Origin of the sequence: Enterobacter asburiae (genome assembly GCF_007035645.1) — a bacterium.
GTDB classification, from domain to species: Bacteria; Pseudomonadota; Gammaproteobacteria; order Enterobacterales; family Enterobacteriaceae; genus Enterobacter; species Enterobacter asburiae_B.
The window spans coordinates 459555-514826 of the sequence record NZ_AP019632.1 but is presented as its reverse complement, the minus strand read 5'-3'; the positions used below and the strand labels follow the sequence as shown (position 1 = coordinate 514826).

At 54.9% G+C, this 55272-nt stretch carries 63 protein-coding genes and 2 tRNA genes (2 of these 65 running past the window's edge); 27 read left to right on the top strand and 38 right to left on the bottom strand.

Going from position 1 to position 55272, the window contains the following annotated elements:
* The 4 genes in view from FOY96_RS02420 to dolP are tightly spaced (at most 21 nt apart) and all read left to right on the top strand, a layout consistent with a single transcriptional unit that may run on beyond the window.
* A protein-coding gene (locus FOY96_RS02420; RefSeq protein WP_143346439.1) for a penicillin-binding protein activator crosses the window boundary here: on the top strand, window positions 1–1330 show its 3' portion. It extends 833 nt beyond the left edge of the window; the window shows 1330 of its 2163 coding nt (coding positions 834–2163); the start codon falls outside the window, past its left edge; it ends in the stop codon at window positions 1328–1330.
* A complete protein-coding gene (locus tag FOY96_RS02415) occupies window positions 1288–1683 on the top strand; it encodes a YraN family protein (RefSeq protein WP_025756731.1) in 396 nt (131 codons plus the stop codon). Before FOY96_RS02420 ends, FOY96_RS02415 begins: the two co-directional genes overlap by 43 nt.
* Before the next feature lie 21 nt (window positions 1684–1704).
* Window positions 1705–2295, top strand: a complete 591-nt coding sequence (gene diaA, locus FOY96_RS02410) for a DnaA initiator-associating protein DiaA (RefSeq protein ID WP_003861754.1) — start codon at window positions 1705–1707, stop codon at window positions 2293–2295.
* Between the two features lie 9 nt (window positions 2296–2304).
* Window positions 2305–2880: a division/outer membrane stress-associated lipid-binding lipoprotein gene (gene dolP / locus FOY96_RS02405; protein ID WP_029739641.1), complete on the top strand. Its 576-nt coding sequence runs from the start codon at window positions 2305–2307 to the stop codon at window positions 2878–2880.
* Window positions 2881–2947: 67 nt separating this feature from the next.
* Here the strand turns inward: dolP and FOY96_RS02400 are convergent, their stop codons facing one another.
* Window positions 2948–3985, bottom strand: a complete 1038-nt coding sequence (locus tag FOY96_RS02400) for a permease (RefSeq protein WP_143346438.1) — start codon at window positions 3983–3985, stop codon at window positions 2948–2950.
* Window positions 3986–4025: 40 nt separating this feature from the next.
* Entirely contained in the window at window positions 4026–4670 is a 645-nt protein-coding gene (locus tag FOY96_RS02395) for an NAD(P)H-binding protein (RefSeq protein WP_033146736.1), read from the bottom strand.
* A 128-nt stretch (window positions 4671–4798) separates the two neighbouring features.
* On the opposite strand from FOY96_RS02395, the gene FOY96_RS02390 reads away from it, so the two are divergent.
* Window positions 4799–5317, top strand: a complete 519-nt coding sequence (locus FOY96_RS02390; RefSeq protein WP_048981198.1) for a type 1 glutamine amidotransferase domain-containing protein — start codon at window positions 4799–4801, stop codon at window positions 5315–5317.
* Here FOY96_RS02390 and FOY96_RS02385 read toward each other — a convergent pair.
* Window positions 5297–5731: a YhbP family protein gene (locus FOY96_RS02385; RefSeq protein ID WP_143346437.1), complete on the bottom strand. Its 435-nt coding sequence runs from the start codon at window positions 5729–5731 to the stop codon at window positions 5297–5299. The two genes, FOY96_RS02390 and FOY96_RS02385, sit on opposite strands and share 21 nt — an antisense overlap.
* A 14-nt stretch (window positions 5732–5745) precedes the next feature.
* Here FOY96_RS02385 and FOY96_RS02380 point away from each other — a divergent pair, with 14 nt between their 5' ends.
* Window positions 5746–6075: a GIY-YIG nuclease family protein gene (locus FOY96_RS02380; RefSeq protein WP_023309323.1), complete on the top strand. Its 330-nt coding sequence runs from the start codon at window positions 5746–5748 to the stop codon at window positions 6073–6075.
* Here the strand turns inward: FOY96_RS02380 and FOY96_RS02375 are convergent.
* Together FOY96_RS02375 and ubiT are read right to left on the bottom strand one after the other, a co-directional pair.
* Window positions 6062–6565, bottom strand: coding sequence for a GNAT family N-acetyltransferase (locus FOY96_RS02375; protein ID WP_023309324.1), 504 nt, complete (start codon window positions 6563–6565; stop codon window positions 6062–6064). The genes FOY96_RS02380 and FOY96_RS02375 overlap by 14 nt on opposite strands.
* The gene (gene ubiT / locus FOY96_RS02370) at window positions 6559–7083 is read right to left on the bottom strand and encodes a ubiquinone anaerobic biosynthesis accessory factor UbiT (RefSeq protein ID WP_023333580.1); all 525 of its coding nucleotides are present in this window, start codon (window positions 7081–7083) and stop codon (window positions 6559–6561) included. Before ubiT ends, FOY96_RS02375 begins: the two co-directional genes overlap by 7 nt.
* Before the next feature lie 211 nt (window positions 7084–7294).
* On the opposite strand from ubiT, the gene ubiU reads away from it, so the two are divergent.
* The 3 genes from ubiU (at window position 7295) to FOY96_RS02355 (ending at window position 10262) form a co-directional block, all read left to right on the top strand.
* Window positions 7295–8290: a ubiquinone anaerobic biosynthesis protein UbiU gene (ubiU, locus tag FOY96_RS02365; RefSeq protein ID WP_023309326.1), complete on the top strand. Its 996-nt coding sequence runs from the start codon at window positions 7295–7297 to the stop codon at window positions 8288–8290.
* 7 nt (window positions 8291–8297) lie between these two features.
* On the top strand, window positions 8298–9176 hold the full coding sequence (locus tag FOY96_RS02360; protein ID WP_087823234.1) for a U32 family peptidase: 879 nt from the start codon (window positions 8298–8300) through the stop codon (window positions 9174–9176).
* Window positions 9177–9254: 78 nt separating this feature from the next.
* Window positions 9255–10262, top strand: coding sequence for a luciferase-like monooxygenase (locus FOY96_RS02355; RefSeq protein WP_047060267.1), 1008 nt, complete (start codon window positions 9255–9257; stop codon window positions 10260–10262).
* Window positions 10263–10324: 62 nt separating this feature from the next.
* On the opposite strand, the gene mtr is transcribed toward FOY96_RS02355, so the two are convergent.
* The 12 genes from mtr to FOY96_RS02295 form a co-directional block, all read right to left on the bottom strand.
* Window positions 10325–11569: a tryptophan permease gene (gene mtr, locus FOY96_RS02350; protein ID WP_143346436.1), complete on the bottom strand. Its 1245-nt coding sequence runs from the start codon at window positions 11567–11569 to the stop codon at window positions 10325–10327.
* A 142-nt stretch (window positions 11570–11711) separates the two neighbouring features.
* Window positions 11712–13607, bottom strand: a complete 1896-nt coding sequence (locus FOY96_RS02345) for a DEAD/DEAH family ATP-dependent RNA helicase (protein WP_029739632.1) — start codon at window positions 13605–13607, stop codon at window positions 11712–11714.
* Entirely contained in the window at window positions 13600–13680 is an 81-nt protein-coding gene (gene yrbN / locus FOY96_RS02340; RefSeq protein WP_097397692.1) for a protein YrbN, read from the bottom strand. The genes FOY96_RS02345 and yrbN overlap by 8 nt, the downstream gene beginning before the upstream one ends.
* Window positions 13681–13787: 107 nt before the next feature.
* A complete protein-coding gene (nlpI, locus tag FOY96_RS02335) occupies window positions 13788–14672 on the bottom strand; it encodes a lipoprotein NlpI (RefSeq protein ID WP_023309331.1) in 885 nt (294 codons plus the stop codon).
* Window positions 14673–14780: 108 nt separating this feature from the next.
* A complete protein-coding gene (pnp, locus tag FOY96_RS02330) occupies window positions 14781–16919 on the bottom strand; it encodes a polyribonucleotide nucleotidyltransferase (RefSeq protein ID WP_023309332.1) in 2139 nt (712 codons plus the stop codon).
* A 242-nt stretch (window positions 16920–17161) separates the two neighbouring features.
* Window positions 17162–17431 carry a 30S ribosomal protein S15 gene (gene rpsO / locus FOY96_RS02325; protein WP_003861789.1) on the bottom strand — a complete coding sequence of 90 codons (270 nt, stop codon included), beginning with the start codon at window positions 17429–17431 and terminating at the stop codon, window positions 17162–17164.
* Between the two features lie 154 nt (window positions 17432–17585).
* The gene (gene truB / locus FOY96_RS02320; RefSeq protein ID WP_143346435.1) at window positions 17586–18536 is read right to left on the bottom strand and encodes a tRNA pseudouridine(55) synthase TruB; all 951 of its coding nucleotides are present in this window, start codon (window positions 18534–18536) and stop codon (window positions 17586–17588) included.
* Entirely contained in the window at window positions 18536–18940 is a 405-nt protein-coding gene (gene rbfA / locus FOY96_RS02315) for a 30S ribosome-binding factor RbfA (protein ID WP_003024988.1), read from the bottom strand. Before rbfA ends, truB begins: the two co-directional genes overlap by 1 nt.
* An 89-nt stretch (window positions 18941–19029) precedes the next feature.
* Window positions 19030–21717, bottom strand: coding sequence for a translation initiation factor IF-2 (gene infB / locus FOY96_RS02310; protein ID WP_023309335.1), 2688 nt, complete (start codon window positions 21715–21717; stop codon window positions 19030–19032).
* Window positions 21718–21741: 24 nt separating this feature from the next.
* Window positions 21742–23244 (bottom strand): transcription termination factor NusA, encoded by a 1503-nt coding sequence (nusA, locus tag FOY96_RS02305; protein ID WP_029739628.1) that lies wholly within the window; start codon window positions 23242–23244, stop codon window positions 21742–21744.
* A gap of 28 nt (window positions 23245–23272) precedes the next feature.
* The gene (gene rimP / locus FOY96_RS02300) at window positions 23273–23725 is read right to left on the bottom strand and encodes a ribosome maturation factor RimP (protein ID WP_014833432.1); all 453 of its coding nucleotides are present in this window, start codon (window positions 23723–23725) and stop codon (window positions 23273–23275) included.
* Window positions 23726–23932: 207 nt separating this feature from the next.
* A tRNA-Met gene (locus FOY96_RS02295) sits at window positions 23933–24009 on the bottom strand.
* 287 nt (window positions 24010–24296) lie between these two features.
* Here FOY96_RS02295 and argG point away from each other — a divergent pair.
* Window positions 24297–25643, top strand: coding sequence for an argininosuccinate synthase (gene argG, locus FOY96_RS02290; RefSeq protein WP_024906366.1), 1347 nt, complete (start codon window positions 24297–24299; stop codon window positions 25641–25643).
* Between the two features lie 192 nt (window positions 25644–25835).
* Here the strand turns inward: argG and FOY96_RS02285 are convergent.
* The 6 genes from FOY96_RS02285 to rlmE all read right to left on the bottom strand — a co-directional run bounded on the left by FOY96_RS02285 (window position 25836) and on the right by rlmE (window position 31428).
* Window positions 25836–25922: transfer RNA gene (locus FOY96_RS02285), tRNA-Leu, on the bottom strand.
* 9 nt (window positions 25923–25931) lie between these two features.
* Window positions 25932–26264: a preprotein translocase subunit SecG gene (gene secG, locus FOY96_RS02280; protein WP_023333590.1), complete on the bottom strand. Its 333-nt coding sequence runs from the start codon at window positions 26262–26264 to the stop codon at window positions 25932–25934.
* A gap of 223 nt (window positions 26265–26487) precedes the next feature.
* Entirely contained in the window at window positions 26488–27825 is a 1338-nt protein-coding gene (gene glmM, locus FOY96_RS02275) for a phosphoglucosamine mutase (RefSeq protein ID WP_023309339.1), read from the bottom strand.
* Entirely contained in the window at window positions 27818–28666 is an 849-nt protein-coding gene (gene folP / locus FOY96_RS02270; RefSeq protein WP_087823148.1) for a dihydropteroate synthase, read from the bottom strand. The genes glmM and folP overlap by 8 nt, the downstream gene beginning before the upstream one ends.
* A 98-nt stretch (window positions 28667–28764) precedes the next feature.
* On the bottom strand, window positions 28765–30699 hold the full coding sequence (gene ftsH, locus FOY96_RS02265) for an ATP-dependent zinc metalloprotease FtsH (protein ID WP_029739626.1): 1935 nt from the start codon (window positions 30697–30699) through the stop codon (window positions 28765–28767).
* Between the two features lie 102 nt (window positions 30700–30801).
* Window positions 30802–31428, bottom strand: coding sequence for a 23S rRNA (uridine(2552)-2'-O)-methyltransferase RlmE (gene rlmE, locus FOY96_RS02260; RefSeq protein WP_003861812.1), 627 nt, complete (start codon window positions 31426–31428; stop codon window positions 30802–30804).
* A 127-nt stretch (window positions 31429–31555) separates the two neighbouring features.
* Between rlmE and yhbY the strand changes: the two genes are divergently transcribed.
* The gene (gene yhbY, locus FOY96_RS02255; RefSeq protein WP_003861814.1) at window positions 31556–31849 is read left to right on the top strand and encodes a ribosome assembly RNA-binding protein YhbY; all 294 of its coding nucleotides are present in this window, start codon (window positions 31556–31558) and stop codon (window positions 31847–31849) included.
* A 151-nt stretch (window positions 31850–32000) separates the two neighbouring features.
* Here the strand turns inward: yhbY and greA are convergent, their stop codons facing one another.
* On the bottom strand, window positions 32001–32477 hold the full coding sequence (gene greA / locus FOY96_RS02250; RefSeq protein ID WP_014171793.1) for a transcription elongation factor GreA: 477 nt from the start codon (window positions 32475–32477) through the stop codon (window positions 32001–32003).
* Window positions 32478–32705: 228 nt separating this feature from the next.
* On the opposite strand from greA, the gene dacB reads away from it, so the two are divergent.
* From dacB to pmrB, 3 genes are read left to right on the top strand one after another with little or no spacing between them, the layout of a single operon-like run.
* The gene (gene dacB / locus FOY96_RS02245; RefSeq protein ID WP_033146743.1) at window positions 32706–34139 is read left to right on the top strand and encodes a serine-type D-Ala-D-Ala carboxypeptidase; all 1434 of its coding nucleotides are present in this window, start codon (window positions 32706–32708) and stop codon (window positions 34137–34139) included.
* A 2-nt stretch (window positions 34140–34141) separates the two neighbouring features.
* Entirely contained in the window at window positions 34142–34804 is a 663-nt protein-coding gene (pmrA, locus tag FOY96_RS02240; protein WP_033146744.1) for a two-component system response regulator PmrA, read from the top strand.
* The gene (pmrB, locus tag FOY96_RS02235) at window positions 34801–35844 is read left to right on the top strand and encodes a two-component system sensor histidine kinase PmrB (RefSeq protein ID WP_048981187.1); all 1044 of its coding nucleotides are present in this window, start codon (window positions 34801–34803) and stop codon (window positions 35842–35844) included. The genes pmrA and pmrB overlap by 4 nt, the downstream gene beginning before the upstream one ends.
* 34 nt (window positions 35845–35878) lie before the next feature.
* On the opposite strand, the gene cgtA is transcribed toward pmrB, so the two are convergent.
* The 4 genes from cgtA to rplU all read right to left on the bottom strand — a co-directional run bounded on the left by cgtA (window position 35879) and on the right by rplU (window position 38720).
* Window positions 35879–37054, bottom strand: coding sequence for an Obg family GTPase CgtA (cgtA, locus tag FOY96_RS02230; protein WP_023333597.1), 1176 nt, complete (start codon window positions 37052–37054; stop codon window positions 35879–35881).
* Window positions 37055–37069: 15 nt separating this feature from the next.
* Window positions 37070–38035 (bottom strand): DMT family transporter, encoded by a 966-nt coding sequence (locus FOY96_RS02225; protein WP_023309346.1) that lies wholly within the window; start codon window positions 38033–38035, stop codon window positions 37070–37072.
* Window positions 38036–38131: 96 nt separating this feature from the next.
* Complete coding sequence (gene rpmA, locus FOY96_RS02220; RefSeq protein WP_004385076.1) at window positions 38132–38389, bottom strand: 50S ribosomal protein L27; 258 nt, start codon at window positions 38387–38389, stop codon at window positions 38132–38134.
* A 19-nt stretch (window positions 38390–38408) separates the two neighbouring features.
* Entirely contained in the window at window positions 38409–38720 is a 312-nt protein-coding gene (gene rplU, locus FOY96_RS02215; protein ID WP_003025032.1) for a 50S ribosomal protein L21, read from the bottom strand.
* A 257-nt stretch (window positions 38721–38977) separates the two neighbouring features.
* On the opposite strand from rplU, the gene ispB reads away from it, so the two are divergent.
* Both ispB and sfsB read left to right on the top strand, forming a co-directional pair.
* On the top strand, window positions 38978–39949 hold the full coding sequence (ispB, locus tag FOY96_RS02210) for an octaprenyl diphosphate synthase (protein WP_143346434.1): 972 nt from the start codon (window positions 38978–38980) through the stop codon (window positions 39947–39949).
* A gap of 229 nt (window positions 39950–40178) precedes the next feature.
* A complete protein-coding gene (sfsB, locus tag FOY96_RS02205) occupies window positions 40179–40466 on the top strand; it encodes a DNA-binding transcriptional regulator SfsB (protein ID WP_143346433.1) in 288 nt (95 codons plus the stop codon).
* 60 nt (window positions 40467–40526) lie between these two features.
* Here the strand turns inward: sfsB and murA are convergent, their stop codons facing one another.
* From murA to mlaF, 7 genes are all read right to left on the bottom strand, one after another.
* Entirely contained in the window at window positions 40527–41786 is a 1260-nt protein-coding gene (gene murA / locus FOY96_RS02200) for a UDP-N-acetylglucosamine 1-carboxyvinyltransferase (RefSeq protein ID WP_023309349.1), read from the bottom strand.
* 50 nt (window positions 41787–41836) lie between these two features.
* On the bottom strand, window positions 41837–42091 hold the full coding sequence (gene ibaG / locus FOY96_RS02195) for a BolA family iron metabolism protein IbaG (protein ID WP_008501458.1): 255 nt from the start codon (window positions 42089–42091) through the stop codon (window positions 41837–41839).
* 126 nt (window positions 42092–42217) lie between these two features.
* Window positions 42218–42511, bottom strand: a complete 294-nt coding sequence (gene mlaB / locus FOY96_RS02190) for a lipid asymmetry maintenance protein MlaB (protein WP_143346432.1) — start codon at window positions 42509–42511, stop codon at window positions 42218–42220.
* Complete coding sequence (gene mlaC, locus FOY96_RS02185) at window positions 42511–43146, bottom strand: phospholipid-binding protein MlaC (RefSeq protein WP_033146748.1); 636 nt, start codon at window positions 43144–43146, stop codon at window positions 42511–42513. Before mlaC ends, mlaB begins: the two co-directional genes overlap by 1 nt.
* Window positions 43147–43164: 18 nt before the next feature.
* Complete coding sequence (mlaD, locus tag FOY96_RS02180; RefSeq protein WP_033147081.1) at window positions 43165–43713, bottom strand: outer membrane lipid asymmetry maintenance protein MlaD; 549 nt, start codon at window positions 43711–43713, stop codon at window positions 43165–43167.
* 4 nt (window positions 43714–43717) lie between these two features.
* Window positions 43718–44500 (bottom strand): lipid asymmetry maintenance ABC transporter permease subunit MlaE, encoded by a 783-nt coding sequence (gene mlaE / locus FOY96_RS02175; RefSeq protein ID WP_010436044.1) that lies wholly within the window; start codon window positions 44498–44500, stop codon window positions 43718–43720.
* Between the two features lie 7 nt (window positions 44501–44507).
* Window positions 44508–45320 (bottom strand): phospholipid ABC transporter ATP-binding protein MlaF, encoded by an 813-nt coding sequence (mlaF, locus tag FOY96_RS02170; RefSeq protein ID WP_024906354.1) that lies wholly within the window; start codon window positions 45318–45320, stop codon window positions 44508–44510.
* Window positions 45321–45547: 227 nt separating this feature from the next.
* On the opposite strand from mlaF, the gene FOY96_RS02165 reads away from it, so the two are divergent.
* The 11 genes from FOY96_RS02165 to npr all read left to right on the top strand — a co-directional run bounded on the left by FOY96_RS02165 (window position 45548) and on the right by npr (window position 53467).
* Window positions 45548–46525, top strand: coding sequence for a calcium/sodium antiporter (locus FOY96_RS02165; protein WP_094934467.1), 978 nt, complete (start codon window positions 45548–45550; stop codon window positions 46523–46525).
* Between the two features lie 13 nt (window positions 46526–46538).
* A complete protein-coding gene (gene kdsD / locus FOY96_RS02160; RefSeq protein ID WP_023333606.1) occupies window positions 46539–47525 on the top strand; it encodes an arabinose-5-phosphate isomerase KdsD in 987 nt (328 codons plus the stop codon).
* A gap of 14 nt (window positions 47526–47539) precedes the next feature.
* Window positions 47540–48106, top strand: coding sequence for a 3-deoxy-manno-octulosonate-8-phosphatase KdsC (gene kdsC, locus FOY96_RS02155; RefSeq protein ID WP_023309356.1), 567 nt, complete (start codon window positions 47540–47542; stop codon window positions 48104–48106).
* On the top strand, window positions 48103–48678 hold the full coding sequence (gene lptC / locus FOY96_RS02150) for an LPS export ABC transporter periplasmic protein LptC (RefSeq protein WP_033146749.1): 576 nt from the start codon (window positions 48103–48105) through the stop codon (window positions 48676–48678). The genes kdsC and lptC overlap by 4 nt, the downstream gene beginning before the upstream one ends.
* Entirely contained in the window at window positions 48647–49201 is a 555-nt protein-coding gene (gene lptA / locus FOY96_RS02145) for a lipopolysaccharide ABC transporter substrate-binding protein LptA (RefSeq protein WP_033146750.1), read from the top strand. The genes lptC and lptA overlap by 32 nt, the downstream gene beginning before the upstream one ends.
* Window positions 49202–49207: 6 nt before the next feature.
* On the top strand, window positions 49208–49933 hold the full coding sequence (gene lptB / locus FOY96_RS02140; RefSeq protein WP_033146751.1) for an LPS export ABC transporter ATP-binding protein: 726 nt from the start codon (window positions 49208–49210) through the stop codon (window positions 49931–49933).
* A 47-nt stretch (window positions 49934–49980) separates the two neighbouring features.
* A complete protein-coding gene (rpoN, locus tag FOY96_RS02135) occupies window positions 49981–51414 on the top strand; it encodes an RNA polymerase factor sigma-54 (protein WP_047060252.1) in 1434 nt (477 codons plus the stop codon).
* A 22-nt stretch (window positions 51415–51436) separates the two neighbouring features.
* Window positions 51437–51724: a ribosome hibernation promoting factor gene (gene hpf / locus FOY96_RS02130; RefSeq protein WP_008501444.1), complete on the top strand. Its 288-nt coding sequence runs from the start codon at window positions 51437–51439 to the stop codon at window positions 51722–51724.
* Between the two features lie 82 nt (window positions 51725–51806).
* Window positions 51807–52298, top strand: a complete 492-nt coding sequence (ptsN, locus tag FOY96_RS02125) for a PTS IIA-like nitrogen regulatory protein PtsN (RefSeq protein ID WP_008501443.1) — start codon at window positions 51807–51809, stop codon at window positions 52296–52298.
* A gap of 45 nt (window positions 52299–52343) precedes the next feature.
* Window positions 52344–53198 (top strand): RNase adapter RapZ, encoded by an 855-nt coding sequence (gene rapZ / locus FOY96_RS02120; protein WP_014885397.1) that lies wholly within the window; start codon window positions 52344–52346, stop codon window positions 53196–53198.
* Window positions 53195–53467: a PTS phosphocarrier protein NPr gene (gene npr / locus FOY96_RS02115; RefSeq protein WP_003861872.1), complete on the top strand. Its 273-nt coding sequence runs from the start codon at window positions 53195–53197 to the stop codon at window positions 53465–53467. The genes rapZ and npr overlap by 4 nt, the downstream gene beginning before the upstream one ends.
* Before the next feature lie 39 nt (window positions 53468–53506).
* Here the strand turns inward: npr and mtgA are convergent, their stop codons facing one another.
* From mtgA to arcB, 3 genes are all read right to left on the bottom strand, one after another.
* Window positions 53507–54232, bottom strand: coding sequence for a monofunctional biosynthetic peptidoglycan transglycosylase (gene mtgA, locus FOY96_RS02110; protein WP_143346431.1), 726 nt, complete (start codon window positions 54230–54232; stop codon window positions 53507–53509).
* Window positions 54229–54882, bottom strand: a complete 654-nt coding sequence (gene elbB / locus FOY96_RS02105) for an isoprenoid biosynthesis glyoxalase ElbB (RefSeq protein ID WP_143347746.1) — start codon at window positions 54880–54882, stop codon at window positions 54229–54231. The genes mtgA and elbB overlap by 4 nt, the downstream gene beginning before the upstream one ends.
* A gap of 232 nt (window positions 54883–55114) precedes the next feature.
* On the bottom strand, window positions 55115–55272 hold the end of the coding sequence (gene arcB / locus FOY96_RS02100) for an aerobic respiration two-component sensor histidine kinase ArcB (protein ID WP_143346430.1). The gene runs 2176 nt beyond the window's last position; 158 of the gene's 2334 nt are visible here — the last part of the coding sequence; its start codon lies beyond the right edge, outside the window; its stop codon occupies window positions 55115–55117.

Below are 55272 nucleotides of genomic sequence, written 5' to 3'. Positions count from 1 at the left end.
GGGCTTTGAAGCCGCGAAAAACGGTACCACTTCGGTAACCGGCAGCGCGGTTCCCGCGCAGGCGGCCCAGTCGGCTAACGTGAATGATGTGGTCAGCCCGTCCGCAGCGGAGACCAGCGATCTGACCACGGCGCAAGCGCCGGCGCAGGGTACGATGCAAAACCCGGTGACGGCCCCGACGACGCCTCCGGCTACAGCAACTCCGGCTACTACAGCACCAGCGACTCAGGCTCCGGCCGAAACGCAAGTGGCACCAGCACCTGAAGCGACAGCAGAACAGCCTCAACAGCAGCCTGCGCAACCCGCAGCCCAGCCTGCCGCTCAGCCGCAGGCCGTGGCAACCACCAGCGCCAACCCGGGCGCTGAGGTAAAAATTTACGACACCAGCTCGCAGCCGCTTGACCAGGTTCTGGCGCAGGTTCAGCAGGACGGGGCCAGCATCGTTGTCGGTCCGCTGCTGAAAAACAACGTGGAAGAGCTGATGAAGAGCAATACCACGCTGAACGTGCTGGCGCTCAACCAGCCTGAGCAGGTTCAGAACCGGGCCAATATTTGCTACTTCGCGCTTTCCCCTGAAGATGAAGCCCGCGATGCGGCGCGCCATATTCACGAGCAGGGTAAACAGGCTCCGCTGCTGCTCATCCCACGCAGCGCGCTGGGCGATCGCGTGGCCAACGCCTTTGCCGATGAGTGGCAGAAGCTGGGCGGCGGCGTGGTGCTGCAGCAGAAATTCGGTTCCGTCTCTGAACTGCGCGCGGGCGTAAACGGTGGAGCGGGTATCGCGCTCAACGGCAGCCCTGTCACCGCGAGCCTGCCGCAGCAGCAGGGCGTGACGATTGGCGGCCTGACGATCCCTGCCCCGCCTACCGACGCGCAGATTAGCGGTGGCGGTAAAGTGGATGCGGCCTATATCGTTGCCACGCCGCAGGAGATCGCCTTTATCAAACCGATGATCGCGATGCGTAACGGCAGCCAGAGCGGCGCAACGCTTTACGCCAGCTCACGCAGCGCGCAGGGCACCGCAGGCCCGGATTTCCGTCTGGAAATGGACGGTCTGCAGTACAGCGAAATTCCGATGCTGGCAGGCAGCAACCCGGCGCTGATGCAGCAGGCGCTGAGTACAGTACGTAACGATTATTCGCTGGCGCGTCTGTATGCAATGGGTGTCGATGCATGGGCGCTGGCGAACCACTTTACCCAGATGCGTCAGGTGCCGGGCTTTGAGCTTAACGGCAACACCGGCGATCTGACCGCGACTCAGGACTGCGTGATCAACAGGAAGTTATCATGGCTCAAATACCAGCAGGGGCAAATCGTCCCGGCCAGTTAAGCCGTAAAGAGACCGGCGATGCGTGGGAGTTAAAGGCGCGTCGCTGGCTTGAAGGCAAAGGACTGCGCTTTATCGCCGCTAACGTCCGCGGGCGCGGCGGCGAAATTGATCTGATCATGAAAGAGGGTCAGGTCATCGTGTTTGTAGAAGTCCGTTTTCGACAGTCCTCCCGTTTTGGCGGTGCTGCCGCCAGCGTGACGCTCGCCAAACAACATAAATTATTACAGACTGCCCACTTGTGGCTTGCCCGCCATAATGGGAGCTTTGATACTGTGGATTGCCGGTTCGATGTGATAGCCTTCACCGGAAATGAGATCGAATGGCTTAAAAACGCTTTTGGCGAAGACGCATAATTAAGATTTAAAAGGGATAACGTGCTCGAAAGAATTAAAGTGTGCTTCACAGAAAGCATCCAGACTCAGATTGCCGCGGCGGAAGCCCTTCCGGATGCTATCTCGCGTGCCGCAATGACGCTGGTGCAATCCCTGCTTAATGGCAACAAAATCCTCTGTTGTGGCAACGGCACGTCAGCCGCCAACGCACAGCATTTTGCTGCCAGCATGATCAATCGCTTTGAAACAGAACGCCCGAGTTTACCCGCCATTGCACTTAATACCGATAATGTGGTCTTAACGGCGATTGCTAACGATCGTCTGCATGACGAAATTTACGCAAAGCAGGTGCGAGCCCTGGGTCATGCGGGAGATGTGCTGCTGGCCATCTCCACGCGCGGCAATAGCCGGGACATTGTCAAAGCCGTTGAAGCCGCCGTCACCCGCGACATGACCATCGTGGCCTTAACCGGCTATGACGGGGGTGAGCTGGCGGGTCTGCTTGGGCCGCAGGATGTGGAAATCCGCATTCCTTCTCACCGAAGCGCGCGTATTCAGGAGATGCATATGCTCACGGTGAACTGCTTATGTGATTTGATCGATAACACGCTTTTCCCTCACCAGGATGATTAAGGAGTTCTTATGAAGGCTTTATCGACCCTCGCAGTCCTTATGTCTGCATTACTGCTTCAGGGATGTATCGCTGCGGCCGTTGTGGGTACCGCCGCGGTAGGCACCAAAGCGGCAACCGATCCACGCACCGTGGGGACACAGGTGGATGACGGTACGCTGGAGCTGCGCGTCAACAGTGCGCTGTCGAAAGACGAACAAATCAAGAAAGAAGCGCGTATCAACGTGACGGCTTATCAGGGCAAAGTGCTGCTGGCAGGCCAGGCGCCGAATCTGGAGCTCGCCTCGCGTGCGAAACAGATTGCGATGGGCGTCGAAGGGACCACAGAGGTGTTTAACGAAGTGCGCCAGGGCAAGCCAATTGGCCTGGGTGACGCCTCTTCCGATACCTGGATCACCACCAAAGTGCGTTCCCAGCTGCTGGGCTCGGACCAGGTGAAATCTTCCAACGTGAAAGTGACGACTGAAAACGGCGAAGTGTTCCTGCTGGGTCTGGTGACCGACCGTGAAGGGAAAGCGGCGGCGGATATCGCCAGCCGGGTGAGCGGCGTGAAGCACGTCACCACCGCGTTTACTTACATCAAATAAAAAAAATCCCCTCGCTTGAGGGGATTTTTTTGTAGGCCCGGTAAGCGCCAGCGCCACCGGGCTTTTTTTACATCAACGCAATACTGCCCACCATCACCCCGCTCAACGCCACCAGCCCTGCGGTCAGCCACAGCGCTTTCGCTGGGAACGACTTACGCAGCATGATAAGCGACGGCAGGCTGATCGCCGGCAGCGTAATCAGCAGCGCCAGCGCCGGCGCGGTGCCCATACCGGCCAGCATCATGGTCTGAACAATCGGGATTTCCGCCGCCGTTGGGATCACAAACAGGCAGCCTGCAACGGCCATCGCAATGACCCACATCAGCGTGTTGTCGATAGCGCCATCCGCATGCGGAAAGAGCCAGACGCGCGCCGCTCCCAGCACCAGTACCGCCAGGATATAGACCGGGATGGTGCTCCAGAAAAGCTGCCATAGCGCCCTGCCCCAGCGCGCAAAGAAGCCCCCCTGCGGCTCGCTGACGTCCAGCTCAACGGCTGCGGGTTCTGCGGCAGTATCCTTCACCAGTTTTTGCACCAGCGTCGCCACCACCAGCACGGTCAGCAGCCCGGCAACCAGGCGGATGAACGCGAAATGCCAGCCCAGCACAAAGCCCATAAACACCAGCGTTGCCGGGTTGAGCAGCGGGTTCCCCATCCAGAACGCCAGCGCGCCGCCCATCGACACGCGCTGACGGCGCATCCCTGCAGTCACGGGCGCGGCGCAGCAGGAACACATCATCCCCGGCAGGGAGAAAATCGTCCCCAGCAGCGTGCCCTGAAAGCGCGGCTGCCCAAGGGTTTTCACCAGCCAGTTACGGGGGATAAGCACCTGAATCAGCGAGCCCAGAATGACGCCTAAAACGGCGGCCTTCCAGACGGCAAGGAAGTAGACCATGGCATAGTCCCACGCCGCCTGCAGCGGGCTGGAATCAGCCTGAGCGAGAATAGATTTACCGATGCTGTGCGTTTCGGCGGCGGTGAAGGCTTTGCCGTAGTACGGCTGCCATTTCACGTACCAGAGGCCAACAATGACCACGAGAAAGAAGAGTGCGGGCTTCCACCATTGGACAGGTGTTGCCGCCTGAGATGAAGACTGACCAGTCATAGCATTCCCCGGAGAGTATTAGGTTATTCGCCGGGGGAGTTTACGCCTCGCCCTGCGCGATTTCACGCAGTTTTGCCGAAGGGATAATGTTAACACCCGCTTTCGACGGGGCCAGCCCCTCTTTTAACATCGCGCGTGCGACGTCCCGCGCCTCGATGGATTTCCAGTTGCCGGGAAGAATGCGAAACAGCGGGGCAAATATCGACTCGTTAAACCGGCGTTCGTCCCGGTGGCCGATCAGCATCGAAGGGCGCACTATCGTCAGCTGTTCCCATTTCTGCGCTATCAGCGCATCCTCCATCTTGCCCTTCACCTTGTTGTAGAAGAAAGGCGATCCGGCACTGGCGCCCAGGGCGCTGACCACCAGAAAATGTTTGGCGCCCAGCTTTTTCGCCGTGAGTGCGGTATCCACCACCAGCGTATAGTCGGCGTGGATAAAGGCCTCTTTGCTGCCCGCCTCCCGCCGCGTGGTGCCCAGACAGCAAAAGGCGATATCAATGGGATCCTGCACCTGCGCCAGCGCGTCGGTCAGCTGAGGATCGTGCGGATTAAAGACGCCGGATAAGTCCGCCAGCGGTCGACGCGTCGGGGCGGCGATATAGTTCACGCGGCGATCCTGAATCAGCAGCCGCAGCAGATGATCGCCCACTAACCCGGTAGCACCCGTAATCAATACCTGACTCATCTTTTCCCCTTTACAGAATTGTCCGTTTGCGAACTCAGCGTCGTCGACCACACTTAGAAGTCTGTTACAGGTAAGTATTTACCACAAGCGGAGAAAAATCAGTCTGAAGCCAAAACAACGGAGGAAGCATGGGCAAGAAAATCGCAGTCTTGATTACCGACGAGTTTGAAGATTCAGAATTCACCTCTCCAGCAGAGGCGTTCCGCAAGGCGGGACATGAGGTCATCACCATTGAGAAAGAGGCGGGTAAAACGGTGACAGGCCATAAGGGCGAGGCGACCGTGACCATCGATGAGAGCATTGATAACGTTAGCCCCTCAGATTTCGACGCTCTGCTGTTACCCGGCGGCCATTCCCCGGATTCCCTGCGCGGGGACGAGCGCTTCGTGACCTTCACCCGAGACTTTGTCTCGACCGGCAAACCGGTCTTTGCCATTTGCCACGGCCCGCAGCTGCTCATCAGCGCAGAAGTAGTCCGCGGGCGAAAGCTTACCGCCGTGAAACCGATCGTTATCGATCTGAAAAACGCGGGGGCCGAGTTTTACGATCAGGAGGTGGTCAACGACAAAGACCAGCTGATCACCAGCCGAACCCCGGACGATCTCCCGGCGTTTAACCGCGAAGCGCTACGCCTCCTCGGCGCGTAACCAGTGCAGCTTCTTGCCAAAGCCCAGGGTGTTGTCGGTAAATTTCAGCTCATCGAGGCGGATTTCCCACACCGGGGCTTTTAGCGCAGCGGCAACGGGAAAGCGGCGCGTGTAGAGCTTACGGCGCGCGTCGCTCTCTTCACCCTCCAGACGACGGATCTCCCCTTTAAACTGCACGCCGCGGATCAGCGCGACCGTTTTCGGCTGGCCGTTTACCGTCCCCGCCACCTTTGCCTGCTGGCCGGTCATCTGCGCATGACGCGTTTTGTCTTCACTCATGACATAAAAAGCCACGCGCGCAGGGTCATAGTAGTAAAACGCATTTGCGCACCACATCTCACCCTCGTCACAGACGCACCAGGTGACAACATGCTGCTTCGCCAGCCAGCGGTTAATGGCGGCCAGTGTTTCCATTTTCGTTCTCTCTCATGCTATGGTGCGTTCACCTTAACATACTGAATCCGTTTACCGTGTGCTGGTTTCTCTATCTTGTCCGAACCGCTGATAACGCTCTCTACACCGGGATCACCACCGATGTGGCGCGGCGTTTTTTACAACATCAAACGGGAAAAGGGGCAAAGGCGCTGCGGGGGAAAGGGGAATTACAGCTCGCCTTCTCAGCGGCGGTCGGCGACCGTTCGCTGGCGCTCAGGCTGGAATACCGCATCAAGCAGCTGACGAAGCGCCAGAAAGAGCGCCTCGTGACCGGAGACGGCTCCTTTGAGGCGCTGCGCGAGAGCCTGATTAAAAGCGATTGAAATGGTCGTGATACTCGACCAGGCCATTGACGCCGTTGAGCGCATCGTCCGCCAGGCGATGGACCTGGAAAGCGGATTCCGTACCCGGCCAGCGGCAGCGCAGATCGTAATGCGCGGCCTGCTCAAAGCCTAAACGGCCATAGAACGCAGGATCGCCCAGCGTGACAACGGCCGCGTAACCGAACTCATTGAGCGAATCCAGCCCTTCATAGACCAGCTGGCGTGCCAGCCCCTGCCCGCGATAGCTTTCATCTACCGCCAGCGGCGCCATGCCTACCCACTGCAGCTCTTCGCCCTGAACGATGACCGGACTGAAGGCAACATAGCCCACCACCTGACCTTCGTCATCGGTGGCAACCAGCCCCAGCGTAATCAGGCCGTCTTCGCGAAGGTCGTGGACCAGTTGGGCTTCGGCATCGCTCGCAAAGGCGCGGCGTAACAACGCATCGATCCCCGGCGCATCAATCCCAATTTCGACTCGAATCAGCATGGCTCACCTACTGAAGTGTGTTTACCGTCCGGCGGGGTTTTCAGCCCGGCCTCAACGAAATCTGCCATTTGCATTAACATCACGCGCAGCGCTTTCGGCATCTGCTCCAGCTCAATGGCATCCATTAAATTCTTCACGTACAGGCCCAGCTCCGTGTCGCCTTCAATTACCAGACGGCGCTGGAAGAAGAGCGTATCCGGATCCTGCTTGCGCGCGGCGATCATCAGCAGATCGCTGGCGTTGGCGCTAAAGCTCACATCCGCCTCGGCGGATTCGCGTACGATCAGCTGGTCATTCTCAACGGAGGTAAACCAGCGCAGCCCGATGTCACGCACCTCAATGCTTAACCAGCGGCCTTCCAGGAACTCCAGCTCGCCGTCCTGCAGCGCCTGGCGGAACTGCCAGCTCAGGACCTGCTCCAGCACCTGGCGTTTAAGCGCGAACGGTGCCAGCTTGACCGGCACGCTCAGCATTGATGGACCAAATTGTACGAGACGTGAACGCAGTTTATCCAGCACGAGCTTTACTCCCTGATATCTATAGTCCTGCTATTTTGCCATATCCGAAGCGCAACATAGCGGCGTAAATCAACAAACCGTCGTCAGCCGTACCTCATTATTGGTGTCATCAATACGCCATTAGCTGCCTTAAATCAAAAATTGTCGCGTATGGGTTAATTAAAATCCCAGCTCGTTAACAATTTTGCGATCGACTACATCAGGATAAATTATGGAGCTGCTCTGCCCTGCCGGAAATCTTCCGGCGCTTAAGGCGGCCATCGAAAATGGGGCCGATGCGGTCTATATCGGGCTGAAAGATGACACCAACGCCCGCCATTTTGCTGGCCTTAACTTTACGGAGAAAAAGCTTCAGGAAGCCGTTAACTTCGTTCACCAGCACCGCCGCAAGCTGCATATCGCCATCAATACCTTTGCTCATCCTGACGGCTACGCCCGCTGGCAGCGCGCGGTGGATATGGCGGCACAGCTGGGTGCCGATGCGCTGATCCTGGCCGACCTCGCCATGCTTGAGTATGCGGCAGAACGCTATCCCCATATTGAGCGCCACGTCTCTGTTCAGGCATCTGCCACCAACGAAGAGGCGGTGCGTTTTTACCATCAACACTTTGACGTGGCCCGCGTGGTGCTGCCGCGCGTGCTCTCTATTCATCAGGTTAAGCAACTCGCGCGCGTCACGCCAGTACCGCTGGAAGTTTTTGCCTTTGGCAGCCTGTGCATCATGGCCGAAGGCCGCTGCTATCTTTCCTCTTATTTAACCGGTGAATCGCCGAATACCGTCGGGGCCTGCTCTCCTGCCCGCTTTGTTCGCTGGCAGCAGACCCCTCAGGGGCTGGAATCTCGCCTGAATGAGGTGCTGATTGACCGCTACCAGGACGGTGAAAACGCCGGTTATCCAACCCTGTGTAAAGGCCGCTATCTGGTCGACGGCGAGCGCTATCACGCGCTGGAGGAGCCGACCAGCCTCAACACGCTGGAGCTGCTGCCGGAACTGCTGGCGGCCAATATTGCCTCGGTGAAAATCGAAGGTCGTCAGCGCAGCCCGGCCTACGTGAGCCAGGTGGCGAAAGTGTGGCGTCAGGCCATCGACCGCTGCATGGCGGACCCGCAGAACTACGCTCCACAGCAGGCCTGGATGGAAACGCTTGGTTCGATGTCCGAAGGCACGCAAACCACGCTTGGCGCGTATCACCGTAAATGGCAGTGAGAAAATCATGAAATATTCATTAGGACCGGTGCTCTACTACTGGCCAAAAGAGACGCTGGAAGATTTTTACCAACAGGCCGCCACCAGCAGCGCCGACGTGATTTACCTCGGCGAAGCGGTGTGCAGCAAGCGCCGCGCCACCAAAGTGGGTGACTGGCTGGATATGGCAAAGAGCCTTGCCGGCAGCGGCAAGCAGGTGGTGCTCTCCACGCTCGCGCTGGTGCAGGCGTCGTCCGAACTGGGCGAGCTGAAGCGCTACGTCGAAAACGGCGAGTTCCTGCTGGAAGCGAGCGATCTGGGCGTGGTGAACATGTGCGCTGAACGCAGGCTGCCGTTCGTCGCGGGTCATGCCCTCAACTGCTACAACGCCGTCACCCTGCGCCTGCTGCTCAAACAGGGAATGACGCGCTGGTGCATGCCGGTGGAACTCTCGCGCGACTGGCTGGCAAACCTGCTTAACCAGTGCGACGAGCTGGGCATTCGCAATCAGTTTGAAGTGGAAGTGCTGAGCTACGGCCATCTGCCGCTGGCCTACTCCGCCCGCTGCTTCACCGCGCGCTCGGAAGACCGCCCGAAAGACGAATGCGAAACCTGCTGCATCAAGTACCCGAACGGACGCAGCATGCTGTCGCAGGAGAATCAGCAGGTGTTTGTCCTCAACGGTATTCAGACCATGAGCGGCTATGTCTATAACCTCGGCAACGAGCTGGCGTCGATGGACGGGCTGGTGGATATGGTTCGTCTGTCGCCGCTGGATACCGGCGTGTTCGCGATGCTGGACGCCTTCCGCGCCAATGAAGACGGCGCCGCGCCGCTGCCGCTGACGGCAAACAGCGACTGCAACGGCTACTGGAGACGGCTCGCCGGGCTGGAGCTGCAGGCGTAAAAAAGGCTCACTTTGTTAACAACGGTTATCATTATTTAATGCAGTATTAAAGATTGACCGTCGACAAAGTGAGCTGTTATGACTGACAAAACCATTCCGTTTTCGGTGCTGGATCTGGCGCCGATCCCACAAGGCTCCTCGGCAAGAGAAGCCTTTTCGCACTCTCTCGATCTCGCTCAGCTGGCCGAAAAGCGTGGCTATCACCGCTACTGGCTGGCCGAACATCACAACATGGTGGGCATCGCCAGCGCCGCGACATCGGTACTGATTGGCTATCTGGCTGCAAATACCACCACCCTGCACCTGGGCTCCGGCGGCGTAATGCTGCCAAACCACGCCCCGCTGGTGATTGCCGAGCAGTTTGGCACCCTGAATACCCTCTATCCTGGGCGTATTGATTTGGGTCTTGGTCGTGCACCCGGCAGCGACCAGCCAACGATGCGCGCCCTGCGCCGCCATATGAGCGGCGATATCGACAACTTCCCGCGCGACGTGGCCGAGCTGGTGGACTGGTTCGACGCGCGCGATCCGAACCCGCACGTGCGCCCGGTACCGGGCTACGGTGAGAAGATCCCGGTGTGGCTGTTAGGCTCAAGCCTCTACAGCGCACAGCTCGCCGCACAGCTGGGGCTGCCGTTTGCCTTCGCCTCGCACTTCGCGCCGGATATGCTGCATCAGGCGCTGCATCTTTACCGCACGAACTTTAAACCGTCCGAGCGTCTGGAGAAGCCGTACGCGATGGTGTGCATTAACATCATTGCCGCCGACAGCAATCGCGACGCGGAATTCCTGTTTACCTCAATGCAGCAGGCGTTTGTGAAGCTGCGCCGCGGTGAGACGGGCCAGCTTCCGCCACCGGTGGAGAATATGCATCAGCTGTGGTCCGCCTCCGAGCAGTATGGCGTGCAGCAGGCACTGAGCATGTCGCTGGTAGGCGATAAATCGAAAGTGCGCCACGGGCTGGACGCAGTGCTGCGCGAAACGCAGGCGGATGAGATTATGGTTAACGGCCAGATTTTCGATCACCAGGCGCGTTTGCATTCGTTTGAACTGGCGATGCAGGTGAAAGAGGAATTGGTGGGGTAGTTTTTTGCTTTTCTCCCTCTCCCTATGGGAGAGGGCCGGCGTGAGGGGTTCAACCCCTCGTCTTACTGATACACAGGCAACAGATTAAAACTCGACAGCACGTGTACCAGTGCGTTACCAACGCCGAATACCAGAATCAGCACAATCATCGGCTTGCCGCCCCAGACGCGGAATTTCGGGCTACCGAAGCGTTTACGTGATTTGCGCGCCAGCAGCGCCGGCACAATTGCTGCCCAGATAGTTGCCGCCAGCCCTGCATAGCCGATGGCGTACAGGAAGCCGTTCGGCCACAGCAGACCGCCCACAATCGGCGGCAGGAAGGTCAGCAGCGCGGTTTTTAAACGCCCCATCGCAGAATCATCAAAGCCGAACAGATCCGCCAGATAGTCAAACAGGCCCAGCGTCACGCCCAGGAAAGAGCTCGCCACCGCAAAGTTAGAGAAGATAACCAGCAGCAGATCCAGACTGCGGCTGTTCAGCACGCCGCTCAGCGCCTGCACCAGCACGTCGATGTTACCCCCCTTCTGGGCAATGCCGATAAATTCCGGACGCGGGATGTTGCCCATCGTCCCCAGCAGCCAAATCACATACAGACCCAGCGCCAGCAGCGTGCCGTAGACCAGACACTTCACAATGGTGCGGGGATCTTTGCCGTAGTACTTCATCAGGCTCGGCACGTTACCGTGGTAGCCAAACGACGCCAGACAGAACGGCAGCGTCATCAGCAGGTACGGCGTGTAGGAGGTGTTCACTTCGGCGACGTTAGACAGCGTGGCGGGCGTCACGTGCCCCAGCAGGCTGCCGAAGGTCAGGAAGAAAGTGATGACCTTCGCGCCTAATACGATCGCCGTCATGCGGCTCACCGCTTTGGTACTCATCCAGACGATAAACGCCACAGCCAGCGCAAAACATAACCCTGCCAGACGCGCCGGAACGTTCAGCGACATCTCCGAGAAGGTGTGATGCAGAATCGAGCCGCTCGCCGAAATATACGCGTAGGTCAGGATATAGAGCACAAACGCGATGGACAGGCCGTTCACCAGGTTCCAGCCTTTGCCCAGCAGATCTTTGGTGATGGTGTCGAAGCTGGAGCCAATGCGGTAGTTCAGGTTTGCTTCAAGGATCATCAGCCCGGAATGGAGCATGCAGAACCAGGTAAAGACCAGCGCCGCCAGCGACCAGAAGAACCACGCACCGGACATGACCACTGGCAGGGAAAACATCCCGGCACCAATGATGGTTCCGCCGATGATCACCACGCCGCCAAGCAGCGAAGGTGACGTTTGGGTGGTGGTTAGTGTCGCCATACAGCCTTTTCTCCAGTCAATCATGCGGTTCTGCATTTTAATGTGACGCACTGTACCAGTACAAGAGTACAAAAGGAATAAAAAAAGCCCCGATAGCGTTTATCGGGGCTGTATATTTTACTTTACGTCAGTTGCGTAAGGCTTACGCGTCACGGCGACGGCTGGTGCCTTCGTCACGACGTGGGCCGCGATTTTCGCGACGCTCGCCGGAGAAACGACGTGGTTCACCGCGACCTTCGCTGCGGCCGCCTTCACGACGTTCGCCACCGAAGCTGCGACCACCGCCACGACGCTCACCACCGCGGTCAGGGCGTGGCTGTGCATCGCCCATCAGCTGCATGTTCATCGGCTTGTTCAGGATGCGGGTACGCGTAAAGTGCTGCAGCACTTCGCCCGGCATGCCTTTTGGCAGCTCGATGGTAGAGTGGGATGCGAACAGCTTGATGTTACCAATGTAACGGCTGCTGATGTCGCCTTCGTTAGCGATCGCGCCAACGATGTGACGAACTTCAACGCCATCATCACGGCCCACTTCAATGCGGTACAGTTCCATATCACCCGCGTCGCGACGTTCACGACGTGGACGATCTTCACCACCACGCTCTGGACGGTCACCACGTGGGCCACGGTCATTGCGGTCATTGCGGTCGCCACGACGTTCGAAGCGATCGTCACGGTCACGGAATTCACGCTTTGGACGCATCGGCGCATCTGGTGGCACGATCAGGCTACGTTCGCCCTGAGCCATTTTCAGCAGTGCTGCAGCCAGGGTTTCCATGTCCAGCTCTTCGCCTTCAGCAACAGGCTGAATCTGCGACAGCAGCGCACGGTACTGGTCCAGATCGCTGCTTTCCAGCTGCTGCTGTACTTTCGCGGCGAATTTTTCCAGACGGCGTTTGCCCAGCAGATCTGCGTTTGGCAGGTCAGCTTCTGGAATGGTCAGCTTCATGGTGCGTTCAATGTTACGCAGCAGACGACGCTCGCGGTTCTCAACGAACAGCAGCGCGCGGCCAGCACGACCCGCACGACCGGTACGGCCGATACGGTGAACGTAAGACTCGGAATCCATCGGGATGTCGTAGTTTACAACCAGGCTAATACGCTCAACGTCCAGACCACGTGCTGCCACGTCGGTTGCAATCAGGATATCCAGACGACCGTCTTTCAGACGCTCCAGAGTCTGCTCACGCAGGGCCTGGTTCATGTCGCCGTTCAGCGCTGCGCTGTTGTAGCCGCTACGCTCCAGGGCTTCAGCCACTTCCAGAGTCGCGTTTTTGGTACGCACGAAGATAATCGCCGCATCAAAATCTTCCGCTTCCAGGAAACGTACCAGCGCTTCGTTTTTGCGCATGCCGTACACAGACCAGTAGCTCTGGCTGATGTCCGGGCGAGTGGTTACGCTGGACTGAATACGCACTTCCTGAGGATCTTTCATGAAGCGCTTAGTGATACGACGAATCGCTTCTGGCATGGTGGCAGAGAACAGCGCGGTCTGATGACCGTCCGGGATCTGCGCCATGATGGTTTCGACGTCTTCGATGAAGCCCATACGCAGCATTTCATCTGCTTCATCCAGTACCAGGCCGCTCAGTTTAGAGAGGTCCAGAGTACCGCGCTTCAGGTGATCCAGCAGACGGCCCGGCGTACCGACAACAATCTGTGGGCCCTGGCGCAGGGCGCGTAACTGCACGTCATAACGCTGGCCGCCGTACAGGGCTACCACGTTTACGCCGCGCATATGTTTAGAGAATTCCGTCATGGCTTCTGCAACCTGAACAGCCAGTTCACGGGTTGGAGCCAGGACGAGGATCTGCGGTGCACGCAGGTCCGGATCAATGTTGTTCAGCAGCGGCAGCGAGAATGCTGCAGTTTTACCGCTACCAGTCTGGGCCATGCCCAGCACGTCACGACCAGAAAGCAGGTGTGGGATACACTCAGCCTGGATCGGAGATGGTTTTTCGTAACCCAGATCGTTAAGGGCTTCAAGGATAGGAGCCTTCAGGCCCAGATCTGCAAAAGTGGTTTCGAATTCAGCCATGTAGTACAAGTGCCTCGATATTAATGGCGGCCAGTCTACTTAGCTCATCGTGAAAATGATTAGCAATTTTCATTGAAAAGTGTGAACCGGCTCAAAGTAGGTGTATTGACGAACAACAACGCCCTCACCAGTTAAGGTGATGGCAATCAAAAGATTACGGGCTGATGTTTATGTCGTCAGCTATTGCTGGTCCGATTCTGCCAGGTCGTCATGCTCCTGGCCCAAGAGCGATAATTCCAACAATGCATAACGGTGCTCAACGAAGTTGTGTACGTTGTTAGCAACCGCTAATTTGAACAGTGCCGTAGCGCTGTCCATATCCCCCAGACTTAGGTAGTACTTACCTAAATAGAAGTTGGTTTCACTGAGATGCTCAGCGAGCGAGGTGTTATCCGTTGCGTCCGCCTTGAGGCGTTCCATCAGCGTTGCTTCGCTAATGTTGCCCAGGTAGAACTCGACAATGTTCCATCCCCACTGTTCCTTGTCCGATTTATCGAAGCGCTGTTTCAGTGCCTCTTTTGCCTGCTTCTCATCGAGCTTCCGCTCAACGATGTAAAGCCACAGGCTACGGAAAGGATCATTAGGATCGTCTTGATAAAACGCCAGCAGATCATCTTGCGCTAACTTATCACGACCGCCGTAATACAATGCGATACCGCGATTCAAGTGCGCGTAGTTGTAAGTTGGATCAAGCTCAAGTACAGAATCAAACGCTTCATAGGCAGCATCAAAATTGCCTGCCTGCGTTAAATAAATGCCTAAGTAATTGAATACTTCAGGCATATCAGGTCGGATAGCCAGCGCTTGTGAAAAATCATTTCGCGCCAATGCCCTCAGACCGAGACTATCATACAACACTCCGCGCTCATATAAAAGCTGTGCGCGTTCTTCATCGGTTAAAGCCCGACTGGCAAGTATTTGTTCCATGCGTGCCAGAATCACTTCCTGCTGCAAAGTCGGTTGCAATGGCACTGCGAGGACTTCGCTCTTACGCCAGGCAGAGTTGCTGCATCCTGCCAGCGTTAAAGCTGTCGCAACGAAACACCAGCGCAAAAAAGGCTTCATTTCCCACTCCCGAAGACAACTATTGGATGAACGTCCTGTCCCCCGGCGGCTTAACAAGGCGTCCTGCCTGATAATAGGCCCTCCGCAAAGCGGAGGGCAAATGGCAACTTACTCGCCTTGCTGTTCTGCTGCCTGTGCTTCTGGCGCAGCAGCTGGCTGAGACTGCTCGGTTGCTTCTTTAATGCTCAGACGGATACGGCCCTGGCGATCAACTTCCAGCACTTTCACCGGGACTTCCTGACCCATCTGCAGATAATCGGTCACTTTCTCAACGCGCTTGTCAGCGATCTGAGAGATGTGAACCAGACCTTCTTTACCGCCACCGATGGCAACGAACGCGCCAAAGTCAACGATACGGGTCACTTTACCTGCATAGACGCGGCCCACTTCGATCTCTGCCGTGATTTCTTCGATGCGACGGATCGCGAATTTCGCTTTCTCGCCGTCGGTTGCTGCGATCTTCACAGTACCGTCATCTTCGATTTCGATCGTGGTGCCAGTCTCTTCGGTCAGCGCACGGATTACGGAACCGCCCTTACCGATAACATCTTTGATCTTGTCTGGATTGATCTTGATGGTGTGGATACGTGGAGCGAACTGAGAAATGTCGCCACGCGGCGCGTTAATCGCCTGTTCCATCACGCCCAGGATGTGCAGACGCGCACCTTTAGCCTGGTTCAGAGCAACCTGCATGATCTCTTTGGTGATACCTTCAATTTTGATATCCATCTGCAGCGCAGAGATACCTTCGCGGGAACCCGCTACTTTGAAGTCCATATCGCCCAGGTGGTCTTCGTCACCCAGAATGTCAGACAGAACAACGAAGTTGTCGCCTTCTTTCACCAGGCCCATTGCGATACCCGCAACGGCGGCTTTGATCGGCACGCCTGCATCCATCAGCGCCAGAGAAGCACCACACACGGAAGCCATGGAAGAAGAACCGTTGGATTCGGTGATTTCAGAAACCACACGAACGGTATACGGGAATTTGTCAGCTTCTGGCATCACTGCCAGCACGCCGCGCTTCGCCAGACGACCGTGACCAATTTCACGACGCTTCGGCGAGCCAACCATACCGGTTTCGCCTACGGAGTACGGAGGGAAGTTGTAGTGGAACAGGAAGCTGTCAGTGCGCTCGCCCATCAGTTCGTCGATGATCTGTGCATCACGTGCAGTACCCAGGGTCGCGGTAACCAGCGCCTGCGTTTCGCCACGGGTGAACAGCGCGGAACCGTGAGTACGTGGCAGAACGCCAGTACGCACATCCAGACCACGGATCATGTCTTTTTCGCGGCCATCGATACGCGGCTCGCCTGCCAGTACGCGGCTACGAACAACGTTTTTCTCGATAGCGTGCAGGATGTCGCTCAGTTCGTTAGCGTCCAGCGCTTCGTCTTCAGCAACCAGGGTCGCGATAGTTTCAGACTTGATCACGTCAACCTGAGCGTAACGCTCCTGCTTGTCAGTGATGCGGTATGCATCGCTCAGACGAGATTCTGCCAGGGCTGCAACGCGTGCGTTCAGCGCGTCGTTTGCCGCTTCTGGCTGCCAGTCCCAACGTGGTTTACCGGCTTCTTTCACCAGGTCGTTGATGTTCTGGATAACGATCTGCTGCTGGTCGTGGCCAAATACCACAGCGCCCAGCATCTGGTCTTCGCTCAGCAGTTCAGCTTCGGATTCAACCATCAGTACAGCCGCTTCAGTACCCGCAACAACGAGGTCCAGCTTACTTTCTTTCAGCTCTTCCTGGGTTGGGTTCAGCACGTACTGGTCGTTGATGTAGCCAACGCGCGCGGCACCGATTGGGCCATTGAATGGAATACCAGACAGTGACAGGGCAGCGGATGCGCCGATCATGGCAACGATGTCCGGGTTAACCTGTGGGTTAACGGAAACAACGGTCGCGATAACCTGTACTTCGTTAACGAAGCCTTCCGGGAACAGCGGACGAACCGGGCGGTCAATCAGACGCGCAATCAGGGTTTCGCCTTCGCTTGGACGGCCTTCACGACGGAAGAAACCACCCGGGATTTTACCGGCAGCGTAGGTACGCTCCTGGTAGTTAACGGTCAGCGGGAAGAAGTCCTGACCTGGTTTAGCTTTTTTCTGGCCAACAACGGTAACGAATACCGCAGTGTCATCCATGCTTACCATAACGGCAGCAGTAGCCTGACGTGCCATCATGCCGGTTTCCAGCGTGACGGTATGTTGACCATACTGGAATTTACGAACGATCGGATTCAGCAAAGTTCTGTCCTTTCTTAAATGTTTGACAGCACACCACCGGTGTGCTGTCGATTTAACCCGACCTTCTTCGCATCCTCGCGACTAATGACAACCAACACCCCCATGGGTGAAGCCTCTCATTAGCCGCGCGAACCTCTGCAATGAAGATCATTTATAGCAACAATACAATAGTTTCCAGTGAATTGCTGCCGTCTGGTTGAAAAAAGGGGCCATCAGGCCCCCTTTTCTGAAACTCGCAAGAATTAGCGACGCAGACCCAGACGCTCGATCAGCGCGGTGTAGCGTGCAACATCTTTACGTTTCAGATAGTCGAGCAGTTTACGACGCTGAGAAACCATACGCAGCAGACCACGACGGCTGTGGTGATCTTTTTTGTGCTCTGCAAAGTGACCCTGCAGGTGGTTAATCTGTGCAGTCAGCAGTGCAACCTGAACTTCGGTAGAACCGCTGTCGTTAGTACCACGACCAAACTCAGAAACGATTTTAGCTTTAGCTTCAACGCTTAGAGACATTTTCAAACTCCAAAGTATAAAGAATGTAAGGATGCCGATCTCTAATTCAGCAATCCCATGTACGCCCCGCAGATTGTTAAACAATTTACCAGGCGTTAAGCGGCGATATTCTACTCGTCTCCCCTGCTTATCGCAAGGTGAGCCGTTACCACCGTCACGCGTCGACCGGATATTCGACGACCAGACGACGCGGCGCAACGCGCCCTTCGCCATCCATTTCGCCCATACCGATGAATTTCCCTTCGTCACCTTCGGTCACGCGTACCAGTCCTTCCAGCGGCGCTTGTGCCGTACGAACCGGGTTGCCGTTCTTAAAGTAAACGGACGATGTTAAAGGAAGATTAACAACCGGGAAGTCCGCTGCCGGACTGTCCATCGGCATCAGCAAAGGATCCAGCAAATCTGCCGGCGCGATCCCCTGCGCTTCCGCCTGTTCTACCAGCTCGCGCAGATATTCCAGGGTGACCATCCGCTCCACCGGGTACTTGCTCACCGCCAGGCGGCGCAGGTAAATCACATGCGCGCCGCAGCCCAGCTTTTCACCGAGGTCGTCGATGATAGTGCGAATATAGGTCCCTTTCGAACAGTGTACTTCCAGCTCCAGTTCATCACCTTCGTGGCGAATAAACAGCAGCTCATACACGGTTATCGGACGGGCTTCACGCGGGACGTCAATGCCCTGGCGCGCATATTCGTAGAGCTTCTTGCCCTGATATTTCAGCGCCGAATACATCGACGGCACCTGCATCGAGTCCCCACGGAAGCTCTCCAGCGCAGCATCAAGCTGTTCCGCGCTGAACGTCACCGGACGCTCTTCCACCACCTGACCATCCGCGTCGGAGGTATCCGTGCGCTGACCCAGTTTAGCGATAACGCGGTAGCGCTTATCGGAGTCGAGCAGGTACTGGGAAAACTTTGTCGCCTCTCCCAGGCAAACCGGCAGCATGCCGGTTGCCAGCGGATCGAGCGCGCCGGTGTGGCCCGCACGGTTGGCGTTATAAATACGCTTAACTTTCTGCAGCACGTCGTTGCTGGAAGCGCCCTGGGGTTTATCCAGCAGCAGCACACCATGCACGTCGCGACCACGACGACGAGGACGACTCATTAGTCCTCCTTGCTGTCGTCCGCCGGGTTAACACGACGCTCGTCGTCATGTTTAACCACGCTGGTCACCAGGTTGGACATACGCATACCTTCAACCAGCGAGTTGTCGTAGAAGAAGGTCAGCTCAGGCACGATGCGCAGGCGCATCGCTTTGCCGAGCAGGGAGCGGATGAAACCAGAGGCTTCCTGCAGCGCTTTAATGCCGTTTTTCACTGCCGCTTCGTCCTGATCGTTCAGGAAGGTGACGAACACTTTTGCATAGGCCAAATCGCGGGACATTTCGACACCGGAAACAGTGGTCATCATGCCGACGCGCGGGTCTTTAATTTCACGTTGCAGAATGAGTGCGATCTCTTTCTGCATTTCCTGCGCTACGCGCTGAGGGCGACCAAATTCTTTCGCCATAATAAATTCTCCAGACAAAAAAGGGGCTAAAAGCCCCTTTTAAAATTATTGCCGGGTGGCGCGAGGCGATCCCGGCTTACAATCGGTAATTAAGCGATGGTACGCTGAATTTCGATGATCTCGAACACTTCGATCATATCGCCAACGCGAACGTCGTTGTAGTTCTTCACGCCGATACCACATTCCATGCCGTTACGGACTTCGTTAACGTCATCTTTGAAGCGGCGCAGGGATTCCAGCTCGCCTTCGTAGATAACCACGTTGTCACGTAGTACGCGGATTGGGTTGTGACGCTTGATGTTACCTTCGGTAACCATACAGCCCGCGATCGCACCGAATTTCGGTGATTTGAACACGTCACGTACTTCAGCCAGACCGATGATCTGCTGTTTCAGCTCAGGAGACAGCATGCCGCTCATCGCTGCTTTCACTTCGTCGATCAGGTTATAGATGACAGAGTAGTAGCGGAGATCCAGGCTTTCAGCTTCAATCACTTTACGCGCAGACGCATCCGCACGAACGTTGAAGCCAACCAGGATAGCGTTGGACGCAGCAGCCAGGGTCGCGTCGGTTTCGGTGATACCACCTACGCCAGAACCGATGATCTTCACTTTCACTTCGTCGGTAGACAGTTTCAGCAAGGAGTCGGAGATCGCTTCCACAGAACCCTGAACGTCGGCTTTCAGAACGATGTTCACTTCGTGAACTTCGCCATCGGTCATGTTGGCAAACATGTTCTCGAGTTTAGATTTCTGCTGACGAGCCAGTTTAACTTCACGGAATTTACCCTGACGATACAGCGCAACTTCACGCGCTTTCTTCTCGTCACGCACCACGGTCACTTCGTCACCGGCAGCCGGAACACCGGACAGACCCAGGATTTCCACTGGAATGGACGGACCTGCTTCCAGCACTTCCTGACCCAGTTCGTTACGCATCGCACGAACGCGACCGTATTCGAAACCGCACAGAACGATATCGCCTTTATGCAGCGTACCTTCGCGAACCAGAACGGTAGCAACCGGGCCACGTCCTTTATCCAGGAAGGATTCGATAACCGCACCGCTCGCCATACCGTTACGGATGGCTTTCAGCTCCAGAACTTCGGCCTGCAGCAGGATCGCGTCCAGCAGTTCGTCGATACCGGTACCCGCTTTCGCAGACACGTGTACGAACTGGCTTTCGCCGCCCCACTCTTCCGGCAGAATACCGTACTGGGAAAGTTCGTTTTTAACACGATCGGGATCCGCTTCTGGCTTATCGATCTTGTTCACTGCAACCACAACCGGCACACCTGCTGCTTTCGCGTGCTGGATAGCTTCGATGGTCTGCGGCATGACGCCGTCGTCTGCAGCAACAACCAGAACAACGATATCCGTCGCCTGAGCACCACGAGCACGCATTGATGTAAACGCGGCGTGGCCCGGAGTATCCAGGAAGGTGATCATACCGTTGTCAGTTTCTACGTGGTAAGCACCGATGTGCTGGGTAATACCACCCGCTTCACCAGAGGCAACCTTAGTAGAACGAATGTAGTCAAGCAGAGAGGTTTTACCGTGGTCAACGTGACCCATGATGGTCACAACCGGTGCACGCGGTTCAGCTGCAGCACCAGTATCACGGTCGCTCATTACTGCTTCTTCCAGCTCGTTTTCACGACGCAGGATAACTTTGTGGCCCATCTCTTCAGCAACCAGCTGTGCGGTTTCCTGATCGATGACCTGGTTGATGGTCGCCATGGCACCCAGCTTCATCATTGCTTTGATGACCTGAGAGCCTTTAACCGCCATCTTGTTCGCCAGTTCGCCAACGGTAATGGTTTCGCCGATCACAACGTCACGGTTAACGGCCTGAGCCGGCTTCTGGAAGCCCTGCTGCAGCGCGGAACCTTTACGCTTGCCGCCTTTACCACCGCGAACAGCCGCGCGTGCTTCTTCACGGTCAGCTTTGGATTCAGCGTGCTTGTTGCCTTTTTTCGCCGGACGCGCTGCTTTTGCATTACGGCCACGGCCACGGCCGCCTTCTACTTCACGGTCGTTATCATCTTCAGCCTGACGCGCATGCTGAGAAGTGGTCACGTGATAGTCGCTGGTGTCTTCAGTCGGCTCAACGGTATTCACACCATTCTTCTCGTTTTCTTCTGCCATACGGCGCGCTTCTTCGGCGACGCGGCGAGCTTCTTCTTCCAGCTTACGGCGGGCTTCTTCTTCCGCTTTACGCTTCAGCTCGGCAGCTTCATTTTCACGGCGGGCTTTTTCAGCCTGGGCGGTTTTGGTCATTTCGTCTGTCTGTTGATTGCTCACTTTGTCTTTTTCCGCAGCGTCACGCTTCACTTTATCACTTGCGTCGCGTTTCGCTTTTTCTGCGGCCTCACGTTCAGCTTTTAATTCTGCTTCACGTTTGGCGGCTGCTTCCGCCTCACGCTGAGCTTGTTCTTCCGCTTCACGCTGTGCCTGCTCTTCCGCGGCAAGGCGTTCTGCCTCTTGCGGATCACGTTTTACAAAGGTGCGCGTCTTGCGGACTTCAATTTGGACCGATTTGCTTTTGCCACCGGTACCAGGGATGTTTAACGTGCTACGCGTTTTGCGCTGCAGCGTTAACTTGTCAGGCGTAGAACCGTGTTCACGGTTCAGGTGCGTTAACAAGGTTTGTTTTTCTTGCGCGGTCACCGAGTCATCAGCGGACTTCGGGATCCCTGCATCAGCAAATTGCTGTACCAGGCGGTCCACGGAGGTCTGAATCTCAGCAGCCAGCGATTTTACAGTTACATCAGTCATGCTGTTCCTTCCTGCTACAGTTTATTACGCTTCGTCGCCGAACCAGCAAATATTACGTGCGGCCATGATGAGCTCGCCGGCTTTCTCGTCGGTTAAACCTTCGATATCAGCCAGGTCATCAACGCCTTGCTCAGCGAGATCTTCCAGCGTACAAACACCACGGGCAGCCAGCTTGAACGCAATCGCACGATCAAGACCTTCCAGATTCAGCAGGTCATCAGCCGGCTTCTTATCGCCAAGGCTTTCTTCCTGAGCCAGTGCCAGGGTGGTCAGTGCGTTTTTAGCGCGTTCACGCAGGGCTTCAACGGTTGGTTCATCCAGACCGTCAATTTCCAGCAGCTCTTTCATTGGCACATAGGCCAGTTCTTCCAGCGTAGAGAAACCTTCTTCAACCAGAACAGTGGCGAAGTCTTCGTCAATATCCAGGTATTTAGTGAAGGTATCGATCGCCGCATGGGCTTCAGCCTGATGCTTAGCCTGCAGGTCATCAACGGTCATTACGTTGAGTTCCCAGCCGCTCAGCTGTGACGCCAGGCGTACGTTCTGGCCGTTACGGCCGATTGCCTGCGCCAGGTTGCCCGCTTCAACAGCGATATCCATGGTGTGTTTGTCTTCGTCAACAACGATAGACGCCACATCAGCTGGAGCCATTGCGTTGATCACGAACTGCGCCGGGTTGTCATCCCACAGAACGATATCAATACGTTCGCCGCCCAGCTCAGTCGAAACTGCCTGAACGCGCGCACCGCGCATACCGACGCAAGCACCGACCGGGTCGATACGCTTGTCGTTGGTTTTCACCGCAATTTTCGCACGGGAGCCCGGATCGCGAGCCGCCGCTTTAATCTCGATAACTTCTTCACCGATTTCCGGCACTTCGATACGGAACAGTTCTACCAGCATTTCTGGTTTAGAACGGGTCACGAACAGCTGTGCACCACGCGCTTCAGGGCGAACGGCGTACAGAACACCGCGAATACGGTCACCTGGGCGGAAGTTTTCACGCGGCAGCATATCTTCACGCAGGATCACGGCTTCAGCGTTACCCGGCAACCCTTCGGATTTGATCTCCAGGGAGATGTTGTCGCGGTTCACTTTCTTCACCACGCCGGTGATGATTTCGCCTTCCTGATCGCGGAACTGATCGACAACCAGCGCGCGCTCGGCTTCGCGCACTTTCTGCACGATAACCTGTTTAGCGGTCTGGGTCGTGATACGGTCAAAGGTGACAGATTCAATCTGATCTTCAACGTACTCGCCCACGTTCAGACTTTCGTCTTCAAAACGGGCAGCTTCCAGCGTGATCTCTTTGGTCGGCTGGGTCACTTCTTCAACGATTACCCAACGACGGAATGTATCGAAGTCACCGCTTTTACGATCGATTTCTACGCGAACATCGATCTCTTGTTCGTATTTTTTCTTGGTTGCTGTAGCCAGTGCACTTTCCAGCGCTTCGAAAATCTTCTCACGCGGCAGTGATTTCTCGTTGGAGACGGCTTCAACAACAGCCAAAATTTCTTTGTTCATCGCGGGCTTTTCACCTCAATCCAGACTGTTAAAAGTGGGGAACCAGGTTCGCCTTCTGGATATTACTCAGCGCGAACACTTCATCTTTGCCTTCGACTGTCACCGTGATCATTTCACCATCAACGGCTTTGATAATTCCCTGCCATTTACGGCGGTTCTGTACGGCCATACGCAGAACGAGAGCCACTTCTTCACCGGTAAAGCGCACATAGTGCTCGGCCGTGAACATCGGGCGATCGAGGCCAGGTGAGGAAACTTCCAGGTTGTACGCAACGGTAATCGGGTCTTCAACATCAAGAACCGCACTCACCTGGTGGCTGACATCAGCACAATCATCAACATTGATGCCATCTTCACTATCAATATAGATGCGCAGCGTCGATGTACGGCCGCGAACGAATTCGATGCCGACCAGTTCGTAGCCCAGTGCTTCGACCGGTGCAGTAATCATCTCTGTTAATTTTTGCTCTAATGTGGACAAGCCCACCCCCAAGACATAAAAAAAGGGCGTAAAGCCCAGTTATTCTGTAGTCAGATAACAAAAAACCCCGATAAATCGGGGCTTTAGATAACTGAACCCTATAGCCACAACTGTGGCCTGGAGCACTTTCCGAAAGAATTTTTTCAAATCCAGCTACGAAGGCTCTAAGTCTTCACAGTATATTTGAAAAAGAACTTTATGGGAAAGTGGTTGCGGGGGCCGGATTTGAACCGACGACCTTCGGGTTATGAGCCCGACGAGCTACCAGGCTGCTCCACCCCGCGCCTGAAACGTGGCAAATTCTACGCGTTTTGGACAGAATTTGCAAATAATGCTGGGATTTGGTACCGAAGACGGGACGTAAAATCGGCGTTTAGTATATTGATAGTTGACCCCACCTGTCAACCCAACTTCCGCCAGATCGATTAGACCAAAATTTTTACAAAAAACGCACGACTCTCTTCCGGTCTTCGCCAAAAGATGATTAAATGAATACTCACTTATTTTGCATAAAAATGCACAAGAGAGCGAAAGCGGTCTCTAATCAGTCAATCAAGCAGGGTTTTATTCTATGACGACGATTCTCAAGCATCTTCCGGTAGGACAACGTATTGGCATCGCTTTCTCAGGCGGCCTGGATACCAGCGCTGCACTGCTGTGGATGCGCCAGAAGGGAGCGGTTCCGTACGCCTATACTGCGAACCTGGGTCAGCCGGATGAGGACGACTACGATGCCATACCTCGTCGCGCTAAAGAGTATGGTGCAGAGAACGCGCGCCTGATTGACTGCCGTAAGCAACTGGTCGCTGAAGGTATCGCGGCTATTCAGTGCGGTGCGTTCCATAACACCACCGGCGGCCTGACCTATTTCAACACCACCCCTCTGGGCCGTGCGGTCACCGGCACTATGCTGGTTGCGGCGATGAAAGAAGACGGCGTCAACATCTGGGGTGATGGTAGCACCTATAAAGGTAACGATATTGAACGTTTCTATCGTTATGGCCTGCTGACCAACGCCGAACTGCAGATCTACAAGCCGTGGCTGGATACCGACTTCATCGACGAGCTGGGTGGCCGTCATGAAATGTCCGAGTTTATGATCGCCTGCGGCTTCGACTATAAGATGTCAGTCGAGAAGGCCTACTCCACCGACTCCAACATGCTGGGTGCGACGCACGAAGCGAAAGACCTGGAATTCCTGAACTCCAGCGTGAAGATCGTTAACCCGATCATGGGCGTGAAGTTCTGGGACGAGAACGTCAAAATCCAGGCTGAAGAAGTGACCGTGCGTTTCGAACGCGGCCATCCGGTTGCGCTGAACGGTAAAACCTTCTCTGATGATGTTGAACTAATGCTGGAAGCTAACCGTATTGGTGGTCGTCACGGTCTGGGCATGAGCGATCAGATTGAAAACCGCATCATCGAAGCGAAAAGCCGTGGCATCTATGAAGCCCCGGGAATGGCGCTACTGCACATCGCTTACGAGCGTCTGCTGACCGGCATTCACAACGAAGACACCATCGAGCAGTATCACTCTCATGGCCGTCAACTGGGTAAACTGCTGTATCAGGGCCGCTGGTTCGATCCACAGGCGCTGATGCTGCGTGATGCGCTGCAGCGTTGGGTGGCAAGCGCGATCACCGGTGAAGTGACGCTGGAGCTGCGTCGCGGCAACGACTACTCCATCCTGAACACCGTGTCTGACAACCTGACCTATAAAGCAGAGCGTCTGACCATGGAGAAAGGTGAATCCGTGTTCTCACCGGACGATCGTATTGGTCAGCTGACCATGCGTAACCTGGACATCACCGATACCCGCGAGAAGCTGTTCAACTATGTTGAGAATGGCCTGCTCTCCGCCAGTTCAGGTAACGGTCTGCCGCAGGTTGAAAACCTGGAGCACAGCGATAAGAAGTAATCGCTGATGTAACGTGCAAAAGGCGCCCACAGGGCGCCTTTTTTATTTTGATTTTCGCAGGCCCGGTAAGCGCAGCGCCACCGGGCAACATGGCGGTTGACGCATGCGCTTACCCGCCCTACAAAAGATCGGAGATCTCGCAGTCTACAGACGAAAAAAAAGACGTCTTTCGACGTCTTTCTTCTGGAATATTGGTACCGAGGATGGGACTCGAACCCACAAGCCCGTTAGGGCACTACCACCTCAAGGTAGCGTGTCTACCAATTCCACCACCTCGGTACAGAATACTTAGTGCGGGATATCGCTGGTTGGCTTAGCCGGTGCAGCTGGCTGAGTTTGCTCAGTTTTCGCTGGCGCGCTCAGATTTTCCCACTCGCTTCCTTTGCTGGTCTTGTTGCTGTTGATATTGCCAAGCACAAGGCTGATGATGAAGAACAGCGTAGCCAGAATCGCCGTTGTGCGGGTCATGAAGTTCGCAGAACCACTTGAACCGAACAGCGTACCGGAAGCGCCTGCTCCGAAGGAGGCTCCCATATCAGCGCCTTTACCTTGCTGCAGCATGATCAGCGCTACGAGAGCGATGGCTACAATAAGGAAAATAACTAAAAGAGCTTCGTACATAATCAACCTGTTCCTTGCGGATTTGCCGCATACCAATGCTTCGACCAATTAGCAGGATTTTTGTTTCCCACTGAAGCGGGTGTGAATACTAACCAAAGCGAATGACCTTCGCAAGGGCATTTTTGACGCATTGTATCAACTGCGGAAAAAAACAGCAAAAAGCCATTAATTGCTTAAAACAAAGGCGACAAAAGCCGCCTTTTTATACATTTAGCGTGCACGATTATGCAGCTTTCACAGCGTCCGCAATACGGTGTGCAAATTCGGTTACCTGCGCTTCATCTTCACCTTCCACCATCACGCGGATCAGCGGTTCAGTACCGGACTTACGCAGCAGCACGCGTCCACGATTGCCCAGGGCCGCTTCAACGTCAGCCATCACCGCTTTGACGTTCTCGTTTTCCAGCGGATCGCCTTTACCGGCAGTGAAGCGTACGTTAACCAGGATCTGTGGGAACATTTTCATCCCGCTGCACAGATCGTGCAGGCTCATATGGTTGCGCGCCATCGCGGCAACCACCTGCAGCGCGGCCACGATACCGTCCCCGGTGGTAGTTTTGTCAAGCAGGATCACGTGACCCGAGTTTTCTGCACCGATGCGCCAGCCCTTCTCCTGCAGTTTTTCCAGCACATAGCGGTCACCCACTTTCGCGCGGACAAACGGAATACCGAGCTGTTTCAGCGCCAGTTCCAGGCCCATGTTACTCATCAGCGTGCCCACCGCACCGCCGCGCAGCTGGCCCTGACGCAGGCCCTCACGGGCAATGATGTAGAGGATCTGATCGCCGTCTACCTTGTTACCTTCGTGGTCGACCATGATCACGCGGTCACCGTCGCCGTCCAGCGCAATGCCCAGGTCGGCTTTCTCTGCCAGAACACGCGCCTGCAAGGCACGAACATCAGTTGCCCCCACCTGCTCGTTAATGTTCAGACCATCCGGCTCGCAGCCAATGGTGATGACTTTCGCACCCAGTTCGCGGAAGACATTCGGGGCGATGTGATAGGTCGCGCCGTTTGCACAGTCCACCACAATTTTGAGGTGAGCAAGACTTAGCTCATTCGGGAAGGTGCCTTTACAGAATTCGATATAACGGCCCGCCGCATCAACGATACGGTTCGCTTTACCCAGCTCTGCGGAATCTACACAGGTGATCTCTTTTTCCATTTCGGCTTCAATCGCTTCTTCCACGTCATCCGGGAGCTTGGTGCCGTCAATGGAGAAGAATTTAATGCCGTTGTCGTAGAACGGGTTGTGAGAAGCTGAGATGACAATCCCCGCTTCCGCACGGAAAGTGCGCGTCAGATACGCGACAGCAGGCGTTGGCATTGGGCCCGTAAAGGAAGCGGACAGTCCAGCCGCCGCCAGACCCGCCTCCAGCGCGGACTCCAGCATATAGCCGGAAATACGGGTGTCTTTACCGATAATGATCTTACGGGAACCATGACGCGCCAGCACTTTGCCAGCAGCCCAGCCGAGCTTCAGGACAAAATCAGGAGTGATGGGAGCATCGCCTACACGCCCACGGATACCATCGGTACCAAAATACTTACGATTACTCATAGCGTTTGTTTTCCTTCGCTGCCAGTGTGGCTTCCACCACACGCATGGCTTCTACTGTTTCTTTGACGTCATGGACACGAATAATGTGCGCGCCCTGCATCGCCGCAATCACCGCGCAGGCCAGGCTGCCGCTCAGGCGTTCGCTCGGCCCCACGTTCAGCAACTGCCCAATCATCGACTTTCTCGACATCCCCACCAGCAGCGGCAGGTCAAAGTGATGGAATTCCGATAAGCGCGCAAGCAACGCATAATTGTGGGAGAGATTTTTACCGAAACCGAACCCCGGGTCGAGCAGCAATTTCTCTTTTGGGATACCTGCACGTTCACAGCGCGCAATATGCTCAATAAAGAAGCGATTCACGTCGGCAAAGACATCGTCGTACTTCGGTGCTTCCTGCATGGTTTTCGGTTGGCCCTGCATGTGCATCAAGCATACCGGTAACCCCGTCTCTGCCGCGGCTTCAAGTGCGCCGGGCTCAGTGAGCGAGCGAATATCATTGATAATGTGAGCGCCCACTCTCGCCACTTCACGAATCACTTCGGGTTTAGAGGTATCAACGGAGATCCATACTTCAAACCGCTGCGCGATAGCTTCAACCACCGGCACCACGCGCGCCAGCTCTTCTTCCACAGACACGTCCACCGCACCAGGACGCGTCGATTCGCCGCCCACGTCAATAATGGTGGCACCCGCATTAATCATTAAATTCGCGTGCTTAACCGCCTCGATAAGCGTGTTATGCGTGCCGCCGTCAGAGAAGGAGTCAGGGGTAACATTCAGGATCCCCATCACATGGGGATGTGAAAGATCGAGATGCGAGTCCTGAGCGAATAATTTCATGGCGAAATCCCTGGTATCTATATCGTTAAACAGAAATGAAAAACCCCGGAGCAAGCTCCAGGGTTTGAAGTACGGACAAACGCTTCAACAGCAGTGACTTACTTATCGCCCAACTGTTCTGACATGGTGTTGCCCGGGTTTGGCGTACGCGGTTCATCAACCGGACGCGGCGCACGCGGGGTGCCATTGTTGTCAGAATTATTGGAAGCGCCTGGGTCTTCCCAGCCTGCTGGCGGACGCACTTCACGGCGCGCCATCAGGTCGTCAATCTGCGGTGCATCGATGGTCTCATATTTCATGAGCGCATCTTTCATCGAATGCAGGATGTCCATATTGTCGGTCAGGATCTGGCGTGCACGTGCGTAGTTACGCTCTACCAGAGATTTTACTTCCTGGTCGATGATACGAGCCGTCTCATCGGACATATGTTTCGCTTTAGCCACAGAACGGCCGAGGAATACTTCACCCTCTTCCTCTGCATACAGCAGCGGACCGAGTTTGTCGGAGAAGCCCCACTGCGTCACCATGTTACGCGCCAGGTTTGTCGCAACTTTAATGTCGTTGGACGCACCGGTAGAAACATGTTCCACACCGTAGATAATCTCTTCTGCCAGACGACCGCCGTACAGGGTCGAAATCTGGCTTTCCAGCTTCTGACGGCTGGCGCTGATCGCGTCGCCTTCAGGCAGGAAGAAAGTCACACCCAGCGCACGACCGCGCGGAATAATCGTCACTTTATGCACCGGATCGTGTTCCGGCACGAGGCGACCGATAATCGCGTGACCCGCTTCGTGGTATGCCGTGGACTCTTTCTGCGCTTCCGTCATCACCATGGAGCGACGTTCCGCACCCATCATAATTTTGTCTTTCGCTTTCTCAAACTCCACCATGGATACGACGCGCTTGTTACCGCGAGCGGCAAACAGAGCAGCTTCGTTGACCAGGTTCGCCAGGTCAGCACCGGAGAAGCCCGGGGTACCGCGCGCAATGATTGCCGCGTCGATATCTGGCGCCAGCGGTACGCGACGCATGTGAACTTTCAGAATCTGTTCACGACCGCGAACGTCCGGCAGACCCACAACAACCTGACGGTCGAAACGGCCTGGACGCAGCAGCGCAGGGTCAAGTACGTCCGGACGGTTAGTTGCCGCGATAACGATGATACCTTCGTTACCTTCGAAGCCGTCCATCTCAACCAGCATCTGGTTCAGCGTCTGTTCACGTTCATCGTGACCACCGCCCAGACCTGCGCCACGCTGGCGGCCCACGGCGTCGATTTCATCGATGAAGATAATGCACGGTGCTGCCTTTTTGGCCTGCTCAAACATGTCACGCACACGAGATGCACCGACACCCACGAACATTTCAACGAAGTCAGAACCTGAAATAGTAAAGAACGGCACCTTCGCTTCGCCCGCGATGGCTTTCGCCAGTAGGGTTTTACCGGTACCCGGAGGGCCAACCATCAGCACGCCTTTCGGGATCTTACCGCCCAGCTTCTGGAAACGGCTCGGTTCACGCAGGTACTCAACCAGTTCACCCACCTCTTCTTTCGCTTCGTCACAACCGGCGACGTCAGCGAAGGTAGTCTTGATCTGGTCTTCCGTCAGCATACGCGCCTTGCTCTTACCGAACGACATGGCACCTTTGCCACCGCCGCCCTGCATCTGGCGCATAAAGAAGATCCAGACGCCGATAAGAAGCAGCATCGGGAACCAGGAAATGAAGATAGAAGCCAGCAGGCTTGGTTCTTCTGGCGGCTCACCTACCACCTTGACGTTTTTGGTCAGAAGGTTATCAAGCAGCTTAGGATCGTTCACCGGGATGTAAGTCGTGTAACGGTTACTATCTTTCTTGGTAACGTTGATCTCACGTCCGTTGATACGCGCTTCGCGAACCTGGTCCTGATTGACCTCCTGCAGGAAGGTAGAATAATCCACCTTGCGGCCATTCGACTCGCTGGGCCCAAAGCTCTGGAATACTGACATCAGCACAACGGCAATGACCAGCCAGAGTATTAGGTTTTTCGCCATGTCACTCAAGGGATTAACCTCATATTACAACTGTGTTAAAAACAGCGTCAGGATACTCTATATCCAGTTTCATTCAAACTTTCGCCTGAAATCTACCGGTTATCATTTTCGCCCGGTCGCTACAATATACACTTCTCGGGAACGGGCCCGGGAAGAGTCCGGCTTACGAACTTTAACCTTCGCAAACAGGGAGCGAATTTCCTTAAGATACTCCTCGAAACCTTCGCCCTGAAACACCTTCACAACAAAACTACCACCAGGCGCTAGTACATCACGACACATTTCTAACGCTAGCTCCACCAGATACATGGCGCGGGGGATATCCACCGCCGGTGTTCCGCACATATTTGGTGCCATATCAGACATGACAACCTGGACCTTACTGTCACCTACACGATCAAGTAACGCTTTCAGCACTAATTCATCACGAAAGTCACCCTGAAGGAAGTCGACACCGACGATGGGATCCATTGGTAAAAGATCGCACGCGATGATTCGGCCCGTTCCGCCGATCTGCGTTACCGCATACTGGGACCATCCGCCAGGTGCCGCACCGAGGTCAACAACCGTCATCCCCGGCTTAAAAAGTTTGTCACTTTGCTGTATTTCATCAAGTTTAAACCAGGCACGGGAACGCAACCCCTTTTTCTGTGCCTGTTGAACATATTTATCGCTAAAGTGTTCCTGAAGCCAGCGGCTGGAGCTGGCAGAACGCTTTTTACCTGTCATTTAACATTTCCGTCCTGGTTCATCGTTACCTGCCTGTGACGTAAATTTCTACGCAGCTATTTGGCGATATAAGGGAGATGGCGGTAGAATGAACCGTTTTCAATCCCAACGTAAGCAAAAATATACGATGAATCTGAGTACTAAACAAAAACAGCACCTTAAAGGTCTGGCACATCCGCTCAAGCCTGTAGTGATGCTTGGCAACAATGGTTTGACCGAAGGGGTGCTTGCCGAGATTGAACAAGCGCTGGAACACCACGAGCTGATCAAGGTGAAAATCGCCTCTGAAGACAGAGACACTAAAAACCTGATCGTGGAAGCCATCGTGCGCGAAACCGGCGCCTGTAATGTACAGGTCATCGGTAAAACGCTGGTGCTCTACCGCCCATCTAAAGAGCGTAAAATCTCGCTGCCACGCTAAGGATATCCTGAATCAAACACATTTTCTGTGTGAAACGAGGGATTTCTGTCAGCAGGCGAGCAAAATGCCATGCTCCTTGAGTTGATAAAAGGCCGCTATGCGGCCTTTTTCTTTTCTTTACAATGTATCAACATCTTAGTAGAGAAGCGAATTACAGGTATTCAACCTTAATAATTTCGTATTCCACTTCACCGCCAGGGGTGCGAATGGTGACAACATCGTCCTGCTCTTTGCCAATCAGGCCGCGAGCAATCGGGGAGTTCACTGAAATCAGGTTCTGTTTGAAGTCTGCTTCATCATCACCCACGATGCGATAGGTCTGCTCTTCGTCGTTGTCCAGGTTCAGGACGGTAACGGTAGAACCAAAGATCACACGCCCGTTGTTAGGCATTTTGGTGATATCGATAACCTGTGCATTGGACAGTTTTGCTTCGATATCTTTAATACGCCCTTCGCAGAAGCCCTGCTGCTCACGCGCGGCGTGGTATTCAGCGTTCTCTTTCAGGTCGCCATGCTCGCGCGCATCCGCGATAGCGGCGATGATTTCAGGGCGACGCACGGATTTCAGGAAATCCAGCTCTTCGCGCAGTTTTTCGGCACCACGTAAGGTCATCGGAATAGCTTGCATTTGTTATACCTCTTAAACATTCCTGTTGGGAGCAGTGTTCCCTGCTCCTGCCCCCCTAAGCGGGCAAGAAGCAAAAAGAAAACCGACCCGGGAGCAATGCCCCAGGTCAGCAGCAATTTTTCAATTTGATATGCATTTTACCGCGAAGTTCACTATGGGTCATCGTTTACTTTGCAGTGCCATGCACCGTAGTATGACGGTTTGTTTTCGGGTTGTTAGCGCGAGATTATGCGATTTTCCAGATTTATCATCGGATTGACTACCAGTATAACGTTCACCGCCCAGGCCGCGAATGTTGATGAGTACATTAATCAGCTCCCCGCAGGCGCGAACCTTGCCCTGATGGTGCAGAAGGTTGGCGCACAGGCTCCCGAGATTGACTATCACAGTCAACAGATGGCGCTGCCTGCCAGTACCCAAAAGGTGATCACTGCCCTTGCCGCCCTGCTCCAGCTCGGGCCTGACTTCCGTTTTACGACCACACTCGAGACCAAAGGTAACGTCGAGGGTGGCGCACTGAAAGGCGATCTTATCGCCCGTTTTGGCGGCGATCCGACCTTTAAGCGCCAGGATATCCGCAATATGGTTGCGGTACTGAAAAAATCTGGCGTGCAGAAAATTGATGGCAATGTGCTGATCGACACGTCTATCTTTGCCAGCCACGATAAAGCCCCAGGCTGGCCGTGGAACGACATGACCCAATGTTTTAGCGCCCCGCCCGCCGCCGCAATCGTTGACCGTAACTGCTTCTCGGTTTCGCTTTACAGCGCACCAAAGCCAGATGATTTAGCGTTTATCCGCATAGCGTCCTACTACCCGGTCACAATGTTTAGCCAGGTCCGCACGCTGGCGAAAGGCTCCCCGGATGCGCAATATTGTGAGCTGGACGTCGTGCCGGGCGATCTTAACCGCTTCACGCTTACCGGCTGCCTGACGCAGCGCGCCGATCCGCTGCCGCTGGCCTTTGCGATACAGGATGGTGCAAGCTACGCGGGTGCCATTCTGAAAGATGAGCTGAAACAAGCGGGCATAACCTACACCGGCACGCTGCTTCGCCAGACGCAGGTCAACCAGCCCGGCACGGTCATCGCCAGCAAACAGTCTCCTCCGCTGCACGATTTACTGCGAATCATGCTGAAAAAGTCGGACAACATGATTGCCGACACCGTGTTCCGCATGATTGGCCACGCGCGTTTCGGCGTGCCGGGAACCTGGCGCGCGGGTTCAGACGCCGTTCGTCAGATCCTGCGCCAGCAGGCCGGGATCGAGCTGGGTAATACCATCGCCGTCGATGGCTCCGGATTATCGCGTCATAATTTGATCTCTCCGGCCACGATGATGCAGGTGCTTCAGTACATTGCACAGCATGACACTGAGCTAAACTTTATTTCAATGCTGCCGCTGGCCGGGCATGACGGTTCGCTGCAGTACCGTGCCGGGCTTCACGCTGCCGGCGTGGATGGCAAAGTATCCGCTAAGACAGGCTCGCTGCAGGGGGTTTACAACCTTGCAGGCTTCATCACTACCGCCAGCGGACAACGCATGGCATTCGTGCAGTATCTTTCCGGCTATGCCGTCGAACCGACCGACCAGCGCAATCGCCGTATTCCGCTTGTTCGCTTCGAAAGCAGGCTTTATAAGGACATCTACCAGAATAACTAGCGATGAAACTACTCATAGTTGAAGACGATCTGTTATTGCAGGAAGGGCTGGCGCTGGGGCTGGCCAATGAAGGGTATGCCCTCGACTGTGCTGGCACCGCAGCGGAGGCGGACGCCCTGATCCAGAGCGGCGAATACAGTCTGGTGATCCTCGATTTGGGCTTGCCTGATAAAGACGGCGCCACGCTGCTCAGCCAGTGGCGACGCCGCGGTATCGCCAACCCGGTGTTGATCCTGACGGCACGCGATGCCATTGAAGATCGCATCACCGGCCTCGATGCAGGCGCAGATGATTACCTGGTGAAGCCTTTTGCGCTTGCGGAGCTGCAGGCGCGAGTGCGGGCGTTGATTCGCCGCTATCAGGGCCATAGCGATAACTTACTCACCGACGGCGATATTACGCTGAATCTGCAAACCCAGCAGGTATTGCGCCGGGACCAGGCGGTAGAGGTGACGCCAAAAGAGTTCGCCCTGCTTACGCGTCTGATCATGCGCAGCGGGCAAACGGTGCACAGAGAGACGCTCCAGCAGGATATCTACTCCTGGCAGGACGATCCGGGGTCAAATACCCTTGAAGTTCACATTCACAACCTGCGTCGCAAGCTCGGCAAGGACAGAATCAAAACCGTCCGTGGCGTTGGCTATCGCCTTGAGAGCCAGAAATGAACAGCATGCGTCGCCGTTTGATGGTGCTGCTGGCGGTCATTCTCTTATTTTTCCAGCTGATAAGCGTGATCTGGCTGTGGCATGAAAGCCGTGAGCAGATTGGTTTTCTGGTGAATGAAACGCTGTCGGCAAAAGCCCGTAATAACCATGTTGAAAAAGAGATCCGCGAAGCGATTGCTTCCCTTCTCGTCCCTTCTCTGGTGATGGTAGGCTTTACGCTGTTTTTCTCTTTCTGGGCAGTCACCTGGATAACCCGACCGCTGAATAAACTGCGTGACAGCCTGGCTAACCGTTCGGCGGATAACTTAACTCCGCTTCCTATGTATTCCGACATGGAAGAAATCGGCGCGGTGACAACCTCCCTGAACCAGCTGCTCGCCAGACTGGACAATACTATTCAGCAGGAGCGTCTCTTCACCGCTGACGCCGCACACGAGCTTCGAACGCCCCTTGCCGGTATCCGGCTCCATCTGGAGCTTATGGCGCAGTCAGGCGCACCACAGGCCGCGACGTTAATTAGCCGTATCGATCAGCTCATGCATACCGTTGAGCAGCTGCTGATGCTGGCCCGTGCCGGACAGGCAATGGCCAGCGGCCACTACGAAACCGTGAGCTGGACGGAAAATATCATTGAACCTCTCGGCCTGGGCCATGAAGCCAAAGAGCATACTGTGATTTGGCCCGCTAAAAGCGCGCTCACGGTTCAGGGAGACGCCGTGCTCCTGCGTCTGATGCTGCGCAACCTGCTGGAGAATGCCGGGCGCTACAGCCCGGCAGGGACAACGATTACAGTGACATTAACCGGGGTCGACGGGGGGACGCAGATCGGCGTGATCGATCAGGGGCCTGGTATTGATGACGCGCACCGACAGTCAATTACCGAGCCATTCCGCCGTCTTGACCAGCGCTACGGTGGCAGCGGTCTGGGCCTGAGTATCGTGCAGCGCATCGTGCAGCTCCACCACGGCAGGTTGACGCTTGAGAATGGCGCTGAAGGTGGTTTGATCGCCAGCTGCTGGCTGCCCGCAACGCTGGAATAAAAAAAGCCCCCATAATGGGGGCTTTGGACAGATATTAGTGCTTGTAGATGAACTCGACGCCTTCTTCGTCGTCTTCATCCCAGTCATCGTCCCAATCTTCATCATCTTCTTCAGCTTCCAGCTCTTCGAGCTGCTGACGGTGGTAGTCATCCCACATGAATTCGACTTTTTCAGGCTGCTTCGCTTCTTCCGCCTGAACAATTGGGTTCTCAATGATGAAGGTCATCACATCCCAGCACAGATCTTTCACGCCAACCTGGCTTGCCGCAGAGATCAGGTAGTATTTATCTTCCCAACCCATTGCTTCAGCAATCGCTTTAGCTTTCGCTTCCGCTTCGGCTTTGTCCATCAGGTCGATCTTGTTGAAGACCAGCCAGCGTGGTTTATTCGCCAGTTTTTCGCTGTATTTTTCCAACTCACCGATGATGATGCGGGCGTTTTCAACCGGATCGGAACCGTCGATAGGATCGATATCGATAAGGTGCAGCAGCACGCGGCAACGCTCAAGGTGTTTCAGGAAGCGAATACCCAGACCCGCGCCTTCCGCAGCGCCTTCAATCAGACCCGGAATATCGGCAACCACAAAGCTCTTCTCGTTATCCATACGGACAACGCCCAGGCTTGGTACCAGCGTGGTAAACGGATAGTCCGCCACTTTTGGTTTCGCCGCAGAAACGGCGCGAATGAACGTCGATTTACCGGCGTTTGGCATACCCAGCATGCCCACATCTGCCAGAAGCATCAGCTCCAGCTGCAGATCGCGCTTATCGCCCGGCGTACCCATCGTTTTCTGACGCGGAGTACGGTTAACGGAGGATTTGAAACGGCTGTTACCCAGACCGTGCCAGCCGCCTTTCGCCACCATCAGGCGCTGACCGTGTTTGGTCATGTCACCCATGGTTTCACCGGTCCCCTGGTCAATCACACGCGTACCGACCGGAACTTTAATGGTGACGTCTTTACCGCGTTTCCCGGTACAGTCACGGCTCTGGCCGTTCTGGCCACGTTCGGCGCGGAAGGATTTTTCGAAACGGTAGTCGATCAGCGTGTTGAGGTTCTCATCCGCCTCCAACCACACGTCACCACCATCCCCACCGTCGCCGCCGTCAGGACCGCCACGTGGGATATACTTTTCACGGCGGAAGCTCACGCAACCATTGCCGCCATCACCAGCCACGACCAGGATCGTCGCTTCATCAACAAACTTCATTTTACTCTCCGTAACTCATTCGCCTGAGCGGGGGACTACTACAACCGCTTCATTTTTGCGCCAACGTCCCCAAAGACGATGACCAATGGCGGAATACATCGCGCCCGCAACCACGACAAACGCACCGAGATAACCCAACAGGTTGAGCATCGGTCTGACGAAGACATCGGGCCAGGCCATTGATAACAAATCTGAAAATAACAGCGTAAACAGCGGAGTAAGCGTAATTAACGCGCTCACCTGTGCCGCCTGCCAGCGCGCCATCGCTTCGGCCAGCGCGCCATAACCGACCAGCGTGTTCAGCCCACAAAAAATGAGGCACGCCAGTTGCCAGTCGCTAAGCTGGGAAATCACACCCGGCTTTGCTAATGGCAGCAATGCTATTGTACACAAAGTGTACAATAAAAAGAGGATCTGCTGTGAGGCAAGACGACGCAATAACACCTTTTGTGCGACGCCATAGCTCACCCAAACCGTTGCTGCCCCCACACCAAAAATTACACCCCATGTGTAATCCGTCAGGCGGGTGAAAATCTCAATCAGACTGGTGTTGAAGAACATCACCAGACCGCACAGCAGCATGCTCGCCCCGATAATCTGCGTACCGCGCATCTTTTCCTTGAGGATAAAGACGCTGGCGACCATCATGCCCACCGGTGAAAGCTGACCTATCACCTGCGACGCCGTGGGGCTGAGATATTGCAGGGAAGAGCTGAACAGGATGAAGTTACCGAACAGACCGCCCGTCGCGATAGCCAGCAATACCAGCCAGCGCGGTTTGCGGAAGAGCCGCAAGGGTGGAAGCTTACCTTTGATAGCCAGAATGGCCCCGAGGCCGATGCTTGCCATCAGAAAGCGATAAAAGACCACCGTAGGCGGCTCCATCACTTCCAGTACCTGCTTCATTGCAATTGGCAGCGCACCCCAGCACATTGCGGTAGTGAGCGCCAAAAGAATACCAATGCCGGCCTGCTGCTTCATGCCCGTTTTCCCTACAGAAAAAATTACCGGGTTTCCAATGTAAAAAGCCCCGCAACAGGTTGCGGGGCTTTAATCCGTTACCGGACCGAGAAAACCTTACTCAGCAACGATGCTGATGTATTTACGGTTGTTCGGGCCTTTAACTTCAAATTTCACTTTACCGTCTGCTTTAGCAAACAGAGTGTGGTCACGACCGCAACCTACGTTGTTGCCAGCGTGGAATTTGGTACCACGTTGACGAACGATGATGCTACCCGCCAGAACGGATTCGCCACCGAAACGCTTAACGCCAAGGCGTTTAGCTTCTGAATCGCGACCGTTACGTGTGGAGCCGCCAGCCTTTTTATGTGCCATTTAAATCTCTCCTCAGGTCTTAGGCGCTGATGCCAGTAATTTTCACATCAGTGAACCACTGACGGTGGCCCTGCTGCTTACGGTAGTGCTTACGACGACGAAACTTAACGATTTTAACTTTCTCGCCACGACCGTGTGCAACAACTTCAGCTTTGATAACGCCGCCATCAACGAAAGGAACGCCGATTTTGACTTCTTCACCGTTTGCGATCATCAGAACTTCTGCGAACTCAACAGATTCGCCAGTTGCGATGTCCAGCTTTTCCAGGCGAACGGTCTGACCTTCGCTTACTCGGTGTTGTTTACCACCACTTTGGAAAACCGCGTACATATAAACTCCGCTTCCGCGCACGTCCTCGTATGAATCAGAGTGCGCTATAAATATTCACAATAGGGCGCGAATATTACGCAAAACGCGAGCCTTTGACAAGTGCTACCGTCAATACATGAAGAAAAAAAACACAACACGTACGGTAACGTTTATCTGTGCCGTTTTTTCAGTACAATCAGCACTACTATTGATAAACCGAAACCCTTCGTTACCCCATTGAAGATGGGATCAACAGGATAAAAAGCCCGGCTTTTGCGATGAATTTAGAAAAAATCAACGAGTTAACCGCGCAAGATATGGCGGGTGTGAATGCAGCAATCCTGGAGCAACTCAACTCTGACGTTCAGCTGATCAATCAGTTGGGCTATTACATCGTCAGCGGCGGCGGTAAACGCATTCGTCCGATGATTGCCATTCTGGCTGCCAGAGCCGTTGGCTATCAGGGAAATGCTCACATCACTATCGCAGCGCTCATCGAATTTATTCACACGGCGACGCTTCTGCATGACGATGTTGTGGATGAATCGGATATGCGTCGTGGCAAAGCCACGGCAAACGCCGCTTTCGGAAACGCAGCCAGCGTCCTGGTGGGGGATTTTATCTATACCCGCGCCTTCCAGATGATGACCAGCCTGGGCTCCCTGAAAGTGCTGGAAGTGATGTCCGAAGCCGTAAACGTCATTGCTGAAGGCGAAGTGCTGCAGCTGATGAACGTCAACGACCCTGATATCACCGAAGAAAACTACATGCGCGTCATCTACAGCAAAACGGCGCGCCTGTTTGAAGCGGCTGCCCAGTGTTCCGGCATTCTGGCCGACTGTACTGAAGCCCAGGAAAAAGGCCTGCAGGACTATGGCCGCTATCTGGGTACGGCCTTCCAGCTGATTGATGATTTGCTGGACTACAGTGCGGACGGCGAAACGCTCGGTAAAAACGTGGGCGATGACCTGAACGAAGGTAAACCCACCCTGCCGCTGCTTCATGCTATGCGCAACGGAACAGCCGACCAGGCGAAAATGATCCGTGAAGCGATTGAGCAGGGAAATGGCCGCCATCTTCTGGAACCTGTACTAGAAACTATGGCTATCTGCGGATCGCTGGAATGGACGCGTCAGCGCGCGGAAGAAGAAGCCGACAAAGCCATCGAAGCGCTTCAGGTCATTCCAGACAGTCCGTGGCGCGAGGCACTGATTGGTCTTGCCCACATCGCCGTTCAGCGCAACCGTTAATCCCCTTGTTTCTCCCCGCAGCGATAGCGGGGAGATTCCAGTACACACCTGTAAATTCCGTGTTCATGTAAATTCATCGGTTTAGAGACCGCATGAATAAAGCCGTGTCTTATTCTGAATATCCCTTCAAGTAACGCGAACTTTTTAGAACAAGAAGTTGAAATGGGTATAGTAACCGCGTCGTTTCAGAAGAAACGGCGTAGGTGAATCCGAACTTAAGGACGGCGTTATGGATACGAAATTTATCGACTGGCACACGGCTGATATTATTGCCGCGCTGCGCAAAAGAGGCACTTCACTGGCAGCAGAGTCCCGCCGCCATGGACTGAGTTCTTCAACTCTGGCAAACGCCCTCACCCGCCCCTGGCCCAAGGGAGAATTAATTATCGCGACGGCGCTGGATACGCATCCGTGGATAATTTGGCCTTCGCGCTACCACGATCCCATTACCCATGAATTTATCGACAGATCGCGCATGATTCGCCAGAGAAAGGTAAAAAGAGAACCGCAGGAATAACGCATTTTTGACAGGAACAGCAACCCCCCGGTCATTGCTGGCAGGGGGCTGCCGGAACGATTACTCGCCCTTCACACGCTCGATGTTGGCACCCAGCGCGCGCAGTTTATCTTCGATACGTTCATAACCACGATCGATGTGATAGATACGATCCACGATCGTTGTACCTTCCGCGATACAACCCGCCAGCACCAGGCTTGCAGACGCACGCAGATCGGTTGCCATCACCTGAGCACCTGACAGTTTCTCAACGCCGTGGCAAATCACGGTATTACTTTCGATCTCAGCATGCGCGCCCATACGGATCAGCTCCGGTACGTGCATAAAGCGGTTCTCGAAAATGGTTTCTGTGATGAAGCCAGTGCCTTCGGCAACCAGGTTCAACAGGGTGAACTGCGCCTGCATGTCCGTAGGGAACGCCGGATGCGGAGCCGTACGCACATTGACCGCTTTTGGACGCTGACCGTGCATATCGAGGCTGATCCAGTCTTCACCGATTTCGATATCCGCACCCGCATCGCGCAGTTTCGCCAGCACCGCATCCAGGGTATCTGGCTGCGCGTTGCGACAAACAATCTTCCCGCCAGAAATCGCCGCAGCGACCAGGAAAGTACCGGTTTCGATACGGTCCGGCAGAACGCGATAGACACCACCGCCCAGACGCTCAACGCCTTCGATGGTGATACGGTCGGTACCCTGACCGGAAATCTTTGCCCCCAGCGCCACGAGGAAGTTGGCGGTATCCACAATCTCCGGTTCGCGCGCGGCATTTTCGATGATGGTGGTACCTTCTGCCAGCGTCGCCGCAGACATAATGGTGACCGTTGCGCCCACGCTCACTTTGTCCATGACGATGTGCGCGCCTTTCAGACGACCATTAACGGACGCTTTAACGTAACCTTCTTCCAGCTTGATCTCGGCGCCCAGCTTCTCCAGACCAAAGATGTGCAGGTCAACCGGACGCGCACCGATGGCGCAACCGCCAGGCAGAGAGACCTGCCCCTGACCAAAACGCGCCACCAGCGGGCCAAGCGCCCAGATGGATGCACGCATGGTTTTCACCAGATCGTAAGGGGCTGAGAAGTTATTCACCTTGCTGGCGTCGATCCAGACGGAACCGTTACGCTCGACTTTCGTGCCCAGCTGGGTGAGCAGCTTCATGGTGGTGTCGATATCTTTCAGCTTCGGTACGTTCTGAATTTCTACCGGCTCTTCAGCCAGCAGCGCAGCAAAGAGGATTGGCAGCGCGGCGTTTTTAGCGCCAGAAATTGTGACTTCGCCCTGGAGACGCGTTGGCCCCTGTACACGAAATTTATCCATTGTGTGCTCTCTTATAAATTCAACCGTGCTGCGGGCCTGTCGCCCTCAGCTCAAAAACCGTTTAGTTTGCGATCGCGTGCCCACTCTTGCGGGGTGAACGCTTTAATCGACAGGGCGTGGATGCGGTTATCCGCAATATATTCCATCAGCGGCGCGTACACAGCCTGCTGTTTCTTCACGCGGCTCATACCGTCGAACATCTCACCCACAGCAATAACCTGGAAGTGACTGCCATCGCCCGTGACGTGGGCTTCCTGAAGGGAGAGTGCATTCATCAGCACTGTCTGGATTTCATGATTTTCCATGGGCTCTTAATCATCTGATAGTGAAAACAAGCCCAACATCTTAGAGCAAAGTGGCGTTGTCTTAAACAAGCAAAAAGCCCCGACGATGAAACAGTCAGGGCTTTCGGAAGTAACGCACTGAAAATATTAACGAGGCAGTACGTCCTGAGGGAGATTGTAGAGCTGCGCAAGGGTCACGACATTATCGCTCGCGCCGTGAAGTTTGACGCTTGTCCCCTGCTTTTTCCCCACGGCAACCAGATGGGCAAGCAGCGCAACACCCGCCGTATCCACCCGCGTGACGTCGGTTAAGTCGATAAGCGTCACGCCCTGCATCGCTTCGTGGCGTTCGTCCCACAGTGGGTTCAGCAGATCCTGATCCAGTTCACCGGACAGCTTTAATGTTTCGCCTTCACGCGACCAGCTGAGTTGCTGTGACATTACTTCTTCTCATCCAGAGTAATTTTCTGGCGAGAGATAGACTGCAGCTGAGCGGTCAGGCCATCAATGCCTTTGGTGCGCAGCAGGTCGCTCCATTCGTTCTGTTTGGTGGTGATCATGCTTACCCCTTCGGCAATCATGTCATACGCCTGCCAGTGACCGGTCTGGCTGTTTTTACGCCACTGGAAATCCAGACGAACCGGCGGACGACCGTTAGGATCGATGATCGTCACACGGATAGGGACGATGGTCGCATCGCCCAGCGGCTGCTCAGGCGCAATCTGATAGGTCTGGCCGTGGTACATCGCCAGCGCCTGGCCATAAGCCTGTTTCAGGTATTCACGAAACGCGGCAAAGTAGGCATCACGCTGCGCAGGGGTCGCGTCTTTGTAATAACGTCCCAGCACCAGCGCACCCGCATATTTAATCTGCACGTACGGCAGCAGCTCCTGGTCAACGACGTCACGCAGATAATCAGGATTAGCACGAATTTTAGGCTGTTCGTTTTTAAGACGGTCGAATGTCTTCTTCGCCGCTTCGTCCATCAGTTTGTACGGGTTACTCTGATCCGCAGCGTGGGCGGCGGTTAGAGGGGCGATGACCAGCATGGCAACCATTAACAGTCGTTTAAACATGAATGACTTCTCCTGATATTAATTCGCAGCACCTGGCGTCGGTGCGACGTCGGTATGATCTTCGCTCTGCGCAGGGGCAGCGTCGGATTTTTTCTCATCCCCTTTACTGTTGTAAAGGAACTGACCAATCATATCCTCCAGAACCATCGCGGATTTCGTATCCTGAATGACGCTACCGTCTTTAAGGATAGTCGTTCCCAGCTCGGGATCTTCAAAGCCAACGTTAAGCGCCAGATATTGTTCGCCCAGCAGGCCGGAAGTACGGATAGAAAGGGAACTGGTGTCCGGGATATGGTTGTAACGCTCTTCGATATCCATCGCGACGCGTGGCAGGTAGGTTTTCTCATCCAGCGTAATGTCAGATACGCGTCCGATCACCACGCCGCCGATGCGGACCGGTGAACGAGCCTTCAGCCCGCCGATGTTATCGAAGGTAGCATAGATGCGGTACGTCGGCTCGGTGCGTACAGACGTGATATCCGCCGCTCTCAGGCAGATAAACAGCGCGGCCAGCAGCGCCAGCAGCAGGAATACACCGACCCAAATTTCATTTTTTCTCGTTTGCATGAACTCAATTCCCAAACATCAGTGCGGTGAGCACAAAATCCAGACCCAGTACGGCCAGCGACGAATGTACGACTGTACGTGTAGTTGCGCGGCTAATGCCCGCCGACGTCGGGATGGCATCGTAACCATTGAACAATGCAATCCAGGTGACCGTAATGGCAAATACCACGCTTTTAATCAGGCAGTTAACCAGATCCATTCGCAGGTCGATGGCGTCCTGCATCGCGGACCAGAAGAAACCGGCATCAATGCCTTTCCAGTGCACACCAACCAGCGAACCGCCCCAGATACCCACGGCGACAAACAGAATAGTCAGTAACGGTAAAGAGATCACCCCAGCCCAGAAACGCGGCGAGATCACGCGACGCAGCGGATCGACCGCCATCATCTCCATGCTGGAGAGCTGCTCGGTCGCACGCATCAGGCCAATTTCAGCCGTTAATGCCGACCCCGCGCGCCCGGCGAACAGCAGCGCCGCCACAACCGGCCCCAGCTCGCGCAGCAGCGAGAGCGCCACCAGCATCCCGAGGCTGGTTTCCGCACTGTAGGTTGTCAGAACCAGATAGCCCTGCAGCCCAAGCACCATACCGATAAACAGACCGGAGACAATGATGATGAGCATCGACAGCACGCCGACATTATAAAGCTGCCGCACCAGCAGCGGTGCGTGCTTACGGAATTCCGGCTTGCCGACCAGCGCGTTGAATAACATCAATCCGGCACGCCCGAACGTCCTGATGGTTTTTATGCCACGGTGTCCGAGAGCGGCCAACGCATTTAACAGCATGAGTGGCTTAACTCCCTATTCCCAGTAAATCGTCACGATAGTCGCCCGCCGGGTAGCGGAACGGCACAGGGCCATCGGCAATACCGTCAAGGAACTGCCGCACGCGCGGATCGCAATTTTCCTGCAGCGCCTGAGCGCTACCGTGTGCTACGATCTTTTTGTCCGCCACAATATAGGCGTAATCGGCAATGCTCAATACTTCCGGTACATCGTGAGATACCACAATGCAGGTGACGCCAAGCGCGCTGTTCAGTTCAGAGATGAGCTTCACCAGCACGCCCATCGTGATGGGATCCTGTCCAACAAACGGTTCGTCGAACATGATTAAATCAGGTTCTAATGCAATGGCGCGTGCCAGCGCGGCGCGGCGCGCCATCCCGCCGGACAGCTCCGAAGGCATCAGCTTTGCGGCGCCCCGCAAACCGACGGCTTCGAGCTTCATCATCACCGTGCTTTTCAGCAGTTCTGGCGGCAGGCTGGTATGCTCACGCAGCGGATAGGCCACGTTATCAAAGACATTCATGTCGGTGAACAAGGCTCCCGACTGAAAGAGCATGCTCATGCGTTTGCGGACAGTATACAGACGCGAGCGTGACATCTCCGGGATGTTTTCGCCATCAAAGAGGATTTCACCGCTATCAGGTGGGATCTGCCCACCAATAAGGCGCAGCAGGGTCGTTTTACCGATCCCGGACGGCCCCATGATGGCAGTGATTTTGCCACGCGGTACGGTCAACGAAATATCATCAAATATCAATCTGTTGGCGCGAGAAAAACTCACGCCGCGAACATCGACTAAATTCGCCATCGTTTGGCTCATTTATGGTTCCTTTATTACCCTGCTCACGTTAAGGCATGCCGCCTGAATCAGCCCTCAACTCCGCATTTTTACAGAATAATAGCCGTTGAGGTTAGCGAAAGCTGGCATTTGTTTTACTTTTCCGGCGCATAAAGTCAAAATTAGGAATTCGTTACGCCTCAGACTGTATGCAGTCCAGCCATTCCCGTGCGATGGACCGACGAGTATACCTGAAGAAAGGACTTTTGATGCTTTTAGCAACAGCACTGTTAATAATTGGTTTACTTTTGGTGGTCTACAGTGCTGACCGTTTAGTGTTTGCTGCATCTATCCTGTGTCGCCTGACGGGTGTACCGCCTGTCGTCATCGGGATGACCGTGGTGAGTGTTGGAACGTCACTTCCTGAAATCATCGTCTCTGTCTCGGCATCGCTGCATGGTCAGTTAGATCTGGCAGTAGGTACCGCGATTGGCTCCAACATCGTCAATATACTCTTGATTTTGGGCCTGGCCGCACTGCTCCATCCATTTCGCGTGCATTCTGATGTTCTGCGCCGTGAATTGCCGCTAATGTTAATCGTAAGCCTGCTGGCAGGCTGCGTATTTTACGATGGTGTTCTGAGCTACAGCGACGGCATTTTCCTGCTGGCGCTGGCCGTTATCTGGCTGCTGTACAGTGTTAAAATCGCCCGTCTGGCTGAGAAGCAGGGTCAGGATAGCCTCACGCGGGAGCAGGTCGCCGAACTGCCGCGAGAAGGTACGCTGCCTGTTGCCCTGCTCTGGCTTGGCGTTGCGCTGATCATCATGCCGATGGCAACGCGCATGGTGGTGGATAACGCGACCGTGCTGGCGAACTATTTCGCCATCAGTGAACTGACCATTGGCCTGACGGTGATTGCCATCGGCACCAGCCTGCCGGAGCTGGCCACGGCCATTGCGGGGGCACGTAAAGGTGAGGATGACATTGCCATTGGTAATATCATCGGTTCCAACATATTTAATATCGCCATTGTGATGGGCCTGCCGGCCCTGATAACGCCAGGGCCCTTTAATCCCCTGGCGTTATCACGCGACTACGGCGTGATGTTATTGGTCAGCGTGATATTTGCCCTGCTCTGCTGGCGGCGGCAACGACAGATCGGCAAAGGCGCAGGCGCGCTGCTGACGGGTGGATTTATCGTATGGATGGCGATGCTGTACTGGCTCTCGCCTCTTCTCTCTGGGTAAACGGAAACGCATTATGTCGCAAATAGAATTGCAGCCGGGTTTTGACTTTCAGAAAGCAGGCAAAGAGGTTCTGGAGATTGAACGTGAAGGTCTGGCGCAGTTAGATCAGTACATTAATCAGGATTTTAGTCTGGCATGTGAGAAGATGTTCTATTGTGCCGGCAAAGTCGTGGTGATGGGGATGGGTAAGTCCGGCCACATTGGACGCAAAATGGCGGCAACGTTTGCCAGCACCGGAACCTCTTCCTTCTTTGTACATCCGGGGGAAGCCGCGCACGGTGACCTGGGTATGGTCACGCCGCAGGATATCGTCATCGCGCTGTCCAACTCCGGGGAGTCCAATGAAATTCTGGCGCTGATCCCAGTACTGAAGCGACTGCAGGTGCCGCTTATTTGCATGACCAGCCGTCCCGAAAGCAGCATGGCGCGGGCAGCCGATATTCACCTGTGCGTGAAAGTGCCCAAGGAGGCCTGTCCGCTCGGCCTGGCGCCGACGTCCAGCACCACCGCCGCACTGGTGATGGGTGATGCGCTTGCCGTCGCGCTGCTCGAAGCCCGCGGTTTTACGCCGGAAGATTTCGCGCTTTCCCACCCGGGCGGCGCGCTGGGGCGCAAGCTTCTGCTTCGGGTAAACGATATTATGCACACCGGGGATGAGATCCCTCACGTCAGTAAAGAAGCCTCCCTGCGTGATGCGCTGCTGGAAATCACCCGTAAGAATTTGGGTATGACGGTCGTGTGCGACGATCTGATGAAAATTCAGGGGATCTTCACCGATGGCGACCTGCGCCGCGTGTTCGACATGGGTGTAGATGTCCGCACGCTCGGCATTGCCGATGTGATGACGCCGGGCGGTATCCGCGTCCGTCCGGGTACGCTGGCCGTGGATGTGCTGAACCTGATGCAGTCCCGCCACATTACCTCAGTGATGGTTGCCGATGGCGACCAGTTGCTGGGTGTGGTACATATGCATGATCTGCTGCGCGCAGGCGTAGTGTAATGAAGGATAAAACAATGAGTAATGCGGGTGCATCCCTTGCAACCTGTTATGGACCGGTCAGTACCCAGATGATGGCAAAGGCGGAAAACATTCGTCTGCTCATCCTGGACGTGGATGGCGTACTTTCCGATGGCCTGATTTACATGGGCAATAATGGTGAAGAGCTGAAAGCGTTTAACGTTCGCGACGGCTACGGTATCCGCTGCGCGCTCACCTCGGGTATTGAGGTGGCTATCATCACCGGGCGAAAAGCTAAACTGGTAGAAGACCGCTGTGAAACCTTAGGAATTACCCATCTGTATCAGGGTCAATCCGATAAGATGGCGGCGTTTAAGGATTTACTGGGTAAACTGGCTATCGCGCCGGAAAACGTAGCCTACGTCGGGGACGATCTGATTGACTGGCCCGTGATGGCTGAAGTTGGACTGAGCATCGCCGTTGCCGATGCGCATCCGCTGCTGATCCCGCGCGCTGACTACGTTACCCACATCAACGGGGGCCGTGGTGCCGTACGTGAAGTCTGCGATCTGCTTTTGCTGGCGCAGGGCAAGCTTGATGAGGCCAAAGGGCAATCGATATGAGTAAAACCAGACGCTGGATTATCATTTTGCTTTCGCTTGTCGCACTGGTATTGATTGGCGTGAACCTTGCCGATCGCGACGATCCGCAAACGGAAGTGGTCAACAATAACGATCCAACCTATAAAAGCGATCACAGCGACACCGTGGTCTACAGCCCGGAAGGCGCGCTGAACTATCGCCTGATTGCCCAGCATGTTGAATATTTTTCAGATGACGGTATTTCGTGGTTTACCCAACCTGTCATGACCACATTTGATAAGGACAAAGTGCCGACGTGGTCAATTAAGTCAGATCGGGCAAAACTGACAAATGACCGTATGCTTTATCTGTATGGCCACGTTGAAGTCAACGCCCTGACCGCTGACTCGCAACTGCGAAAAATTACGACGGATAATGCCCAAATTAACCTGGTAACCCAGGACGTGACCTCGCAGGATCTGGTCACACTGTATGGCACAACATTTAATTCCAGCGGTTTGAGAATGCGCGGGAACTTACGCAGCAAGAACGCCGAGCTGATTGAAAAGGTTAGAACCTCCTATGAAATTCAAAACAAACAAACTCAGCCTTAAAGTAATTATCGCCAGCGCGATGCTGGCGACCAGTCTCCCCGCGCTTGCTGTAACGGGCGATACCGACCAACCGATCCATATCGAGTCTGATACCCAGTCTCTCGATATGCAGGGCAACGTCGTCACCTTCACGGGTAACGTCGTCATGACTCAGGGCACCATCAAAATTAACGCCGACAAAGTGGTCGTGACCCGTCCGGGTGGCGAGCAGGGCAAAGAGATCATTGATGGTTACGGCAACCCGGCCACCTTCTACCAGATGCAGGATAACGGCAAGCCGGTGAAAGGCCGCGCCTCGCATATGCACTATGAGCTGGCGAAGGACCTGGTCATCCTGACCGGAAACGCGTATCTGGAACAGCTGGACAGCAACATTACCGGCGACCAGATCACCTATCTGGTGAAAGAGCAAAAAATGCAGGCCTCCAGCGAGAAAGGCAAACGCGTCACGACCGTCCTGGTTCCGTCGCAGCTGCAGGACAAAGGCAAAGGCCAGGCCCCGGCACAGAAGAAGAGTAACTAATTCGTTATGGCAACATTAACTGCAAAAAATCTCGCGAAGGCCTACAAGGGCCGCCGTGTCGTAGAAGATGTCAGTCTGACCGTCAACTCCGGCGAAATTGTAGGGCTGCTTGGCCCTAACGGTGCGGGTAAAACCACCACCTTCTACATGGTCGTTGGCATTGTGCCGCGCGATGCCGGCAACATTATCATTGACGATGAAGACATCAGCCTTCTGCCGCTGCACGCGCGCGCGCGTCGCGGGATCGGCTACCTGCCGCAGGAAGCCTCCATTTTCCGTCGTCTTAGCGTTTACGATAACCTGATGGCGGTCCTGGAAATTCGTAACGATCTGACCAGCGAACAGCGTCAGGATCGTGCCAACGAATTGATGGAAGAGTTCCACATTGAGCATCTGCGCGACAGCCTCGGTCAGGCACTCTCCGGGGGTGAACGCCGTCGTGTTGAGATTGCACGTGCGCTGGCCGCAAACCCGAAATTTATCCTTCTGGATGAACCGTTTGCCGGCGTTGACCCGATCTCGGTTATCGACATTAAACGCATCATTGAACACCTGCGTGACAGCGGGCTTGGCGTACTGATCACCGACCACAACGTCCGTGAAACGCTGGCCGTGTGTGAACGCGCGTATATTGTCAGCCAGGGCAATCTGATCGCCCACGGTACGCCGCAGCAGATCCTCGAAGACGATCATGTTAAGCGCGTCTATCTTGGGGAAGACTTCAGACTCTGATAGGGTAGAGGTAACGTAACGCCGAACCGGAGAAAAACGCTCTGAACATGAAGCAAGGTTTGCAATTAAGGCTCAGCCAACAACTGGCAATGACGCCGCAGCTACAGCAGGCAATTCGCCTGTTGCAACTGTCCACGTTAGAACTTCAGCAGGAGCTCCAGCAGGCGCTGGACAGCAACCCCCTGCTGGAACAAACCGATCTTCATGACGAGGTAGATACTCAGCAGTCACAGGATACAGAAGCGCTCGACACCGCGGATGCACTCGAACAAAAAGAGATGCCCGACGAGCTACCGCTGGATGCCAGCTGGGATGAAATCTACACCGCCGGAACCCCTTCCGGTACGCGTGCAGACTACCAGGATGATGAGCTACCGGTCTATCAGGGAGAAACCACCCAGTCGCTGCAGGATTACCTGATGTGGCAGGTGGAACTTACCCCCTTCTCCGATACCGACCGCGCGATTGCCACCTCAATTGTCGATGCCGTTGACGACACCGGCTATTTGACCGTCACGCTGGACGATATCCTGGAAAGCATGGGCGACGAAGAGATTGAACTTGAGGAGATCGAAGCCGTTCTGAAGCGCATCCAGCGTTTCGATCCGGTAGGCGTGGCCGCAAAAGATCTGCGCGACTGCCTGCTGATCCAGCTTTCTCAGTTCAGCAAAGAGACGCCATGGCTCGACGAGGCGCGCTTAATCATCAGCGATCATCTGGATCTGTTGGCCAACCACGATTTCCGCAGCCTGATGCGCGTCACGCGCCTGAAGGAAGAGGTGCTGAAAGAAGCGGTGAATCTGATCCAGTCGCTCGATCCGCGCCCGGGACAGTCGATCCAGACCAGCGAACCCGAGTACGTTATCCCGGACGTGCTGGTCAGAAAACACAATGACCGCTGGGTCGTTGAACTTAATTCAGACAGTATCCCTCGCCTGCAAATCAACCAGCAGTATGCCTCCATGTGCACCAGCGCGCGTAACGACTCGGACAATCAATATATTCGTAGCAATCTTCAGGAAGCGCGATGGCTGATCAAAAGTCTGGAGAGCCGAAATGATACGCTGCTGCGCGTCAGCCGCTGTATTGTCGAACAGCAGCAGGCGTTCTTTGAGCAGGGCGAAGAGTATATGAAACCGATGGTACTGGCGGATATCGCCCAGGCCGTCGAGATGCATGAATCAACCATTTCCCGTGTCACCACGCAGAAGTATCTGCACAGTCCACGCGGTATATTTGAGCTTAAGTATTTCTTCTCCAGCCATGTGAATACCGAGGGCGGCGGCGAAGCGTCGTCAACGGCCATTCGTGCCCTGGTGAAGAAGTTGATCGCCGCGGAGAACCCCGCGAAGCCACTAAGCGACAGTAAGTTAACCACCATGCTGTCCGATCAGGGTATTATGGTGGCACGTCGTACTGTTGCGAAGTATCGAGAGTCTTTATCCATTCCGCCGTCCAACCAGCGTAAACAGCTGGTCTGACACAACCGATAAGGAAGACACTATGCAGCTCAACATCACTGGACAAAACGTCGAAATTACTGAGGCTTTACGCGACTTCGTGAACGCGAAGTTTGCAAAACTCGAGCAGTATTTCGAAAGGATCAATCAGGTCTATATTGTGTTGAAAGTGGAGAAAGTGACTCACATCTCGGATGCCACCCTGCATGTTAACGGGGGTGAACTGCATGCCAGTGCGGAAGGGCAAGACATGTACGCTGCTATCGACGGCTTGATTGATAAGCTTGCACGACAGCTCAATAAACATAAAGATAAACTGAAACAACACTAATTGTCCGGGCAGTTAACGGGTGCAGGACGGCCTGTTGTGAAACACAACAGGCCATTTGTACAGTTAGCGCTTAGGTGAAATTATGATGAACAACGATTCCGCTCTTCAACTGAGCAATGTCCTTAACCAGGAATGTACCCGCAGTGCGGTTCACTGCCAGAGCAAAAAACGTGCGCTGGAGATCATCAGTGAACTGGCTGCAAAACAGCTGGGCCTGCCGCCGCAGGTGGTGTTCGAAGCGATTCTGACCCGTGAAAAAATGGGCAGTACCGGTATCGGCAACGGCATCGCGATCCCGCACGGCAAACTGGAAGAGGATACCCTGCGTGCCGTTGGTGTGTTTGTGCAGCTTGAAACACCCATCGCCTTCGATGCTATTGATAACCAGCCCGTCGATCTCCTCTTCGCGCTGCTGGTGCCTGCCGACCAGACGAAAACCCATCTGCATACGCTGTCGCTGGTCGCAAAACGTCTGGCCGATAAAACCATTTGCCGTCGACTGCGCTCGGCCCAAAGTGATGAAGAGCTCTATCAAATTATCACTGAAGCAGAAGGCAATCAGGATGATGCATAACCAGGAGATGGCCTTCACATCTGTTGTCCTGAGGAGAAACGGAACATGGTGCTGATGATTGTCAGTGGCCGTTCAGGGTCGGGGAAATCCGTTGCTCTGCGCGCCCTGGAAGACATGGGTTTTTACTGCGTCGATAACCTGCCGGTCGTGTTGTTACCCGATCTGGCCCGCACGCTGGCGGAGAGACAAACCTCTGCCGCCGTCAGTATCGACGTTCGTAACATGCCTGAATCGCCAGAGATCTTCGAACAGGCCATGAGCAACCTGCCTGACGCGTTCTCGCCTCAGCTGCTGTTCCTCGATGCAGACCGCAATACGCTGATCCGCCGCTACAGCGATACCCGTCGTTTGCACCCGCTATCCAGCAAGAACCTCTCTCTGGAGAGCGCTATCGATGAAGAGAGCGACCTGCTGGAGCCGCTGCGTTCTCGTGCCGACCTGATTGTCGACACCTCTGAGATGTCCGTTCACGAGCTGGCGGAAATGCTGCGTACCCGGCTGTTGGGTAAACGCGAGCGCGAACTGACGATGGTGTTCGAATCCTTCGGCTTTAAGCACGGTATTCCGATTGATGCGGATTATGTTTTCGACGTGCGCTTCTTGCCGAACCCGCACTGGGATCCAAAACTGCGTCCAATGACCGGTCTGGATAAGCCGGTGGCGGCGTTCCTCGACCGGCACACAGAAGTACACAATTTTATCTACCAGACGCGAAGCTACCTTGAGCTATGGTTACCTATGCTGGAGACAAACAATCGTAGCTACCTGACGGTGGCGATTGGTTGTACCGGCGGTAAACATCGTTCGGTTTACATCGCCGAACAGCTGGCCGACTATTTCCGCTCGCGCGGTAAGAACGTTCAGTCCCGTCATCGCACGCTGGAAAAACGTAAAACATGACCGTAAAACAAACCGTTGAGATCACCAACAAGCTGGGTATGCATGCACGCCCGGCGATGAAACTGTTTGAGCTGATGCAGGGTTTCGATGCAGAGGTTCTGCTGCGGAATGACGAAGGCACCGAAGCGGAAGCGAACAGCGTGATCGCGCTGCTGATGCTGGATTCCGCCAAAGGGCGCCAGATTGAGGTTGAAGCCACCGGCCCTCAGGAAGAGGAAGCGCTGGCGGCGGTGATTGCCCTGTTTAACGCAGGGTTCGACGAAGATTAAGGTCTGCTATTCAGGCGGGTAGCGCTGCGCTTACCCGCTCTACATAAGATTATTACGCTGCATAAACTCCTCTCCACCCAGCTGATTCATCTGGCGCATAATCCACGCCTGACGGCTTCGCACGTACCCTGATGGGGCAATGGCCTTAAAGCGGATAGGGTTCGGTAACACAGCGGCCAATAGCGCCGCTTCTGACATGCTCAGACGGCTGGCTGGCTTATTGAAATACCGCTGTGCGGCAGCTTCCACGCCAAATATACCGTCGCCAAACTCAGCGACGTTGAGATAGACGGTCAGAATGCGTTTTTTGCTCCAGACCGTTTCCATCCCAAGGGTCAACCCCGCTTCCAGCCCTTTTCGCAGCCAGCTTCGACCATCCCACAGAAACAGGTTTTTGGCCGTCTGCTGCGACAAGGTTGATGCCCCGCGCACGCGATTTTCATGGCGTTCGTTATGGGCTAGCGCCTTCTCAATGGCCGCCACGTCGAACCCCCAGTGCTCCGGGAATTTCTGGTCCTCCGCCGCGATGACCGCCAGCCCCATGAACGGGGAGATCTCGTCCATGCTCACCCAGTCAGAGTGGGCAACATAGCTGAAATCGCCGCTGAACCACGCGCTAAGCTGACGCTCAACCATAACGGCAGAGAACGGTACCGGCATAATGCTGAATAAAGCCAGCCCGCCTCCCCAGAATACCGCCAGCACAAGTACGATGCGCAAGAGAAAACGTTTCACCCCTGCGCCTGCGGCAAATTTACGCCTCATTCAGTCAGCACCAGCACGCGGGCCACCAGCTTTTCAATACCTGAGGCCGCCTCAGCGATATTGTTCGCCAGCATATACGCTGGCGTGGTGACAATTTTGTTATCTTCATCAACCACAATGTCATCAACCGGGCACGGAACGTGTTCGCCCCCCATTTCCTCGACGATCTCTGCGGTATCAATATCCGTCCCGATAGTCAGGCGCAGCGGGAAATCAAAAATCCTGGGCAGCATTGCCGGCGCGATGCAGATAAAGCCCTGCGGTTTTCCTGCCGCGTGCATGGCCTGCGACAGCGCTTTAAGATGAGGATCAACCTGACACTCCGCGCCCTGCGCAGCAAAGGTACTGAGATTTTTGGCCGCGCCAAACCCACCGGGCAAAATGAGCGCATCAAGCTCTGTAGGGTCTGCCTGAATAAGAGGATGGATATCACCTCGCGCAATACGCGCGGCTTCAATCAGTACATTACGGGTTTCCGCCATCGGCTCGCCGGTCAGATGATTAATCACATCCGCCTGATTTTTGTCCGGCGCAAAACAAATAACCTCTGCTCCCTGCTTAGCCAGGGCCAGCAGCGTGATTACGGCTTCATGTATTTCAGAACCATCGTAAACACCGCATCCGCTCAGCACGACACCAATCTTTTTCATCATGACAATCCTTTTCTGCAACTTGCTGAAGCACATTAATAATTTTGATTAAAACGCTATGCTTCACACATTTCACTGATTCATGTAACAAACCATTTAAGATTTGCTATCTTATCTGCGTGCGGCCTAAATTTTTCAGGCAGCGCCCTTTCGAAAATAACTTTAAAAAACAGGCGCAGCCACGATTTCCCTGGTGTTGGCGCAGTATTCGCGCACCCCGGTTAAGCCGGGGTCATTTTTTTCTGGCGTCTACCCAGGCTTTAAGCACCGCTACATCGTTTTGCCACTCTTGTTTCATCTCTTCAACCCAATCACCCACGTTATCTTCCCATGCAGGTAAATCAGGCGACTGAATCTGTTGACCCAGCTGCTGCAGATGGCGTAAGCCAA

Bases quoted from the DNA above. Each gene is read 5' to 3' on its own strand.
- FOY96_RS02415 (WP_025756731.1), top strand. From the start codon at position 1,288: ATGGCTCAAATACCAGCAGGGGCAAATCGTCCCGGCCAGTTAAGCCGT.
- dolP (WP_029739641.1), top strand. From the start codon at position 2,305: ATGAAGGCTTTATCGACCCTCGCAGTCCTTATGTCTGCATTACTGCTT.
- FOY96_RS02400 (WP_143346438.1), bottom strand. From the start codon at position 3,985: ATGACTGGTCAGTCTTCATCTCAGGCGGCAACACCTGTCCAATGGTGG.
- FOY96_RS02395 (WP_033146736.1), bottom strand. From the start codon at position 4,670: ATGAGTCAGGTATTGATTACGGGTGCTACCGGGTTAGTGGGCGATCAT.
- FOY96_RS02390 (WP_048981198.1), top strand. From the start codon at position 4,799: ATGGGCAAGAAAATCGCAGTCTTGATTACCGACGAGTTTGAAGATTCA.
- FOY96_RS02385 (WP_143346437.1), bottom strand. From the start codon at position 5,731: ATGGAAACACTGGCCGCCATTAACCGCTGGCTGGCGAAGCAGCATGTT.
- FOY96_RS02380 (WP_023309323.1), top strand. From the start codon at position 5,746: ATGCTATGGTGCGTTCACCTTAACATACTGAATCCGTTTACCGTGTGC.
- FOY96_RS02375 (WP_023309324.1), bottom strand. From the start codon at position 6,565: ATGCTGATTCGAGTCGAAATTGGGATTGATGCGCCGGGGATCGATGCG.
- ubiU (WP_023309326.1), top strand. From the start codon at position 7,295: ATGGAGCTGCTCTGCCCTGCCGGAAATCTTCCGGCGCTTAAGGCGGCC.
- FOY96_RS02360 (WP_087823234.1), top strand. From the start codon at position 8,298: ATGAAATATTCATTAGGACCGGTGCTCTACTACTGGCCAAAAGAGACG.
- FOY96_RS02355 (WP_047060267.1), top strand. From the start codon at position 9,255: ATGACTGACAAAACCATTCCGTTTTCGGTGCTGGATCTGGCGCCGATC.
- mtr (WP_143346436.1), bottom strand. From the start codon at position 11,569: ATGGCGACACTAACCACCACCCAAACGTCACCTTCGCTGCTTGGCGGC.
- FOY96_RS02345 (WP_029739632.1), bottom strand. From the start codon at position 13,607: ATGGCTGAATTCGAAACCACTTTTGCAGATCTGGGCCTGAAGGCTCCT.
- yrbN (WP_097397692.1), bottom strand. From the start codon at position 13,680: ATGAAAATTGCTAATCATTTTCACGATGAGCTAAGTAGACTGGCCGCC.
- nlpI (WP_023309331.1), bottom strand. From the start codon at position 14,672: ATGAAGCCTTTTTTGCGCTGGTGTTTCGTTGCGACAGCTTTAACGCTG.
- rpsO (WP_003861789.1), bottom strand. From the start codon at position 17,431: ATGTCTCTAAGCGTTGAAGCTAAAGCTAAAATCGTTTCTGAGTTTGGT.
- truB (WP_143346435.1), bottom strand. From the start codon at position 18,536: ATGAGTCGTCCTCGTCGTCGTGGTCGCGACGTGCATGGTGTGCTGCTG.
- rbfA (WP_003024988.1), bottom strand. From the start codon at position 18,940: ATGGCGAAAGAATTTGGTCGCCCTCAGCGCGTAGCGCAGGAAATGCAG.
- infB (WP_023309335.1), bottom strand. From the start codon at position 21,717: ATGACTGATGTAACTGTAAAATCGCTGGCTGCTGAGATTCAGACCTCC.
- nusA (WP_029739628.1), bottom strand. From the start codon at position 23,244: ATGAACAAAGAAATTTTGGCTGTTGTTGAAGCCGTCTCCAACGAGAAA.
- argG (WP_024906366.1), top strand. From the start codon at position 24,297: ATGACGACGATTCTCAAGCATCTTCCGGTAGGACAACGTATTGGCATC.
- secG (WP_023333590.1), bottom strand. From the start codon at position 26,264: ATGTACGAAGCTCTTTTAGTTATTTTCCTTATTGTAGCCATCGCTCTC.
- glmM (WP_023309339.1), bottom strand. From the start codon at position 27,825: ATGAGTAATCGTAAGTATTTTGGTACCGATGGTATCCGTGGGCGTGTA.
- folP (WP_087823148.1), bottom strand. From the start codon at position 28,666: ATGAAATTATTCGCTCAGGACTCGCATCTCGATCTTTCACATCCCCAT.
- ftsH (WP_029739626.1), bottom strand. From the start codon at position 30,699: ATGGCGAAAAACCTAATACTCTGGCTGGTCATTGCCGTTGTGCTGATG.
- rlmE (WP_003861812.1), bottom strand. From the start codon at position 31,428: ATGACAGGTAAAAAGCGTTCTGCCAGCTCCAGCCGCTGGCTTCAGGAA.
- yhbY (WP_003861814.1), top strand. From the start codon at position 31,556: ATGAATCTGAGTACTAAACAAAAACAGCACCTTAAAGGTCTGGCACAT.
- greA (WP_014171793.1), bottom strand. From the start codon at position 32,477: ATGCAAGCTATTCCGATGACCTTACGTGGTGCCGAAAAACTGCGCGAA.
- dacB (WP_033146743.1), top strand. From the start codon at position 32,706: ATGCGATTTTCCAGATTTATCATCGGATTGACTACCAGTATAACGTTC.
- pmrA (WP_033146744.1), top strand. From the start codon at position 34,142: ATGAAACTACTCATAGTTGAAGACGATCTGTTATTGCAGGAAGGGCTG.
- pmrB (WP_048981187.1), top strand. From the start codon at position 34,801: ATGAACAGCATGCGTCGCCGTTTGATGGTGCTGCTGGCGGTCATTCTC.
- cgtA (WP_023333597.1), bottom strand. From the start codon at position 37,054: ATGAAGTTTGTTGATGAAGCGACGATCCTGGTCGTGGCTGGTGATGGC.
- FOY96_RS02225 (WP_023309346.1), bottom strand. From the start codon at position 38,035: ATGAAGCAGCAGGCCGGCATTGGTATTCTTTTGGCGCTCACTACCGCA.
- rpmA (WP_004385076.1), bottom strand. From the start codon at position 38,389: ATGGCACATAAAAAGGCTGGCGGCTCCACACGTAACGGTCGCGATTCA.
- rplU (WP_003025032.1), bottom strand. From the start codon at position 38,720: ATGTACGCGGTTTTCCAAAGTGGTGGTAAACAACACCGAGTAAGCGAA.
- ispB (WP_143346434.1), top strand. From the start codon at position 38,978: ATGAATTTAGAAAAAATCAACGAGTTAACCGCGCAAGATATGGCGGGT.
- sfsB (WP_143346433.1), top strand. From the start codon at position 40,179: ATGGATACGAAATTTATCGACTGGCACACGGCTGATATTATTGCCGCG.
- murA (WP_023309349.1), bottom strand. From the start codon at position 41,786: ATGGATAAATTTCGTGTACAGGGGCCAACGCGTCTCCAGGGCGAAGTC.
- ibaG (WP_008501458.1), bottom strand. From the start codon at position 42,091: ATGGAAAATCATGAAATCCAGACAGTGCTGATGAATGCACTCTCCCTT.
- mlaB (WP_143346432.1), bottom strand. From the start codon at position 42,511: ATGTCACAGCAACTCAGCTGGTCGCGTGAAGGCGAAACATTAAAGCTG.
- mlaC (WP_033146748.1), bottom strand. From the start codon at position 43,146: ATGTTTAAACGACTGTTAATGGTTGCCATGCTGGTCATCGCCCCTCTA.
- mlaD (WP_033147081.1), bottom strand. From the start codon at position 43,713: ATGCAAACGAGAAAAAATGAAATTTGGGTCGGTGTATTCCTGCTGCTG.
- mlaE (WP_010436044.1), bottom strand. From the start codon at position 44,500: ATGCTGTTAAATGCGTTGGCCGCTCTCGGACACCGTGGCATAAAAACC.
- mlaF (WP_024906354.1), bottom strand. From the start codon at position 45,320: ATGAGCCAAACGATGGCGAATTTAGTCGATGTTCGCGGCGTGAGTTTT.
- FOY96_RS02165 (WP_094934467.1), top strand. From the start codon at position 45,548: ATGCTTTTAGCAACAGCACTGTTAATAATTGGTTTACTTTTGGTGGTC.
- kdsD (WP_023333606.1), top strand. From the start codon at position 46,539: ATGTCGCAAATAGAATTGCAGCCGGGTTTTGACTTTCAGAAAGCAGGC.
- kdsC (WP_023309356.1), top strand. From the start codon at position 47,540: ATGAGTAATGCGGGTGCATCCCTTGCAACCTGTTATGGACCGGTCAGT.
- lptC (WP_033146749.1), top strand. From the start codon at position 48,103: ATGAGTAAAACCAGACGCTGGATTATCATTTTGCTTTCGCTTGTCGCA.
- lptA (WP_033146750.1), top strand. From the start codon at position 48,647: ATGAAATTCAAAACAAACAAACTCAGCCTTAAAGTAATTATCGCCAGC.
- lptB (WP_033146751.1), top strand. From the start codon at position 49,208: ATGGCAACATTAACTGCAAAAAATCTCGCGAAGGCCTACAAGGGCCGC.
- rpoN (WP_047060252.1), top strand. From the start codon at position 49,981: ATGAAGCAAGGTTTGCAATTAAGGCTCAGCCAACAACTGGCAATGACG.
- hpf (WP_008501444.1), top strand. From the start codon at position 51,437: ATGCAGCTCAACATCACTGGACAAAACGTCGAAATTACTGAGGCTTTA.
- ptsN (WP_008501443.1), top strand. From the start codon at position 51,807: ATGATGAACAACGATTCCGCTCTTCAACTGAGCAATGTCCTTAACCAG.
- rapZ (WP_014885397.1), top strand. From the start codon at position 52,344: ATGGTGCTGATGATTGTCAGTGGCCGTTCAGGGTCGGGGAAATCCGTT.
- npr (WP_003861872.1), top strand. From the start codon at position 53,195: ATGACCGTAAAACAAACCGTTGAGATCACCAACAAGCTGGGTATGCAT.
- mtgA (WP_143346431.1), bottom strand. From the start codon at position 54,232: ATGAGGCGTAAATTTGCCGCAGGCGCAGGGGTGAAACGTTTTCTCTTG.
- elbB (WP_143347746.1), bottom strand. From the start codon at position 54,882: ATGAAAAAGATTGGTGTCGTGCTGAGCGGATGCGGTGTTTACGATGGT.